Source organism: Streptomyces sp. NPDC033180 (assembly GCF_055577645.1).
The window spans coordinates 80,192-136,540 of the sequence record NZ_JBVIPU010000019.1 but is presented as its reverse complement, the minus strand read 5'-3'; the positions used below and the strand labels follow the sequence as shown (position 1 = coordinate 136,540).

Sequence of the window (56,349 nt, the reverse complement as noted above, 5' to 3'; positions counted from 1 at the left end):
TGCCACCAGTGCGTCGACGTCCACCTCCGGTCTGCCATCGGTGTAGCGCGCCCAGATCGCCGCCCGGGCCGCCTTGTCCGGCGTACCGATCGGGATCAGGTAGTCGAAACGACCGGGGCGCAGGAAGGCCGGGTCCAGGGAGCGGATCGAGTTCGTCGCGCAGACCAGGAGCCGCTCGTCGCGCTCCCGGAAACCTGGGATGAGCTTGAGCAGTTCGTTTGTCACCCCGTGCATGCCGCCGGGTTGCGCCGGTTCCTGGCGGACCGGGGCGATCTCCTCGACCTCGTCGATGAAGACCAGGACCCGTTCCAGCTCGGCGATCGCTGCGAACGCGGAGCGCAGCGCCGCCGCCAGATTGCCCCCGTCGGCCAGCCGTGAGGGCAGGATCTCCACGAAGGGCCAGCCGAGACGCGAGGCGATCGCGCGCGCGAAGGTCGTCTTGCCGGTACCCGGCGGGCCGAACAGGCCCACCGCCCGCGGCGGGCGCACACCGTGCCGCGCCGCACGCTCCGGCTCGGCGAGCGGAAGGACGACCCGCCGTTCGATCAGGTCCTTCTCACGCTCCATGCCGACGACCTTGGCCCAGAGGTCACCGGGCAGGAGCCGGCCCCCCAGATCGTCGAGGAGGCTGGCGGCGGGCCCGTGCACCGGCTCGACCTTCTCGAAATAGGCGACGGCGGGCCGGCGGGTGTAGCCCGCGTTGAGGAGCCCATCGCCGAACAGGTCCTCCTCGGGCAGGACATAGGCGATGCGGCCGACCCGCGCGGCGACCAGGCGGCGCTCCAGTTCGACCAGGAGTGCGCTGGCCAGGCCGCGCCCCCGCCAGGCCGGGGCAATCGCGATCCGCATCACCCAGGCCCGCTCCCCGGCCACACAGGCGAGGGCCGTTCCGATGGGTACGCCCTGGTGGACGGCGACGACGCCGGGCTGGCGGGAGGTCAGGGCACTGATGCACTCCGCCACGGAGAAGACGGATTCCTGGCCGAGCTCGGCCGTGGTGTCCATCAGGTGGACCACCGCGGCGAGATCGCTCTCGCGGTAGTCGTGGATCAGCCAGTTCACAGGCCCCGCCCCTCGATCGTTCTCGTTGTCGCGCCGTTGCGGCGAGGCTAGAGGCGCCCCAGGTCACGGGTCGTGTGCCACTGTGCACAAGGCACGCGGGGAAATGCTACGAACCGTCACTGGGCCTCCGGGCCACCCGCAGGGTGGAGCGATGACGGAGCACGACCCACAGCGCCCCGGCTAGATGAGAGCAGGAGGCGGGAGCCGGGCCCGGGCATGAGGGCGCAGCCGGCTGGATCAGCGCAGACCGGCGAAGAGATCGTTCTCGGGTACGGCCGCGCCGGTGGCGTCTTGGACCCGTAGGAAGGTCTCCATGCCCATCAACTCGCCGAACCTCTCCTTGCCCATCTTGAGGAAGAAGATGTTCTCGCCCTGACTGGCGTGCGCGGCCAGAGCGTCGAACTTCTGGCCGCTGAACGCGGTGGTGTCCACCCACGTGGTGATCTCATCGTCGGGCAGGCCGATCTCGGCCATCGCGGCGGCCTCGGCAGGATCCGGCTCCGGCATGTCCTCATGAAACTCGCGCATGGTCTCCCCGAACCGCTGCATCATCGAGCGGGGCATCGTCGTCCAGTACACCTTCGGCGTCAGTTCGGTCATCTCCAGCGCCGCCATCGTGATGCGGTGGGCCTGGATGTGGTCGGGGTGGCCGTAGAAGCCGTTCTCGTCGTAAGTGACGACCACATCGGGTCGGTAGTGCCCCATGAGTTCGGCGAGCCGGGCGGCGCCTTTCTCCACGGGGGTCTGCCAGAAGGATCCGGGGGCGTCGTTGCTCGGCCAGCCCGCCATCCCGGAGTCGGCGTAGTCCAGCAGCTCCAGATCGCTGATCTTCAGGACGCCGCAGCTCGCCTCGAGCTCTTGGCGACGCATGAGGGCGACGGCGGCCGGATCGTGCCCGGGTTCGCCCGGCTTGACACCTCCCGGCCCGTCACCGCAACCGCCGTCGGTACACGTCACGAGAACCGTTCGGATGCCTTCCGCCGCGTACCGCGCGAGGATCCCTCCGGTTCCGGTGGCCTCGTCGTCGGGATGGGCGTGTACTGCCATGAGCGTCAAAGGCCGGTCAGTCATGAAACAGTCCTCCTGCGGAAAGGTACGTCTGGGTAGCAGTGCGCGGCGGGCGTACCGCGGTCCTGGGCCCGAATCCTGGTGGGGAACACAACCTTGTGGGCTCCGCTGCCCCGCCGTGGAGTGTCGGTGCCTCCGTCGATGCAACACCCCTGGCCGGACCAGCTGTTCCCGGTGCGGCCGCTCGGTCTTCCAGGCATCGGGAGACCGGCGCTCTGTCTCAGTGGAATGGCTCGGCAAACGGTGCCTGTTGTTCTGTTTCTGCGAGCTGGCACGATGAGCCCCCATGGATGATCGAGAAGCTGTCGAAGCCCAGGCTCTCCGTGTGGTCGCCGAGCTCTTTCCGCAGGCCCTGGGCGCCGTGCTCGGAGGCTCCGCTGCTCAAGGTCGCGCCACCCCGACCAGCGATCTGGATGTGGCCGTTCTCCTGCCGGACTCGGACACGAGCCGCCGGGAGGTGATCCGTCACGATGGCCGCATCGTCGAGCTGTTCCTGAACACTGTTGCGGACGTGCCGGAGTTCTTCGCCTGGGACCGGGCCCGGCGCCGCGGCACCGTCCTCTTCGTCTATGACCAAGGTCTGGTCCTGGCTGATCCGCACGGACACGTGGCCCGAGCCCGCCGGCTGGCTCGACGTGTGCTCGCCTCCGGTCCTCCTCCGCTCACCGCATCCGAATGGGAACACGGTCGCTACGCTCTCACCTGCTTCCTGGACGACCTGATCGACACCCCACCGAACAACCGGTACGAACAGCTTTCCCTCGCTGACCAGGTGCTGCACAAGGCGGCTGACCTGGTCACCGCCCATCACAACGCCTGGACGGGCATCGGCAAATGGCTTCCCCGCCGGTTGCTGAGCGCGGATCCCGCTCTGGGCGAAGCCCTGCTGGACGGCCACCGGGTCGTGGCCGAGCAGGCCGACCCGCTGCCTTTGGCCACTGCGGTGGAGAGGGCCCTCGACTTGTTCGGCGGACCGTTGATGGAGGGATACGCACACCGCTGGCGGGCGTGAGCTGTCGTCAACGTGCGGTTGGACGCAATCGAGGGACGGTGTCGGCCGGGGCCATGCGGCGCAGGAGAAAACCGGCGGTCAGGGCCATGACGAACATGAGCACCGCGTACACCGCCGACGGGATGGCCATCCGAGTGCTGTCGAGGAGCGAGGGGCTGAGGGCGATCGCCATCGACAGCGTGGTGTTGTGCATGCCGATCTCGAAGCAGGTGGCGACGGACTGCCGGTGGTCGCCGCGGGCCAGCCGGGTCGCGCCGTAGCCGACGGTGAGGGAGATCGCGCCGAAGAGGAAGACGACGAGGCCGACGTCGGCGAGATAGCCGAGTACGTTCTCTCGCTCGGCGGCGACCGCGACGATGATGATGCCGACCAGCGCGGCCACCGCCGTCACCTTGACCAGCCGGGTGGAGCGCTCGGCGAAGTCCGGACGGCGGTGGCGTACGAGCATCCCGGCCGCAACAGGCACCAGCACGACGAGGAAGACCTGCAGAGTCTTGTCGAAGCGCAGCCCCAGCGCCTCGTCCGTGCTGCTCATGAGGTGGTCGAGGGAGAGATTCACGACGAGCGGCAGCGTGACGACGGCGATGACCGAGTTGATGGCGGTCAGGGTGACGTTGAGGGCGACGTCGCCGCCGAAGAGATGGCTGAAGATGTTCGCCATGGTCCCGCCGGGAGAGGCCGCGAGCAGCATCATTCCGACGGCGAGCGCGGGGCTCAGGTCGAAGGCGAGCACCAGGCCCAGGCAGACGGCGGGCAGTAGCACCAGCTGGCAGACCAGGGCGACGGCCACAGCCCGCGGATACGCCGCGATCCTGCGGAAGTCGGCCACGGTCAGCCCAAGTCCGAGACCGAACATGATCACGGCGAGGACAGCGGGGAGCAGATAGGTGGTCAGCGGCGAGTCCACGGAAACAGACTCCGGGAGGCCGCTCGAAAAGTACACGACTCTGCCGAACAACTCCCACGCAGACCGCAACTCCCCTGTCCTGGGCAACCCGTTTCATTCGCGTGGCGGCCGCCGGTGCGGCTCGGAACGGTTAAAGAACATCCCATGGAAGAAAACGCGGCCGACCATTGCGTGCGTGTCCGGGGCGCCAACGAGCACAACCTGCGAAACATGGACGTGGACATTCCGCGGAACGCGATGGTCGCCTTCACCGGTGTCTCCGGCTCGGGAAAGTCCTCGCTCGCCTTCGGCACCCTCTACGCCGAGGCCCAGCGCCGGTACTTCGAGTCCGTCGCGCCCTACGCGCGCCGGCTGCTGCAGCAAGTGGGTGCGCCACACGTGCAGGAGATCACCGGGCTGCCGCCCGCCGTGGCGCTGCAGCAACGCCGTGGGGCCCCCAGTTCGCGGTCCACGGTCGGCACACTCACCACGCTGTCCAACCTGCTGCGCATCCTCTACTCCCGGGCCGGGACCTATCCACCGCAAGCCGACCGGCTGGAGGCCGAGGCGTTCTCGCCCAACACGTCGGCCGGCGCCTGCCCCGAGTGCCACGGCCTCGGCGCCGTGCACGACGTCACCGAGCAACTGCTCGTCCCGGACCCGTCGCTGAGCATCCGTGACGGCGCGATCGCCGCTTGGCCCGGCGCCTGGCAGGGCGCCAACCTGCGCAGCATCGTGCACGCTCTCGGCATCGACATCGACAGACCGTGGCGCAGGCTCAGGAAGAAGGACAGGCAGTGGCTGCTCTACACCGACGAGCAGCCGTCCGTGCTGGTCGAGCCGGAGCCCGGACGCGTCGACTACGGCTACTACGGCACGTTCTGGAGCGCCCGCAAACACGTCATGCACGTCCTCGCCGACTCCAAGAGCCAGCGGATGCGCGACCGTGCGATGCGGTTCGTCCAAGGTGTGCGCTGCCCCGAATGCGAGGGCAGCGGCTTGCGGGCCCAAGCGCTCGCGGTCACCTTCGCAGGACACTCCATCGCCGAGGTCAACGCTCTGCCGCTCGCCGAGGTCGTCGACCTGTTGCGGCCCGTCGCGGAACTGCCGGAGTCCTCGGCCGCCACCTCGACCGCCCGGTCCGGGGAGAGCACCGAGGCCGCGGTACGGATCTGTGCCGACGTGGTCGCACGCGTCGAGGTGCTGCTCGGCCTCGGGCTCGGCTACCTCAGCCTGGGCCGCCGCTCGACGACGCTCTCCCCCGGCGAGGCACAGCGCCTGCGGATCGCCACACAGCTGCGCTCGGGGCTGTTCGGCGTCGTCTATGTACTCGACGAGCCGTCAGCGGGCCTGCATCCCGCTGACGCGGAGCCGCTGCTCGACGTCCTGGACCGGCTGAAGGCCGCGGGCAACTCGCTGTTCGTCGTGGAGCACGACATGGACGTCGTACGGCGTGCGGACTGGGTCGTCGACATCGGACCCGGCGCCGGTGAGGCGGGTGGACGGGTGCTGTACAGCGGTCCGGTCGCCGGCCTCGAGAAGGTAGCGGAGTCGGCCACCAGCCGTTATCTGTTCGGACGCGCCGAGCAGATCGACCATCGGCCCCGCAGACCCCAGGGGTGGCTGCGCCTGCGCGGGGTCTCCCGGCACAACCTGCGGGACATGTCCGTGGACGTACCGCTCGGCGTGCTGACGGCGGTGACCGGCGTCTCCGGCTCCGGGAAGTCGACGCTGGTCACGCAGGTGCTCGCCGAGGTCGTGCGCAGCCATCTCGGCCTCGCGCCCGAAGAACACGATGAGCGGGGAGAACTCGGAGAGCACGACGCAGCGGAGCTCGATGTCGACGTACGGGACACGCAAGGCCTCGAGACCTTCGACCGGCTGGTGCGGGTCGACCAGCGGCCCATCGGCCGCACACCCCGCTCCAATCTGGCGACGTACACCGGGATGTTCGATGCCGTACGCAAGCTGTACGCGGCGACGGACGAGGCCCGGGCTCGCGGCTATTCGCCCGGCCGCTTCTCCTTCAATGTTCCCGAGGGGCGGTGCGAGACGTGCCAGGGCGAAGGGTTCGTCACGGTGGAGTTGCTGTTCCTGCCGGGAACCTACGCCCCGTGCCCGACGTGCCACGGCGCGCGGTACGGCGCCGAGACGCTCGAAGTGACCTACCGGGGCAAGCACATCGCGGACGTGCTGGCGATGTCCGTCGACGACGCCGCGACGTTCCTCGCCGATGTGCCCGCTGCCTCCCGAAGCCTCGAAACACTCCGGGAGGTGGGCCTGGGATATGTGCGACTCGGGCAACCGGCTACGGAACTCAGCGGCGGTGAGGCCCAGCGCATCAAGCTCGCCACCGAGCTTCAGCGGGCACGCCGCGGGCACGCGCTCTACCTGCTCGACGAGCCGACCGCGGGACTGCACCCCGCTGACATCGCCCTGCTGCTCCGCCAGCTGCACCACCTCGTCGACGCCGACAACACGGTGGTCGTGGTCGAGCACGACCTCGACACGATCGCCACCGCCGACTGGGTCATCGACCTCGGCCCGGGCGGCGGTGAGGCGGGCGGCCGGGTGATGGCGACCGGCACACCCGCCAAGGTCGCCAGATCAAAACGCAGCGCCACCGCGCCCTATCTCGCGCCGCGGCTGACGCGCTCCTGAGCGGGGGCGGCGCCAAGGCGGCCCCGAGGGGTCTCGCGGCGGGCGTCAGAGAGGCCCGCTTGTCAGACCCCGTGCGGTAGGCGAGCAGGGCCACGTGAGCGCCCCGCCGCGGCACACCGCATGGACCGCCGGAGCGCGTCGGTGGTGCCGACACGCCTGCATCAGCGGGCCGTTCGGGGGCACTCGGGCATGCACGGCACATCCCAGGACGGCAAACCTAGGTGAGTGTGATGGCATGTCATTCTCCGACCGGCCCCAGCCCCAGCCCCAGACGCCGAACGACTACACGCAGGCCCACCAGCACACGGGCACCAAGCCGAGCAACGGCATGGCGATCGCGGCGCTCGTTCTCGGCATCGTGGCGCTCCTCTTCTTCTGGACCGTCATCGGCGGCATCGTACTGGGCCTGCTGGCTTTGATCTTCGGCATCATCGGCGCACGCAGAGCACGTGGGGGACGGGCACCGTACGGCAAGATGTCCGTCATCGGCGCGGTGCTCGGCACGCTGGGGCTGATCGCGTCCGGCGTCATCCTCGCGATCGGTGCGTCGATCCTGAACTCCGACGAGTTCAAGGACTTCGACGACTGCGTCCAGCATGCCGACACGCAAAGCGAACGCGACGCCTGCGCGAAGGACTTCGACCGGGAGTTGAACGACTGACTCCCGGGAGGGGCGGAAAGGACCGGGGAGGCCCACACGGGCGGGATCGGAGGCCGCTCACGCGCCCCGATCGCCTCGGTTGCCGTCCGTCGCCGTAACCGGGTCGTCGTCGGTACGCAGGCCGGCTTCGTGCACGCGGGACAGTTCGGGCGGGGTCTCCCCCGCGGCTAGGTGTTCGAGTACCTCCGCCAGTTCCCCGCAGGCACGCTCCACCGATCGTCTGGTGGCGCGCTGTTCGGCGACCATGGCGGACAGCAGGAGCGCCGTCAGCGCGGTGGCACCGTTGAACGCCTGAAGTTTGGTCATGACCGCGACGGCCGACAGGTCGAGGAAGGCTCCTTGCTGGGTATTCGCCTCGAATGTGGTCAGCACCGACGCGAACAGCGCGCACAACATGCTCCCGGCCAGCTGAAAGCGCAAGGCCACCCAGATGAGCAGCGGGAAGACGAGGAACAGCAGGCTCAATTCGCCGAGTACCGCCACAGGTACGACGATCATGGCCGCGAGGCCCAGGAACAGCATTTCCTTCCAGCGCCTCAGCCGCAGTGGTCCGGCGGCTCCCACCAGTACGAGCAGGAGCGGAGTGACCAGCAGGACGCCCATCGCATCGCCGACCCACCAGGCCAGCCATACGGGCCAGAACTCCCCCGTGTCCAGCCCACCGGTCAGCACCTGGAGCCCGACCCCCGCCGTGGCGCTGATCAGCATGGCTCCCAGCCCCCCGAGGAAGACCAGGGCCAGGCCATCGCGCAGACGTGAGATTCCGAGCCGGAAACCGGCCCGTCGCAGCATCAGATAGGCGCAGACCGGGGCGACGGTGTTGCCGGCCACGGTGACCAGTGAGGTGAGCTGAGGGGTGGTGAGGGACGCGATGGCGAGGAAGGAACCCACGGCGATCCCGGGCCAGACCGAGACGCCGTAGACAAGCAGCGCGGCGACGGCGAGGCCGGTGGGCGGCCAGATGGGTGTGACGATCACACCTTCGACAGTGAGTCGACCGAGCAGGCCCAGACGCGCGGCTACGTAGTAGCAGGCGGCCACCGCCAGTGTCTTGAGGGCTACCTCCAAGGACAGCCGGAACCGCCGAGTCACCCACACACCAGCCATCAGACACCGGGCGGGCCACTTCGGCCACGCGAAGGCCCCTGTCCAGGTCCCATCGCGGCCACGGTCTACGGGGCGTCTACTCCCTCGCCCTCCGCCATGGGTGTGCGGTGGACGCCACTACAGGGCGCCACCGTCGTGGCCGACGACGAGGACGGCGGCATCGTCCTCATGCCCCACCGTGTCCGCCAGCCGCATGACACCGCCTACGAGGGCGTCGATGCCCAGCCCGGCCGCGGTGGTGATCTCGGCGAGGCGCATCACCCTCCGCAGGCCTTCATCCAGGCTCAGTGACGGCCCCTCCACCACTCCGTCAGTCAGCAGCACAACGACGCCATTCGTGGTCAGCCGGTGGCACACCACGGGGTACTCGGCGCCTTCGAGCACGCCGAGTGGAGGTCCGCACTCGCCCTCGTCGACACCGGACCGGCCGTCGGCCGTGGCCCAGATGTGGGGGATGTGGCCGGCGCGAGCGCACTCCAGGACGCCCGTGGCCGGATCGAGCCGGAGGAAGGTGCAGGTGGCGAAGAGGTCCGCGCCGAGAGAGACCAGGAGGTCGTTGGTACGCGTGAGCAGCTCCCCCGGGTCGCCCGTGACCGAGGCCAGAGCACGCAATCCCACCCGGACCTGTCCCATGAACGCGGCAGCCTTGATGTTGTGGCCCTGCACGTCACCGATGGACAGGCCGATACGGCCGTCGGGCATGCTGAAGGCGTCGTACCAGTCTCCCCCGACGTTGAGCCCGTGATTGGCGGGCATGTAGCCCACGGCCAGCCGGACGCCCGGAGGCTGCGGAAGGTCATGAGGCAGCATGCCGCGCTGCAGCGCCACTGCCAGCTCGACCCGAGAGCGCTGCATCTCCGAGAGCTCCCGGGCCCGGGCAGTCAGTGCCCCGAGCCTGGCAAGCAGCTCATCACCGGCGTCGGCCGCCTGCGTACGGAACATCAATCGCCCCGGTTTCGCGAGAGCACCCCGCGTCAGTTCAGCTGTCTTCCGCCACATGCCCCACTTGGCATGGCCTCGCGATCAAGTCTGCCCGCAGATGCCGACGGTCGCACCCTGTCACGTCTCCCCCGGAGACCTGTGCCGCTCCCTGAACAAGCGGTGTGGCCACCAGACGTCACACAGCCCGCTACTGGCGCCCTGGCAACCCCGCAGACCGGCCGGGCTGACGTCATACGAGCGGCACACGCCCGGTAACCAACGGCCCGGCGTCCAGATGAGCCGCGATCCGCGTGGTGGTCCCGATGTTGTCTTCGGCCAAATGCAGATGCGCCTGCATGCCCGCCGCCCGGGCAGCCTCAACATTGACCACGACATCGTCGATGAAGAGACAGCTTTCCGGCCGCACCTGCAAGCCGGCGGAGGCGGCCTCGAAAGCACGCGGATCAGGCTTCTCAACGCCGATCTCATGCGAGTAGACGATCTGTTCAACCAGTTCGTCGAAGTGGTACAGCGCCGTCTCCCGCTCCCTGGCACCGACGAAGCTGTTGCTCAGGATGCCCAGCCTGCAGCTTCCCCTCAGCCCCCGGAGACAGGCGATGAGTTCCTCGTTCGGCGTCCCCAGGTACTCCGACCACAGATCAGCCATGAAGGCCTCAACCTGAGGCCCGTCGAGACGCAAGCGCGCTGCGACCTGCTCGTGCACCTCCCGTTCGCTGATGCTCCCGACGCACCCAGCCCGCCACACGTCGCGCATCCGCACATTTACCGTTCCCGGCGGCAGCTGCAGTCGCTCTTCCCACCGTTGCACCCACCCCGTTTCCGGCGTTGTCTCCAGCACGCCGCCGATGTCGAGAATGACGCAGGTGTCGGTCACGCGAAGTCCCCTCTCCGTCCCTCTTCACTTGCGTGAGCAAGTTCCGTCGGACTGACTCGTCGCGGCGGGCGACAGGCAGGCCGCCTCGAACCCGGTGCGGACACCTGTGTCTACCAGCGCACCGGTAGTTCTCGCAGGCTTCGCATGAGACTCGTGCGCCACTGCGGTGCGCCGTCGCCGTCGAAGGCCAGGCGGGGGAAGCGGTCCAGCAGGATGCGCAGGGCCAGGGTCGCCTCCTGGCGGGCCAGCGGGGCGCCCAGGCAGTGGTGCAGGCCGTGCCCGAAGGCGGTGTGGGCCCGGGTCGCCGCCGGATCGCGGCGGATGTCGAACCGTTCGGGGTCGGGGAAACGCGCCGGGTCGCGGTTGGCGGCGGCGATGGAGAGCACGACACGCGCGCCCGCAGGTATCCGGGCGCCGCCCAGTTCGATCGGTTCCGCGGTGTAGCGGTAGGTGCCCGCCGGGGCGGGCGACTCGATACGGAGCGTCTCCTCCACGGCGCCCTTCAGCAATTCGGGGTCGGCGCGCAGGGCGGCGAGCTGCTCGGGGTGGCCGAGCAACAGATGGACGGCGCTGGCGATGAGGTTGACGGTGGTCTCGTGTCCTGCGACGAGCAGCAGGAAGGCCATGCCGAGCAGTTCCTCCGGGGTGAGCCGGTCGGCGTCGTCCCCGTCGTGGGTGCGGACCAGGGCGTGCAGCAGATCGCTTTCCGCCGCGTCCCGCAGCCGCCGCTTCTCCTCCGCGAGCCCCGCGAGGTACGCGGCCATCTCCTGCGCCGCGCGGGCGGATTGCTCCGCATCATCGAGGGCGACGACCTGGGTGGACCACGCCCGGAAGGCGGTCCGGTCCGCCTCTGGCACGCCGAGCAGCTCGCAGATGATGGTGAGCGGCAGCGGATAGGCGTAGGCCGCCACCAGGTCGGCTCGGCCGTCGGCGGCCACCGCGTCCAGGAGCGAGCCCGCCGCCTCCTCAATGCGGGGCCGCAGCGCCTGCACCCGCCGGGCGGTGAACTCGCGGGCCACCAGCGTCCGCAGGCGAGTGTGATCGGGCGGGTCGACCTGGAGCATGTTGCGGCCCACGGCGTACAGGCCGTCGTCCTCGAAGTCGGCGGAGTGCCGCACGTCATTGCGCAGCCTTGGGTCTGCGAACGCGACGCGCACTTCCTCGTGCCCGACCACCAGCCACGACTCGTCCCCGGTGGGGAAACGCACGTAGTGGACGGGCCCGCGGGAGCGCAGTGCGGCGAAGGCGGAGTACGGGTCGGCGGTGAAGTCGTCGGTGAGGTCGGCGAGTCCAACGGTGGGGCGCTGCGTACGCATGGGCTACTCCCGGACATAAGTGGGGATTGCTCCCCGTTTACGCGTCAGAGCTGACCATACACCAAGCGGGGAGCGCTCCCCGTTTCTCCGGAATCACTTCGAGGGCACGAGCTGAGGGACTTCGAATGACCCCCGACTACCCGTCAGGTCGGCGTCCCTGCGCTACTGGGCTTCGGCCGTGAGCATCCGGCATGAGGAGGTACGGCGATGCGCATCCCCGGCCCTGAACCCCGCGCGGACGGCGGGATCGACGCCGTCACGGCAGCAGGTGGGCTGCACAACTACCAGTTGCGCCTGCACGCCGAGTACGGACCCGTAGTACGGTTCCAACTGCCCGGCGCCGAAACGGCCGTATCAGTGGCCGACCCCGTGCTGTTGGAGGCCACGGCGCATATCAACAAACGCCCCGAGCAGCTCTTCGAGTTCCTGGCCCCACTGTGCGAGGCCGACAACCTTCAGGTACTCGACGCAGAGGAACACGCCCCATGGCGGCGCCTGTTGCTGTCTGTCCTGGCCGGACGCCCGGCCCACGAGCGGCACTTCGCGCAATTCACGGAGCTCGTCACGGCTCTGGCCGACAGCTGGGCCGAGCAAGAAGAGCGCCGACAACGGGGCGATCGGGAACCCGGCGAGACCAACTCGCCCACCGGGTCTGTCGCGTTGCAGAAGGACCTCACCGCGCTGACGCTCCGTATGATCTGCCAGTTCGCGCTGGGCGGCGGTATCCCGGAGCCTGACCGCGTCATCACCGCGTTCGAAGACGTGCTCACCGAATATCTCGGACGCCTCTACCAGGCGCCCGTCCGCGGCACCGAGGAGGAGCGGGCCGCGCGAGCCGACGAGGCCCTCGCCTTTCTGCGCGCCACTGTCGACAAAGTGATCGCCGCGCACGGCTCGGGCAGCCGTGCCGACAGGAGCGATCTCATCGGGGCGCTCGTCGAGGCCGGCGAGAGCCCCGCGCGCATCCGCGACACCGTCATGGTGACGATGCTGGCAGCGCACCACACCACCGGAGTCGCCGTCTCCTGGACACTGCATCTGCTGGGCCGCCACCCTGAGGTGGCGGAGCGGGTCGCGGACGAGCTGGACCACGTCCTCGGCGACCGGCCGGCACCCGACTACGCCGACCTGCGCGACCTCACCTATCTCGACATGACACTCAAGGAGTCGATGCGGCTCTACCCGCCCGGCCCGTACGGCGCGCGGGAGACGACGGAGGAACTCGTCCTGGGCGACTACGTGATCCCGGCGGGGGCTACCGTCTTCTATCCGTTCTGGGCCGTCCACATGAACCCCGACTACTGGCCCGAGCCCGAGAATTTCAGGCCCGAGCGGTTCACCGCGGACGAGGTGGCCAAGCGGCCGAGGCTGGCCTACATCCCCTTCGGACTCGGTCCCCGAAGCTGCGAGGGCGCCGCCCTCGCCATGGTCGAGGCCGAACTCGTCCTGGCCGTACTGCTCAAGCGCTTCCGCTTCAGGCCCGTGCCGGGTCATGTGGTGACGCCCATCGAACGGTTCGTCCTCTGGGCGGCGGACGACATCCGCATGACACTCCACCCACGCGCCCCGCTGCGGCGGGGCTCGCTCTGACATGCCTGCGCGGTCCACGTCAGTGAGCGGTCCACCCGCCATCGAGGACGAGATTCGCACCGGTCATGTACGAGGACTGGTCCAAGGCCAGGAACAGTGCCGCCTCAGCGGCCTCTTCGGGGGTGCCGAGGCGCCCCAGCAGAGTTCGTTCCTCGAACTGCCTGCGCCGTTTGTCGGGGTCCCCCGTCGAGTCCAGAGCAGTCTGCAGCAAGTCAGTGAGGATCACACCAGGGCTGAGGGTGTTGACCCGAACGCCGTCGGCTGCGTGATCAACGGCCAGCGCACGGGTCAGCTGCAGCACACCGGCCTTGGAAGCCGAGTAGGCCGCGACCGCCTCCGAGCCGACCAACGCCAGCTCGGACGCGACGTTCACGATGACGCCTCCGCCGGCGCTGCGCATGGCGGGCAGCGCATGCTTGGCGCAGAGGAACACTCCCTTGAGGTTGACGTCCATCAGCCAGTCCCACTCCCCGACCGTGGTGTCCTCCACACGCTTGGCGAACTCCACCCCCGCGTTGTTCACCAGCACATCCAGACGACCGAACCGCTCCACTGCCCCGCGCATCAGGGCGGCCACCTCCTCCTCGCGGGTGACATCACAGCGCACCGCGAACGCCTCCCCGCCGTCATCCACGATCAGACCAACGGTCTCCGCCAGCGGCCCGTCCTTGTCTCCGGCCACCACAACCAGAGCGCCCTCGGCCGCCAGACGCCGCGCAATGGCACGCCCCAGCCCGCTTCCCGCACCGGACACCACCGCACACCGGCCGTCCATGGACATGCTTCGCTCCCCATCACTCGTCACTGTCAGCAGCCGCAGACGCTTTCGGCGCCTGCGGCTGCTTCCCGGCCCATGGTGGCCCGTATCCACCACCGGCGGCCAACGCACAGCTCGCCAAGCGCCGAAAGCCTCGCTGATCAGGTGCTCAGACGCACCGGCCGCTCAGGTATCCGCGCCGCACGACCGACCGAGACCTGGCCACCCCCGGCTCAGGCGCCCACCGTCCGCGGTGCGTCCGGTGCGGCGGCGGGCCGTACGGCGACTGCCACGCCGGCCGGTCGGTCCCCACCGAGCCGCCCGCAAAGTGGCGTCGTACGACGGAGCCATGGATCAGCCCGGCTGCGGGGCCGGGGCCAATCTCGTGCAGGCGGTCCAGGAGGAGCGAGGCACCGCGGCACCTGTGACAACGACGGAGAACGATCGGCAGGCAGGTGGGCACAGCCACCCGGTTTTCAGACATAGAAATGCACCGGTTCCAGTGAGAAGACCGCAGCGAAAAGGAGCGCGGCGCACAGGGTGCGACGCACGACGGATCAGCGCTAAAGGGATCTCACTTGGTGTACAACGGCACGTCCTTGTCAGGATGGCTGCGGGCAGGAGCACGATAACGGCACGGGGAAGTGCGCTTCCACTGGTTTCCGCGGGGTGCTCACCATCCTCCGGGCCTGCCCTGTCCGGTCACGTCGGACGTGGACACGGATACGGACACCGATACGGATACGCGCCAAGTAGCGAGGCAGCTACACGGCTGTTCAGAGCAGTCGCAACAAAGGTGTGAGGCCCTTGCAGGTCCAGGGTGCGCGGTGGGCGGGGTCGAGAGCGTCCAGGGTCAGGTTGATCACGTTGGGCGAGTACACGGTTCCGAGGTGGCCGGACCTGTCGGTGGGACACACATGTTGGAGCGTGATGTTGTCGACCGCTCCCGGGCGGTGGGCGGGGGCGGTGAGGAAGCCCGAGGTGTACGGGGTGACCATCTTGTCGTAGGCGGTGGCCACCACCGTGTAGTCGACCCCGGGCACGGTGTCACCGCCCGCGTTGAGCCGCTTCAAGAACGCAGATCCCACCATCTGTTGCCGTGACGAGGGACCTACCACCACATCGGTCGTCGGGGCGATCGCCTTGACGAGGGTGTCGAGCCCGTTCGCCGTTGTTCCGTGGTTGTCCGGGGCGAGCCCGATCAACCGGTGCACCTTGGACGCGCCACCCTCGAACTTCAGGTACTGGCGCGGCATGAGCCCGCCCATCGAATGCCCGACGATGTCCACCGTCCGGGCCCCGGTGGTGCGCAGCACACGCCTCACATAGCCGGCCAGTTCCCTGGCCGAATCCTCGATGCGGCCGGTGCCCTTCGCTCCTACGGCGTTGAGAGGGCTGCCGTGGGCGCCGTGGTTGAGGGCGTAGACGCAATAGCCCGCGTCGGCGAGCGCCGGGGCCATCGCGTTCCAGGTGTTGTAGGCGTTCATGGCCGTCCCGTGAACCAGCACGACCGGCCTGGGGTGGGCACGCAGGTCCGCGTCGGCCGGGCACGGGATCGTGGGCTCCCGCTGGGCCCCGGGTGGGCTGGAGTTGGCGGCTGCGGGTGACAGCAGGGTGGACACCGAAGCCCCGAGGGCGGTCTCGTGGTGAGGTCGGGGTTCAGCAGGCGCACTCGCCGCGGCGGGCCAGGGCGAGCAAGCCAGTGCGGCAAGGGAACAGACAGCAGCGGCCGTAGCGGCGAAACGCGAACGCATGGCAGTAACCTTTCCGGCAGACAGGCTGGACCCGGTCGGCCCACAGAACGCGGGTCCGGGCATCCGCAGCAACAACGCTGTGCGCGGGGTGAGGTAACGGCACGTCACCCAGGCGCACCACAGCTCTGTGAACCCCGGCCCCGCGTTCCCCAGCACCCGGGCGGCGGCGAACTGAACGGCACTAGTGGCAAGGAGCGACCATCCATGACGGTCTCGGCCGGATTACATGTCAGCCCGGAATTTCCCGCGACGCTCGGGCGAATCGACGCACTCGGCGGGGCACTTGAGGCGGAAGCGGACACGGCCGAGGAACTCGGCAGACTCACCGAGGACACCGCGCGGGCGCTGCTGGGCGCCGGAGTCGTGAGAGCCGCGCTGCCGCAGAGCCTCGGCGGCTACGAGTTCTCCCCACGCCAACTGATGGAGACCGTCGAGCGGGTCAGCTACCACGATGCCACGGCCGGTTGGACGATGATGGCGCTGCAGTTGATGACCGGCACCACTGCGGCCTATCTCGATGCCATCGCGACGGCCGAGTTGTTCCCGGATGTCGCGGGCGGGGACCACGCGTTGTTGGCGGGGCACGGCACCCGGCCCGGCCGGGCCGTCCCGGTGGCGGGTGGCTATCTGGTAAGCGGCAGTTGGCAGTTCGCATCCGGCATGGCGCACGCCACTCACATCCACAGTGCGATCCAGGTCGAGGGCACGGGTGAACTGCGGGTCCTTGCGATGCCGAAGCCGCAGGTGGAACTCGTCGACAACTGGGATGTGCTGGGGCTGCGCGCGACGCACAGCATCGACTACCACTGCGCCGATGTGCGAGTCCCTGCGACGCACACGTATCTCGCCACGACGACGGACCCGGCCAACGGCGGCGCGATCTACCGCCTCGGCCTGGTCAACATGTCCGCGATCGGGCACACCGGCTGGGCGCTCGGGGTCGGGCGGCGTCTGCTCGATGAGCTCAAGTCGGTCGCCGCGGCCAAGTCCGGCACACCCAACGCCGCCGTCGACACCGCGCAGTTCCACGCGGAGTACGCCACCGCCGAGGCCAGGCTTCGTTCGGCGCGTGCCTGGGCGACGGAGGTATGGCAAGGCATCGAAGTCACCCTGGGCGCGGGCGAGTTGCCGAGCACCGAGCAGGACACCCTGCTCCGGTTGGCGCTCAACCACACGACATGGACCGTGCAGGAAGTGGGGCGGACGGTGCATCGATGGGCCGGGACGGCGGCGATCCGGCGCGGGCCGATCGACCGGTTCCTGCGTGACCTCGGCACGGGTACCCAGCACATCACCTCGAGCCCCACGGTCCTGCAGAACTGCGGGAAGTGGCTCAGTGACGCACAACCCCAAGCGCACTGGGAGTTTCTCGACTTGGCCGAGTGACCAACAGCTCGACCCCTCCCCCGTCTGGCAACTGCCCGTGGCCGGCCGGCAGGACCGCACGATAATCCCGGCGACGTGGACGGTGATCCGGGATAGTGGTCGCCATGGATGAGGTCGAGGTCGTCGTCGCGCACTCCGAGCGCGCGACCCTGCGCGTAGGCGACGTGTTTCTGAAGGTGGACGCCGACCAGGCGCGCATCGACGTCGAGGTCGAGGCAATGGCGTCGGCGCCGGTCCCGACCCCGGAGGTCCTGTGGCGCAAGCCGCCCGTGCTCGCGATCGCCGCAGTCCGGGGAACGGCGCTCGGCCGCCTCGGCGAGCCGTCGACCAGGCCGTCGGCGGCGTGGGCCGCTGCCGGTGCCGCCCTCCGGAAGCTGCATGACGCACCGCTGCCGCCCCGGCACGGCCGGGCCGGCCGGGGCATCGACGAGTTGGCGGCGGAACTCGACAGCGAATGCGAGTGGCTCGTGACGAACGGCGTCCTGCCCGCCGACCTGGTCACCCGCAACCGCCAGGTCGCCGAGGCCGCACTCCGGCCGTGGACTCCGAGGTTCACACACGGCGACCTGCAGATCAGTCACGTTTTCGTCGACGGCGACGAGATCACCGGCATCATCGACTGGTCCGAGGCGGGCCAGGGCGATGCCCTGTACGACCTCGCCACCCTGACGCTCGGACACGAGGAGCACCTCGGCGACGTCATCGCCGGCCATGGCACCGACGTCGACCTCGACGTGATCCGCGCGTGGTGGTCGTTGCGGAGCCTGCTGGGGGTCCGCTGGCTGGTCGAGCACGGCTTCGACCCGTTCACGCCGGGCGGTGAGGTCGACGTCCTGAAGTCCAGGATGTGAGGCTGTGCGATCGCTCCGTCCTGTACGCGCTCCGGCGAGAAGCCGGTCCGCCGGTGCTCGTCGCACCGGCGGATTCCGGTAGGGACCGCTCGCTCAGGTGCGGCTGCCGTGGGAACGGCCGAAGAGCTCGACCTCGGCTATGGCCACCTGCTTCTTCGCGGACGCGGCGTGGGACGACTCGATGGTGAAGCGGACCCGGGTGACCTCGCCGACGCGGAAGGAGCGGCGCTGGCCACCGGGGCCCGGGTCCAGGGTGAGGTCGCGGGTCGCGGTGGAGCCGTCCTTCTTGGTGACCGTGGCCTTGACGCGGTGGGGCAGGGCGGACCTGCCAAGCTGGTCGGCGCGGGTAGACACGTCCGACGTGATGATGACGTCGAGCAGTCGGGTCGGTTGGGCGAAGCGCACTTCGATCCGCTCCCCCTGGCCCGACTCGGCGACCCCCGGGCCCCACCAGGTGTGGTTGAGCTTGTCGAAGGCCAGCTTCGCCCCGTGGCCCGCGTACGCGTTCGAGGCGTGGATCTCGTCCGGCTCGACCGGAGCGCGCTTGGCGAAGTGGTCGCGCGTGGCCTGGATGCCGTCGGGGAGGTTCACCGCGGCGAAGATGAGCAGCGTCAGGACGATGGCCCAGGTGATCCAGGTGCCGATGTTGTCGAACACGCGGCGCAGCCGGGGGCGTTCGCCCGCCCAGGGCGTCTGGTTGCGGCCGGGGCCCATGAGCCGGCGCCACCACGGCAGCAGACCGGGCGTCTGGTCGGCGCTCTCGGCGAGCGGCATCGCGCAGCGGGCGCAGAAGTGCCGGTCGGGGCGGTTCGGGGTCACACACCACGCGCACGGCGGGCCGTTGCCGGCCTGCGGCTGCTGTCCCGGCACGCGCACATGCGAACGTTCGGCGTCGGGTCGTCCGGGCCCAGGGAGGGCTTGAGTTCGCCGCCGAGGGCGGACCAGATGTCGGCGAGGGATCTGGCCTCCGACCTGCTCCCGGAGACCGTCACCGGAATCCAAAGCCCCAGGCGCCCGAGCGCGTCCGGGAGTTCCTGGGCGGACAGCAGCTCGTGCGGCAGCACTGTCGCCAACGCGGCCGACAGCAGCCGGTGTTCGTCCTGCGGCGTCTTCGTCCAGGCCGTCACCAGAATAGGAGAGCCGGAACCAGCGCGGGGGACGGCGGCGGCGGACGACGACGTCACGTTCGTCGCGCAGCCCGGTGTGGCCTCGCTGCCGCAGGGACACGTCCTCCCGGATGTCGTACAAGTACGCGTTCACCACAGGCGCGTTGCGCCGGGCCGCCCAGTCTCGGGTGGGCACGTCGAAGGACACGTCGATACCGGAAACGGTGCCCCGCCGCCGATGAGGCCCTTGAGCACCTCGTCCACCTCATGGCCCTCCGCCACCAGCGCCACGACGTCCACCTCGCGCTTGGTGAAGCTCCGGAACGACCCCGAAAGCGAGGTCCGTCCTTCATGATCGATCGTGCGTGGAGGCCCCGTTTCGCCATGTCTGCGGACAAATCGGTAGGGCGTACGGCCGCTGCCGGTAGCGCACTCACGAGCGTGAACGCCTCGATGCACCAAGTTCAGTCACTTGGGCGGGCTCTTAAAAGATCATTGCGCCAAGGCGGCGGGGCTTGGGGCTCTGCCGGGCCGAACGGATCAGCGCTGCGCGGCGACCCTTGCCGCTGCCAAGCCCCACGCGCTTTGATGGGGGGTGATCGATCCGTCGACCGGATCGCTCAACTGCCGCACAGGGCAACCAATACGGGGGCGACGCAGTACATGACTCAGGTCAGGGTGGAGACGGTGGCGCTCGATGCCGTGGGCAACAGGCAGATCGCCAGCCGGACCCGGACGACTTCCCCGCTCGCCGACCGCTCCGCCGAGGTGGAGGAGGCGATCGTGCAGGCGTCCACGATCGCTCAGGAGGCTCTGGCGCAGGCACCCGCCCGGGACGGATGGCAGGTCTCCAGCATGGAGGTCACCTTCGGTCTGACCCTCGCCGCCGAGGCCGGGGTCATTCTCTCGAAAGCGTCGGCGGAAGCGTCGTTCGAGGTCACCCTGACCGTGGAGCGGGCTTCCGGTACGCCATGACCGGCACGACAACGGGACCGGACTACTGGGTCGACCTGTATCAGGCGCAGCAGCGCCTCGGCGGGGGCTTCTTGCTGACGCCCCGGTACGTCCTCACCGCACTCCACTGCCTGCGGGGCCTGAGCACACCCGACCGGAGCGTGCACATCGTCTTGGCCGACGGCAACCGGATCGAGGGCCAGGTGTGCCGCCAGGACGAGAGCGCCGACCTGGCGCTGATCGAGATCGGGGCACGTCACTACGTACCACTGAAGATGATCAGGAAGGCCGGACGCGCGCTCGTCGGGGGCCGCTGGGAAGGCCCCTACCGTCCCGCTCTGGACGAGGCGAAGCTGCGCGGCAACATCGATGCCCAGTCCGGTGACTACGCATGCCAGGGCGGAGCGGCCATCGAAGCACTGCAGTTGACGGTCGATCAGGTCCTTGGCGACTACTCGGGGTATTCCGGCGGTCCGGTGGAAAGCGCCTCGCAGGGGCACGAACCGATCGTCGTGGGCATCCTTCTGGAGCAGAGCCTGGACCGGGCCGACGGTCAGCGCGCCGCCAACGTCCTGTTCGCCGCGACCATCGCGGAAGCTGTCTCCCGATTCGATCATCTGCAGCTGTCCCACCTCATCGACGTGCTCCGGCCGCCTGGCCCGCAGGGCGAGCGGCAGGACAGCGCGGTGGAGCCCGTCGTCGTCACGAACGGCGCCAAGGTCGAGGAGTGGTTCCACCGTCTCCAGCAGTGGGCCGAATCGGGAGAAATGGATGCGTCACAGGTAGCCGAGCTGAAGTTCATCGCGGCGCGACGCGCCATCGAGAACGACTTCGGAGGGGGTGGCGGATGAACGGATCCTGGCAGACAGCCATTTCGCAGGCGGAGAGCGCCCTGGCAGGCGGGTCAGCGACCCTCGCCGAGATCACCGGCGCGGTGACCGCCGTACAGAACGACTCCCGCGCGCTGTTCGCCCCGGGGGCGGGCAAGCACTTCGCGTACCTCTGTGTGCTGCTCGACGCCCTGGGCCTCGGGGACCGGTCATCGGCGCTGGTGGAGCAGGTGTCGGACAGGGCCCTTCGCGATCCCGAGCTGCGGCGCCTGGACAGCGCCGTGCGCAATCAGCTCTCCGTCACCCTGGCGGACCGGGGCAAGTTGCCGGCGGCATCGGTGTTGCTGGCGTTCGACCACGCCCCGGGCTCGCGCGCGACCACCGGGATCGGCGCCGCGCGCACGCTGGCGAACCTGGCAGCCGTCAAGATGCGCAAGGGCGACAGCGAGGAGGCCGTTCCCGCCGCCCGGCACGCACTGGACACAGTGACCGACGACGAGGGGCCCGAGGCCCTGCTCAACGTGCGGATCCTGGCACTCACGATTCTCGTCGAGGGAGTACGCCAGCAGGGCGCGATCGCCGAGTCAGACGATCTGCTCGGTGAACTGGAGCACGACGTACGCCAGTTGGTGCGTCTCCTCGGCGAGAACCATCCGAAGTCCCTGTCAGCGGTGGTGGCGCTGGCGTCGGCCGAATTCGAGTCGGCTCGCTCGGTCGGCGCGCGCGAGCGGATGGAGCGGGCGGCCGACGTCCTGGCCGTCGTGGCCCAGAAGACCTCGGCGACGCTCGGCACCCACCATCGGCAGTCGCTGTCCTCGCTGCGCACGCTCACCGGCACCGAGTTCGAGGCGGCTGTGGCCCTTGGGCCCCCGCAAAGGGTCGAAGACGCCCGGACCATGGTCAAGGCCGCCGAGCAGCAAGCCACGCCGCCACCCGCCCCCGCGATGCGGGAGCGTCCACGCCATGTCGAGCCGCCCAGAGCGCCCGAGCGCGGACACGCCGCCGAAACGGTGCGCTTTTCCGTGCTCGGCCCGGTGAGGGCCTGGCTCGGATCGGAACAGCTGCCCACCGGCTCCCCGCAGCAACGAGCACTGCTGGCGGCTTTGTTGCTGCGTGACGGGCGGGTGGCCACCGCGGCCGAGCTGATCGACGCGATCTGGGGTGACGAACCCCCCTCGCAGGCGCTGGCGGCGGTGCGCACCTACGCCTCGCGCCTGCGCAAGGCGTTTCCCCCCGGAGTGCTCGCGAGCGTCTCGGGTGGTTACGCGATCCGGCTTCACTCGCCCGCCAAGGACCTCGACCTCGCGGTGGCCGAGCAGCTGTGGACCGACGCCTTGAAGGCGCGCGCGGCAGGTGATCGCAGGGGGGCCAGTTCACTGCTCGACACGGCGTTGTCGCTGTGGGACGGCGAGCCGCTCGCCAATGTTCCCCGTCCCTACGCACACCCACAGCGCACACGGCTGGAGGAGTGGCGGTTGCAGCTCCTGGAAACGCGCACGGACCTGGAACTCGAGCTGGGTGGCCACGGCGAGGCGATCTCGGAGCTCACCGCTCTGACGGCGCGGTATCCGCTGCGGGAGCGGCTGCGGGAACTGCTGATGCTGGCTCTCTACCGCGGCGGTCGCCAGGCGGAGGCCCTCGCCGTGTACGCCGACACCCGGCGCCTGCTCGCCGAGGAACTGGGCGTCGACCCGCGTCCCGCACTGCGCGAGCTCCAGATGCGCATCCTGCGATCCGACGCGGACCTGGCCGGGCCCGCGGCGCCCGCCCGGGAGTCCGCCACGGTGGCGGTTCGCCCGAATCAACTGCCCGCGACCGTGCCCGACTTCACCGGCAAGGCCGCCCTCGTCGCCGAACTCATCGAGGCGTTGTCCTCCACCGAGGGCCGGGGCATGACGGTCTCGGCGCTCGCCGGTATCGGCGGGGCGGGCAAGACGACGCTGGCCGTCCAGGTGGCCCACAGCCTCCGCACCTCGTTCCGGGACGGGCAGCTCTACGTGGATCTGCAGGGCACCGGGGCGCGAGCGGCCGACCCGGAATCCGTCCTCGGGGCGTTCCTGCGGGCCCTGGGCACCCCTGACTCGGCGATTCCGGACACGCTGGAGGAGCGCCAAGCGCTGTACCGCTCCGTCCTCGCCGACCGCCGCATCCTCGTGATCCTGGACAACGCGCGGGACGTGGCGCACATCAGGCCACTGCTCCCGGGCTTCGGCAGGTGCGCGGCGCTGATCACCTCGCGGGTCCGCATGGTGGACCTGCCCGCGGCCCACCTGGTCGACCTGGACGTGATGTCCCCCGACGAGGCACTGCTGCTCTTCACCCGGATCGTGGGCCCGGAGCGAGTCGACCCGGAACGGCGCGCGGCGCTCGACGTGGTCGCGGCCTGCGGATTCCTGCCCCTGGCCATCAGGATCGCGGCTTCCCGTCTGGCCGCCCGCAGGACCTGGACGGTCTCCGTGCTCGCCGCCAAACTGGCCGACAAGCGGCGGCGGCTCGACGAGCTCCAGGCGGGCGACCTCGCGGTGAAGGCGACCTTCGAGTTGGACTACGGGGCGCTCGAGCCCGCGCAGGCGCGGGCGTTCCGGCTTCTGGGACTGGCCGACGGCCCGGACACCTCGTTGGCCTCGGCGGCAGCGATGCTCGACCTGCCGCTGGAGACGACGGAAGACCTGTTGGAATCGCTCGTCGACACCTCCTTGCTGGAGTCGGCGGCACCGGGCCGCTACCGCTACCACGACCTCGTGCGCTTGTACGCGCGTGCGTGCGCTGAGCGCGACGAGTTGCCGCCGAGCCAGCGGGACGCTTCGCTCTCCCGCCTCCTCGACTTCTATCTCTCGTCCGCGTCCAAGGCATACGCGCTGGCTCACCCGGGCGACACCATGGTCGAGCACTTCGCGTCCACGCGCGACGCGGGACTGACCTTCGGTGACGAGGCCGACGCCCGGAACTGGCTGCACTCCGAGTCCGGCGGTGTCCTCGCCTGCGTCCTGCAGTCCCTGGCCCCGGGCTCCCTGGGCCGCAGCGTCGACTTGCTCCTCGCAGCCAAGGAGCTCGCCGAGTCCGGGGCCAATCCCCGGCTGTACGAGTCCGTGGCCGAAGCGGTGTGTGCCGCCGCCCATGACGCCGGGGACGTCCGGGCCGAAGGCCGGGCCAGGACGGCGCTGGCCGGTGTACTGCTCCTCACCGGCCGCTTGGAGAAGGCGAGCAAGGAGGCACGGCTCGCCCTTCGGCTCACCGACCGGACCGACGATCCGCTGCCTCGCTGGTGGGCCACCAACCACCTCGGGATCATCGCGCTGCACGAGGGTCGCCAGGCCGCCGCGGAAAGATACTTGCAGCAGGCCATCGGCGCCTTCCGGGTACTCGGAAACCGGACCGGCGAGGCCGACGCCCTGGCCAATCTGGCCCGCGTGCACCTGAACATGGGCGACCCCGCGAGTGCCGTCGAATTCGCCCGGCTGGGTCTCTCCATCCATGACGGACTGGGGCTCAGCTCGCGCGGCGCCCACACCCGCTACGTACTCGGCCTGGCCCTCACCGAGATCGAACGGTACGACGATGCCGAGGCCGAACTCCGGCTGGCCCTGCCGGTGTTCAGGGGTCGGCACGACCGTACCTGGGAGGGGCAGACCCTCTTCCGCCTGGCCGAGGTGCACATGGCCGGTGGCCGGTTCGCGCCCGCCGCGGCCGACGCGGAGCTGGCGCTCTCCCTGCTGACAGGGCCCGGCAGAGCCGGTCACCGCGCCGCTGTCCTCACGCTCCTTGGCCGCGCGCTCAACGCCATCGGGCACACGGACCGGGCCCGCGCCTGCTGGGAGGAGGCACTGTCCCTGTTCGACCGGCTCGGCTCCGCGGCGACGGACGAGACGGTGGCGTTGCGCCGGCAGGCGGCTGCCCACCTCCACGAGGCGGACACGACCCGGTGGGCGGGCGGACCGGAACGGCCGTGACCGGTGGCGCCCGCACGGTGCTGCGGGTGTGCGGCACCGGTCGTCCGTGACTGCCCTTCACCTCATGAAGAGGGGACCGTGTCCTCGAAGACGGTACCCGCGCTGCGGTACGCGGCCACCTTGGAGCGGGAGGGCTTTCGTGCAGGACTCATCTCGGTTCCTCTCCGAAACGGTGGGGGACGGGGGCGTACGGGTCGAACGGACCGTGGCGCACGCCGAGCGCGGCGAGCCGGTTGCCGTGCGCGATCAGGCGTGCGCGTGCCAGGGGCCAGGGGGAGGCGCCGTGCCATGCGCGGTCGGCGAGCGCCGCGAGCCGGGGGAAGGCCAGGTAGTCGACGTGCGCGGCGGTGGGGCGAACTCGGTCCACAACTGGGCTTGTACGCCGAGGGGTTCGCCGCCCGAAGTGGGGTCGTCGGGCGGGTCGTGGTCATGGACGGTCCGTAGATCGACCACGGTGCCGGGCTGGGCGGGCGGTTCGGTGGGGGACGCGGACTGGGCGTAGTCGAGGTAGGTGGCACTGTGGGGGCCGCTGACCACGTCATGGCCCCGTTTGAGGGCGATACGGGTGTGCTCGGGGTCGCGCCAGGTCATGACGGTGAACTCGGGCGTCAGGCTCTCCCCCGTCTCGGCCCACGCGGTCGGGACACGCCCGCGCTCCAGGAGATGGGCGCCGATCCGGCCGAGCAGCCACCCTCGTAACTCGCCCGGCCCCGAAAGACCCTCGGCCTCGATGCGCTCGCGCCGGAGCAACTGCCCAGCCACCATCCCGGCATCCCACCCGGCGACTTCGCCCACCGGGACACGGTCGCCTCCTCGACCCGCGGCGACGTACAGGCCATCTGAACGGGATCGCCCCCCCTGCCCCCTCCCCCGGGGGTGCAAACTGCCTACCGCTTGCGCAGCAGTGCGCAGACGAAGTTCTCCTCCACGGTCCGCAGTCGCTTCAGCAGTTTCGGCTTGTTCGTCTTGTTGACCTGCGTGGTGAGGGAGACGGTCAGCGACCGCTTGCCGTCGGGGGTGGCTGCGATCAGCTGCGTGTAGCCGGGGAAGTTGCCCGTGTGGCCGTACACCACACCGCAGCGGGTGGTGTACCGGAAGATGGCCAGACCCGCTTTGTTCCTGCCGGGACCCGCGGGTTCGGATGCGCCGTTCACCCACTTCAGCTGCTGATGACGGGTCCGGTCGGAGATCAGCTTTCCGCCGGCATAGCCGCGGATGAAGGCCGTCATGTCCTTCGGTGTCGAGATGATCCCGCCGGACGCCCACACGCCCGACGCGCTCAGTACCTCGCTGAGGTCCTCGGGCGGGTTCGGCGGGCTGACGTCGTAGCCGTGCATGTACGGCCTGGGCATCCGGTAGCCCGGCGGCAGGCTGGTGCTGCGCAGGCCCAACGGGTGGTACACGAGCTCGGCGAGCAGATGCTCGTAGGGGCGGCCCGTCACCGTCTCCGCCATCAGCGCCACGGCGATGTTGTCGGAGTTGGAGTAGGTGTACCGGGACCCCGGACGGAACACCAACGGCTCGTCGGCGACGAAGTCCAGCAGCCGACGGGAGTCGAAGTGACGGCGCGGGTTCTCGGTCACCAGGGCCAGGAATCTCGGGTCCGCGCTGAAGTCCGGCAGTCCGCTGGTGTGGTTCAGGAGCTGCCGCAGCGTGACCCGGTGCCATGCGCGCGGCAGCCGGGGAAGCACCTTGCCGATGGTGTCGTTCAGCCGCAGCTTCCCGCGGTCGACGAGCTGGAGGGCGACCGCGCCGCTGTACGCCTTGGCCGTGCTGGCGATGCGCATGTGGTCGGTGGCCTTGACCGGCCGACCGGTGCCGGTCTTGGCGACCCCGGCGCGGTAGACCTCGGTACGGGATCCGCGCTTGAGGACAGCGATCGCTCCGGGCGGGCCGCCGGGCGCGGTGGTCAGCTCCTGCAACTGCCGTCGCAGTGAGCGGTGGTCGTCGGCGGGGACGTCCGCGGCCTGGGCCGGGGCCTGCACAAGGCCCGCCATGCAGGCAGCGGACAGCAGGGCGACCAGGGGCAGGCGGACCCGCGGAAGGCTGGGAAGGGGCACGGAAGGACTCCTGAGGCGTGAGCGCGGTGGGACGTCAGAACGACCAGTTGCCGACAGGCCGCCTGATCTTCCGGGCCCACAGGTCTTCCAGCATCAACGTGCTTCTCACCAGGGCTCCTTCCGATTCATCCCATAACAGGATGTACAGAAACAAACCACTGCTCAAAGACCTGCGTGACGCGGCCGTACTGCACCTCAATGAGTGACGGCATCCGTCCGTCCCGCCCCCAGGAGCGTGTCGCTTCCTCTACGGAATCACCGTGCCGGGGCCGTTGTCCCCGCTCAGGTTCGCGCCGAACAGCGCCTGCCCCGCCGGTGCCCCGATGTCCACCGGGTTGTACGCGACCGACTGCGAGGCCGTCGCTCCCGAGGCGGTGCCGCGCAGCATCCACGCCGCGCCGCCGTTCACGACGGCGTCCAGGTTCTCCCCGGGCGCACCCGCGACCAAGTCCGCCTTGCTCTCCCCCGTCACGTCGAGCACGCGCAGCGACCCGCCGAACAGGTCGCCGGACTCCGCGACTCCCGGCACGCCGGCCGTGTCCTGGTGGAACGCCTGCGCGCCCTTGCCACTGAGCCCGTCCTTGCCGCCGTTGAGCAGCACGACAGCACCCGCTTTCGCCTTCGAGCCGATCGCCTCGCCCGGTACGCCGACGGCCAGGTCGGGGTATCCGTCGCCGTTCACGTCCCCCGCGCTCAGCCGTCCGCCGAACTGGTCGCCCTTCTCGCTCGCCCCGGGCACGCCCGCCGTGCTCTGCGTGATCGTCTGCGTGCGGGTCTGGCCGGGGCCGGACGGCGAACCGTAGTAGATCTTGACGGTGCCTGGGTCCTCCTCTGTGCCCTCGGTGTCGCCGCCCGGGAAGATCCGGGTGGCGAGGTCGGCGTGGCCGTCGTGGTCGAAGTCGGCGACCGCGGTACTGGACGAGGAGGGCAGGCGCTGGGGGACGGTGGACAGGCCGGCCTCGGTGCCGAGCCACAGTTTGCCGCCCTCGGCGTGGTTCTCGTAGACGTAGAAGGTCGCGAGGTCCTGGATGCCGTCGCCGTTGAAGTCGCCCGCGGCTGTCGAGTTGATGGAGTTGTCGGTGCTGTAGACCTTCACCTGCTGCTCGCGGGCGGGGGCGCCGCCCCGGCCGAAGGGGCCGTAGAGCACGGCGTGGTAGTCGTAGTCCTCGCCGTTGCCCATGAACAGGTCCGCGTGCCCGTCACCGTCGAAGTCGCCCGCGGTGATGTCGTCGCCGACCTGGGCATTGGCCGGTGCGCCGACGCGGACGGCGCCCTGGCCTGAGATGCCGGCCTCTCGTCCCCACAGGACGATCACCGATCCGTTGACGTTGTTCTCGGGCCGGTAATCGCGGGCGACCACCGCCAGGTCGGTCAGGCCGTCGCCGTCCAGGTCGCGGGAGATCATCGCGTAACCGAAGACCTGACCGTCGCCGGAGGTGCCCGGCACGCCGGGGGTGTCCTGGGTGATGACCGTGGTGCGCGCGGGGTCGAGGCCGTGCGCCGAGCCGTAGCTGACAGTGATGTAACCGGCTCGAGCATGGCCACCGACCTTCGCTCCAGGGGCGGCGACGGCGACGTCCTGGTAGCCGTCACCATCGAAGTCCTCGCGCACGGTGGCGGCGCCGTCCTTCGCGGACGCGGCGCCCGCGACGATCGGAACGCCGAGCGACCCGATCAGGGCGGCGGCTACGGCGGTCGATATGGCGGGTCGGCGGATGCCCACGGTGTCCTCCTTGAGCGCGAGCGACGTCGAGACGCGTGCGCGCGGATGTGATTCACCTTCGAGACACGTGGAGACGGCTGAGGGTTGTGCGGAGCGGGCGGCTTATCAGGTGGCGATGGTGGCTACGGGGTCGAGGCCGTAGGCGCGGGCGTAGCCGTTCTCGGTGCCGACGAGCAGGTCGACGACCTCGAAGTAGCGGTCCCAGAAGGGGGTTTCTCGCAGCGCGTCGATGAGGAGCTGGTAGGCGTGGTGACTGTCTGCTTCCCAGACCCAGACGTCGGTGACGCGTGCGGAGTAGAACTCGGTGTCGTAGAAGCGTGAGCGGACGCCGGTGGTCTTGGCCTCGATCGCGGGGACGACCTGGGTGGTGAAGGCGTCCACCCGTTCCTGGACGGTCATGGCAAGCCATTCAGGTGTGGTCTTGACGAGCAGGAAAGCGGTCACCGTCGCTGTGGCTTCCTCGGTGGGCATGGCGGCTTCCTCGGTGGGCATGGCGGCTTCCTCGGTGGGCATGGCGGCTTCCTCGGTGGGCATGGCGGGTCCTTCCCAACTGGCAGGTGGAGTCGATGTTTTGGGCGCCACGGATGTCACTGATGCGTGATGCGCGCCGGCGGGTGCGGGTCAGGACAGGACGGCGGGCTTGAGGGTGTGGGCACACCACTGCGCGAAGGTGGTGGGAGACGCGGTGTCCGCGGTACGGGTAACGCCTGCGTCGAGGCCGTCGTCCTTGGCCTGCTTCATGTCGACGATGCCTTGTACGAACGCTGCGTTGAGGCCGTAGCCGACGAGGGTGCTGCGCAGGTCCTCCAGCGACTGACGCGCGTAGCGGACGGGGCGGCCCAACTGCTCGGTCATGATGCGGGCCAGGTCGTTGGGTGAAAGGTCCTGCGGCCCGAGGACGGGGACGTTGTCCGTGCCGGTCCAGGAGCGGTCGAGCAGCAGGCGTGCGGCGACGGCGGCGATGTCGGCGACGGCGACGAGGGGCGCCTTGCGGTCGGCGGCGACGGCATCGGTGAAGACGCCCTTCTCGCGGATCGAGTCGGCCTCCTCCAGGAGGTTCTCGAAGAAGGAGGGGTTGGCCAGGGCCCGGTAGGCGACGCCGGTTTGCGCGATGACGTCGTCCATGGCGAGGGAGGCGGTGACGAGTCCGGCGCGGTCGGCGACCGGAGTGCCGCGCCCGAGCGCGGAGACGCCGACGACGTGCCCGACACCGTGGGCTGCGAGCGCCTTGACGGCGGGGCGGGAGAAGCCGCTGTAGGCGTCCACCGGGGGCAGAGAGGAGTCCGGGGGGACGAGCCAGAAGACGGCGTCCGCGCCGTCGAGGGCCCGGTCGAGGACCGCGGTGTCGCCGTGCGAGCCGACGACCACCTCGACGCGTTCGCGCACCGCGTCAGGGAGCCGGGCCGGGTCGCGTGCGATCACCCGCAGTTCCTCGCCTTGGGCGGGGGCGGTCTGAAGGAGCAGCGGCAGCAGGTGGCGGCCGATGTTCCCCGTGGGAGCAGTGATGACGATCATGAAAACCTCGTGGGTCGCGCCGGATCGGTACGCCCTTCATCCTGCTGAGGCCGCAGTGATGCCACAATAGGAACTTCGGCACGCAATCATTGCCTGAAATGGAATTGCCCTGGTGAACAGCTCCGATCCGGTCATCGACGCCAACCTCGCCGTCGCACTCGACGCGCTGCTGACCGAGCAGAGCGTCACGCGGGCCGCCGCCCGCCTGCACACCTCGCCGGCAGCCATGAGCCGCACCCTCGCCCGCCTGCGCCGTATCCTCCAAGACCCCCTCCTGGTCCGGGCAGGGCAGACCATGGTCCCCACCCCGCGCGCCCAGGCCCTGCGTGAGGAGGCCGCTGCGGTGGTGCGCAGCCTGGGAGCACTGCTCACCCCGACCGCCGCTGTCGACCCCGCCACCTTGCGCAGCACTTTCACCCTGCAGGCCGCCGACCTGGTCGGTGCGGCACTGGCCTTCGGCTTGCTGCGACTGACCCGGCAAGAGGCGCCGGGGATCTCCTTGCGGTTCAGGGCCGAGGAGTTGGAGGCTGGGCCGGCCCTCCGCGAGGGCCGGATCGATCTGGAGATCGGCTCCATCGACCACGTCGATCCCGAGACCCAGGTCGAAGAGCTGCTCACCCTGCGGATGGTGGCGGCCGTCCGGCCCGGTCACCCCCTCACCGAACAACCCCTGACCCCCGCCCGGCTCGCCGCCGCCGACCATGTCGCGGTGAGCCGCCGCGGCCGGTTCACCGGCCCCCTCGACACCGCTCTGGCCGAGCACGACCTGCATCGGCGGGTCACGGTCGTCCTCCCCAGCCATCTGGCCGCCATGGCCCTCGCCGCCCGCAGCGACATCGTCTGCCTGGTCCCCGCGGCGCTCCCCGGCGCGACTCCCTCACCCCTCACCACCGACGCCACCGCCCTCGGCCTGCGCCTCCTCGACATCCCCCTGCCTCTGCCGCCCCTGACCATCGGCATGGCCTGGCACCCCCGCCAGGCCGCCGACGGAGCCCACCACTGGCTCCGCGACGCGGTCCGCCGCACACTGCGCGCACCGGAAACCTCGACTCCCTCACGTGTCTGAGACTCCCGGCTGCGGGACGGCCGCGCTCGGGCAGGCGGCGTGGCAGGCGCGGCGGCCTTCGCTTCAGTGAGCAACCACCCCTGGCCCCAAGGAGTCTCCGCACACAGGGTGGATCACGACGGCGGGCACCGCTCGGGCGCGCGATGAACCGTCGTGTTCGTCAACCGCGGTGCACCCGATGGACACTGACGGCATAGCCGCCGCCCTCGTAGGGGTGGGCGTCCCACGTCGCGAAGCGGTCGACGAAGGTGAGGCGGGCCGCGGCGCAGTAGGCGTCGTACTCGGGCAGGGTGATGGCGGGCGGCACCGGCAGGTGCGCTTCGTCCAGGCCGAATCCGGCGACCAAGAGGCCGCCCGGGCGCAAGGTCGCGGCCAAGCGAGCGACCACCGCGGCCTCGGTACCCGAGGCAAGGAGCGGGAAGATGTTGCCGGCGGCGACCACCAGGTCGAAGCCCGCCCCCACGTGAAGCTCGGCCGGGTCGAACGTGGCCAGGTCCGCCTGGATCCAGGGCAGTTGCGGCGCCTGCCTGCGCGCCACGGCGAGCATGGAAGCGTCAAGGTCGACCCCGACACAGTCGTACCCGAGCTCCGCCAGCCTGATCATGACCCGGCCGGTCCCGCACCCTGCGTCCAGCACCCGCGCCCCGGCGGGCACCAGCGCGGCGCACAACCGTGCCTCACCGTGCATGTCCTTGCCGCTGCCGGCCAGGGCCGCGAACCGGGCGGCGTAGTCCTCTCCGGACGTCCCACCGGTCAGCTCTTCCCAACGACTCATGAGGGACAGGGTAGGTGAGCAGGACTCTTGGAGGAGTGTCGGAAGCCTGTCGGCGGTGAGGGTGATCCGTCGGCGGTATGTCGGTGCGGGTTGCCATCGTGGACGGACTGGTGCTCTGCACGAGCACGCCGGTCCAGAGCGCAAGGAGCCTGTCATCGTGTCTTCCGCATCCCAGAGGCGGCCATGGGACGTCCACCGACTGCCGTCCGCCGAGGGCAGGAACCTCCTGATCACCGGCGGCAACGCCGGGATCGGCTACTTCACCGCGGAGCAGCTCGCCGCCACCGGCGCCGTCGTCGTACTCGGCAGCCGGAGCGCCGCGAGAGCCGACGCCGCCATGGCCTCGATCCGCTCGCGCGTCCCCGAAGCGCGGCTGCGGCACCTCCAGCTGGACCTCGCCGACCCGTCGTCCCTGAAGACCGCCGTGGCCGGGCTGGACCTCGATCATCTCGACGCGGTGGTCTACAACGCAGGGGTCGCTTTCGACGACCCGCCGCGTCGCGAGACCGACGACGGCCACGAGCTGATGTTCGCCACCAACCACCTCGGCCACTTCGCACTCACCCAGTGGCTGGCCCCGCTGCTGTCCGCCGCGCCGGCCGGCCGCGTGGTGACCGTGGGAAGCTTCGCGGCGCGGTCCGAGCGACTGGACCTGGGCGATCTGCAGTCGTCCCGGGACTACCGGCCCAAGCGCACCTACGGCCGGTCGAAGCTGGCGCAGATGTCCTTCGGCTTCGAACTCGATCGCCGCCTGCGTACCGTCGGCAGCACCGTGCTCAGTGTGGTGGCCCACCCCGGCGGCGCGCTGGACTCCCTCACCCCGTCCCGCCCGTCGATACGCGTGACCACCTCCGGCGAGCGGCTGCGAGCCCTGCCCGCCGGGCTCCTGGTGCAGGGCAAGGACGCCGGAGCATGGCCCGTCGTCCGTGCCGTCCTCGACCCCGAGGTGCGGGGAGGGCAGTTGTGGGGGCCGAGGGTCTTCGGCCTGCGTGGCCTGCCACGGCTCGAGCCGGTCCCCTCTCATATGGCCGACCCGGCCGTCGCCGCTCGCCTGTGGGCCGCCAGCGCCGAGCTGGCCGGCACCGACCCGCACCTCGGCATTCGGTAGGCGGGCGAGCGGCAGGAGCGGAAGGGGCAGGCCGGCAGGGCGGCGACCACGGTGACGGCCCCGAAGGGGACCGGAACCCGGGACCAGGACCCGGCGCCGGAACCCCGGGAAAGCTGCTGGACGACGCACTACCCTGCCCAGGTGCCCCCAGCCGCTGTGAACGAAGCCCAGGAACCGCGTGCCGTCGTCGCCTTGACGGATGTGGCCGTCCACCGCCGCACCACGGGGCAGGAAGTCATCCTCGACGGCATCAACTGGACCGTCCGGCCCGGCGAGCACTGGGCGCTACTCGGTCCCAACGGAGCAGGCAAGACCACCCTGCTCCGGCTCATCGGGGCGGTCATGTACCCCACGAACGGCACTGTCGAGGTTCTCGGTCACCGCCTCGGCCGGGTCGACATGCGCGAACTGCGGGCCCACATCGGCCTGGTCTGTGCCGCCCAGAAAGTCCCGCTCGACGCCACCGCCCACACCGTCGTCCTCACCGGAGCGTCCGGGACCGTGCAGCCGCTGTGGAGGACGTACGCCACCGCGACGCGCGAGCGCGCCCACGCCCTGCTCGCCGAGCTGGGGTGCAAGGAACTCGCCGACCGTCGTTTCGGCGACTGCTCGGGTGGCCAGCGCTCCCGCATCCTCATCAGCCGTGCCTTGATGGCCGACCCCTCTCTGCTCCTCCTCGACGAGCCCTTCAACGCCCTTGACCTGCCCTCCCGCGAGGACCTCGTGGACGCGCTGCACCGACTGGCCGCCGACCGGCCCGGCCTCGCCACCGCCACCATCACCCATCACTTGGAGGAACTGCCGCCCAGCACCACTCATGCCTTCCTCCTCAAGGAAGGGCGCAGGCTGGCATCCGGCCCGGCCGACCACGTCCTCACACCGGACAACATGACGTCCTGCTTCGGACGCCCTATTCACGTCACTCGCCACGACGGCCGCTGGTACGCACGCTCGGGCCGCCGGCGCTGAGACCGCGATGGGCAAGTTGAACGACGCCAACTCCGCGCCAGTTTCTCCTTGTTGAGGACAAAGTATGGACGATGCGAGGCCCGCTTCGTACGCTGGGCGTCGCTCTCGTACACAAGTCTGCGCACGGCGCGGCGTTACGCGTTACGCCGCGACCCGCACCACCGGCATGTGCATCACCTCCCTCCGCGGACACGGGCTCCGGCGGCCCGGGCCGCCTCACAGCGCCCAGCAGGAGACCGAGTGACGCCACACGAGCACCCCCCGCGCCCCCGCCGTATCCGCCCCCGCACCCGCACCCGTCTGAGACCGCGCAGAGCCGCCGGGATCCTCCTGGGGCTGCTCATGGCCGCCGGCGGCGCTGTCACCGCGCCGGCCGCCGGCGCCGCCGACAAGCCCTTCGCCGACCTGCCGCCGCAGGAACCCGGGGTCACGCTGCGGGTGTTCGACGTCCAGTCCCCGCTGAGCAAGATCTGTGACCTCAAGCCCGCCCAGACCCCCAACGTCGACAAGCTGATCCCCGCCGTCGACTGGTCCTCCACGGAGGGCTTCGGGTTCAGCGACAACTTCGTGTCGCAGATCATCGGCAACATCAACATCCCCGCCGACGGCGCGTACACCTTCCGTCTGATCAGTGACGACGGCTCCCGCCTGTTCATCGGCGGGAAGAAGGTCATCGACCACGACGGACTGCACGGGGCCGAGCCCAAGGACGGCGAGATCACCCTCACCCCGGGCTACCATCCGCTGCGCATCGACCACTTCGACCGGAGCAACGATCAGCAGGTCACCCTGCAGTGGAAGCCGCCCGGCGCCGACGCCTTCACCCTCGTACCGAACTCCGTGCTCAGTACGGATGCCGACGTGGTCCGGGTAACCGCCCCGGGCCGCAAGGAGTGCGAGGGCAGCTACGACACCCCGGGCGACGGCCTCCCCCTGACGTCGGTCAACCCCGGCTACACGCTGACCGATCTGCGCCCCAAGGGATTCGAGCCGCAGGTCTCCGCGATGGACTGGCTGCCCGACGGCCGACTCGCCGTGACCACCTGGGGCGGCAGCCAGGAGACCAAGGGCCAGGTGTACGTCCTGGACAACGTCACCGGCGACACCGGGCCGGACAAGGTCACCTACGAGAAGATCGCCGACGGGCTCAAGGAGCCGATGGGCGTCAAGTACGTGGACGGGAAGCTGTATGTCTCGGAGAAACACCAGCTGACCGAACTCGCCGACCTGGAGGGCGACAACGACCCGAGCGAGCGGCGGAAGATCGCCGAGTGGCCCTACGGCGGAAACTTCCACGAGTTCGCCTTCGGGCTGCTCTACGAGAAGGGCGACTTCTACCTGAACCTGTCCGTCGCCATCAACTACGGCGGCGCGACGACCGATCCGCAGCCCGCCCCCAACCGCGGCACCACGATCAAGGTGAACAAGGCGACCGGAAAGGTCAGTTACCTGGCCGGCGGCCTGCGCACCCCCAACGGCATCGGCCGCGGCCCCGGTGGGGAGCTGTTCGTCACCGACAACCAGGGCGGCTGGCTGCCCGCATCGAAACTGATGCACGTCAAGCAGGACCGGTTCTTCAACCACTACACGAACCCGGACGGGCCGTTCGACGACAAGAGCGTCACCAAGCCGGTGCTGTGGCTGCCGCAGAACGAGATCGCCAACTCCCCCAGCACCCCCATGACGGTCGAGAAGGGTACGTTCGCCGGTCAGTTGATGTTCGGCGACGTCACGTACGGTGGACTGCAGCGCGCCGACCTGGAGAAGGTCAACGGCGAGTTCCAGGGCGCGGTGTTCCGCCACACGCAGGGCCTTGAGGCCGGCATCTCCCGCATCTCCACCGGTCCGGACGGGGCGATCTACACCGGAGGCCTTGGCGCGGACGGCAACTGGGGCCAGGAGGGCAAGCTCCGCTTCGGCCTGCAGAAGCTCACCCCGAACGGCAAGACCGCCTTCGACATCAAGACGATGCGCGCCACCAGCGACGGCTTCAAGCTCACCTACACCAAGCCGTTGTCGGACAAGACGGTCGAGAAGCTGACCAGCGGGGCCTACTCCGTCGAGCAGTGGCGATACGCCCCCACCCCCGCCTACGGCGGCCCCAAGGTCGACGAGGAGTCCCTGCCCGTCACCAAGGCCGACATCTCCGACGACCGGCGGACCGTTCAGCTGACCATCCCCGGACTCAAGAGCGACCGCGTGGTGCACGTACGCTCACCGCGTCCGTTCTCCTCGGCCGACGACGAGCAACTGTGGTCCACCGAGGCCTGGTACACCCTGAACGCACGCCCCGGCCACGACGAGCCGGTCATCTCCTACGACGCCGAGTCGGCGCGGCTGTCCGGGGGCGCGGACATCGACACCGAGCACGCCGGCTTCACCGGCAGCGGCTTCGTCGACGGTTTCAGCGAACCCGGCGCCACCGCCACCTTCGACATCCAGGCCCCGTCCAAGGGCACTTACGCGGTGGGCCTGCGCTACGCCAACGGCCCGCATCCCGCGCCCGGCACCAAAACCGTCAGCGTGCGTGTGAACGGCGGACCCGCGCGCCAGACGCATCTGCCCTCCACGGAGACGTGGAAACGCTGGTCGACCAAGACTGAACAACTCGACCTGCGCAAGGGCCGCAACACACTCACCTACACCTACGGGCCGAAAGACACCGGCCACGTCAACCTCGACATGGTCGAAGTACGTCGGCCCGGCAGCCGCATCGACCTCTTCTCCGGTGGCAGCACCTCCACCGCCTGGCAGCACCCCGACGGACTCAGCCCTCAATGGCCCCACACCGCCGACAAGTCGATCGAGGTGTGCTGCGGCGACATCCGCACCAAACAGGCCTTCGACGACTTCACCCTGCACGCCGAGTTCCGCGTGCCCAAACTCCCCGACGACGTCACCGGACAGGACCGCGGCAACAGCGGAATCTATCTCCAGGAACGCTACGAGATCCAGATCCTGGACTCCTACGGAGTAGAGAAACTCGCCGCGAACGAAGCCGCCTCCATCTACAACAAGAAGGCCGCCGACCACAACGCCGCCACGGAGCCCGAAACCTGGCAGACCTACGACATCACCTTCCGCGCGGCCCGCTTCGACGCGGACGGCAAGAAGACCGCCGACGCCAGAATCACCGTGGTGTGGAACGGCAAGAAGGTCCACGACAACGTGGCCGTCGACGGCCCCACCGGAGCAGGAGACGCCGAATCCGCGGCCGCGGGCGCCATCCGCCTCCAGGACCACGGCAACAAGGTCCGCTTCCGCAACATCTGGATCCAACCCGCCAACTGAACCAACGCACTGGACCCACATCTGCCGGGCCCACCCACCATTCCAAGGGCGGGCCCGGCAGTGTGCCGGTGGGCAGCCTCCGCGCGGCCCCGTGCTCCCGCAGCCCCTATTCGTCCGAGGGGAACCCAGCGGTGAGGTAGGCCGACAGTTGCCCCGGTGCGTCCTCCTGGAGCAGATGGCCCGCCCCCTCGATCCAGTGCAGCTCGGAGTGCGGGATGCGCTCGTGCAGCCAAGTGGCGTACTTCGGGGGAAGGATGCGGTCCTCGCGGCCCCAGATGAGACGTACCGGCAGCGACATCCCGCCCAGCAGGTGCTCGTACGCGGCCGTGTCCTCCTGCCTGATCTGGCTGTACTGACGGTAGAACGCGGCCTGCCCTTCGGCCCCTCGCCACGGTGCGAGGAACGCGTCCAGGACTCCCGGCCGGAAGCCGACGTGCGTCGCGTGCCGCAGATGGCCGGCCACCAGCGCTTCGTGAGCGTAATCCGGAAGTTCCTTGAAGACGTCCGCGTGCTCCAGGATGAGCTGGAAAAGCCCGCGCTCCCACTCACCGCCGCTCACCGCGTCGAAGAGCGTCAGGTCCCGGTAAGCCCTCTCCTCCAGCAACAGGGTCCGAAGCGCCACGGCCCCGCCGATGTCGTGGGCGACGACGCTGGGACAGGACAGTTCCCAGTGGTCGAGGAGCCGCGCGAAGTTCCGCGCGTGAGCGGCCAGGCTGAGGTCCTGGCCCTCACGCTGGTCGGACTGGCCGAAGCCGAGATGGTCGAAGACGAAGACCTTGCGGGTACGGGCGAGCGCCGGTGCGATGTCCCGCCAGAGAAAGGAGGAGTACGGGGTGCCGTGCACCAGCACGACGGGGTCGCCGCTGCCGAGAACGCTCCACCGCACCATCCCCTGAGGCGTCTCGAACTCCTCGCCCAGTGTCCATCCCACCCTTGGCCTCCCTCTTGATCTCGATTGCCCCGGGCAACGGTACGCCTCACGGCGGGTGGTCATCCGCGCCGCGCTCGTGGCCGTTTGCAAAATGCGACGAACGGAGTTATCCCGAAGATACGGAGGGACAGGGAAGACAGGGATGCGACGTGGGACCCCTGAGACGGACGAGGGTGAACGAGGTGCTGTTCATCGACCGTGTGGACGCGGGGCGCCGCCTCGCCGAAGCTGTGCGGCACCTGCGGGAGGAAAAGCCGGTCGTCCTCGGTCTGCCCAGGGGTGGCGTGCCGGTGGCCTTTGAGGTGGCCCGGGCGCTCAACGCTCCGCTCGATGTGATCGTGGTCCGCAAGCTCGGCGTCCCCCACCAGCCCGAAGTGGGATTCGGCGCCATCGGCGAGGGCGGCATCCGGGTCATCAGCAACGACATCGTGCGCCACTGCCGGATCAAGCCGGCGGAGCGCGCGAAGGTCGAGGAAGCCGAGACACGGGAGCTGCTGCGCCGGCTGCGGCGTTACCGCGACGGTCGGCCCCGAGTGGCGGTCGAGGGCCGCACGGTGATGGTGGTGGACGACGGGGTCGCGACCGGCGCCACGGCCGCGGCGGCGTGCCGGGTCGCACGGGCACAGGGAGCGGCCCGTGTCGTGCTCGCCGTGCCGACGGCGCCGGCGGATGTGGTGGACCGATTGCGCGCTGCGGCCGACGAAGTGGTGTGCCTGTCCAAGCCGCCCCTGTTCGGGTCCGTGGGCCAGTGGTATCAGAACTTCACGCAAACCACCGACGAGGAAGTGGTCACCCGCCTGGCACGGGCCGCGGCCGGCTGGATGTCCAACTCCGCGCCGGAGGTGGGAAATGGTGCGGAGGAAGGCCGTCCAAGGAGTCACGAGTGAGTCGAGGCCGGCTAGCCGGCTAGCGAGCGCAGGGTGGCCTTGCGTCCGCCGAAAGGCATCGGCACCCCCGTCCGCCACCGTCCATGGACAGTGGCGGACGGACGAGTGCGGGCGTCGTCTCAGGTACCGCAGTTGCCCGACGTCGGCTCGTCGGCAAAGCGCCGCCCGAGCCACTCAAGTGCCGGACCGTTGCCCTGAATTGCCGTTCCCACATGGGACTGTCCGGGGAAGGACTTCCACTCCACCGCGTTCCCCTTCGCGCACCAGTCGGCCCGCAGCTTCCGCCCGACCGCGTAGGGGATCGTCTCGTCCGCCTCCCCGTGGTACACGAACGTCGGTGCCGACGGCCGCTTGGTTCCGATCAGCTGCTTGGCGATGGCCCGCTGCCAGTCCGGCCGGTCCAGCGGGTTGGACGTGGTCACGTCCTCGATCGTCTTGCCGCGCCCTGCCTCCAGGACCGTACCGACGCACTCGTTCCGGACCACTTCGGCAAGCTCGCGGCCCTCCTTGTTGAGGTACTTCTTGAGAGCCAGCGCAGGGTGGGCGGCGTTCTGGCCGACGGCGGACATCAGCAGATAGCCGGCGCTGTCCCCGCCCTCCAGCGAGTCGGCGACCTGGGCGAGATCGGCGGGGACACCGCCGCTCGCCGTTCCCTTGACCTTCAACTCGGGAGCGTAGGTCGCGGCCATCTCGGCGGCCTTCGCGCTGGCGCCGCCGCCCTGGGAGTAACCCATGATCCCGACGGGCGCGTCCGCGGAGACACCGTACTTCGCCGCGTCCGGGTGCCGCTGGGCCGCGCGCGCCGCGTCGAGGACGGCGCTGCCCTGCGCCTTGGCGACCATGTAGGTGTGGTCGCCAGGGGTGCCGAGGCCTTCGTAGTCGGTGACGACAACGGCGTAGCCACGCACCAGCGCGGCGTTGACGAGCGGCGCCTCGGCCGTCGTACCACCCGGGAATCCGGCGGACGGCGCGCACTTGTCGCCGAGGCCGACCGTGCCGACGGCGTACGTGATCAGCGGGCGAGGGGTGACCCTCCCGTCGTCGGGAACGATCACGGTGCCGGAGACCGCGTTGGCACGTCCGTTGGCGGATGTCGACCGATAGGTGATCTGCCAAGCCTTGGTGGGGGTCGGCACGCCCGGGGTGTACTGGAACGAAGACGGCTTCGAGCTGATGATCCTGCCAGGAGCGGCCTTCGCACCCGGCTTCTTCCTCGGCTTCTTCCCCCGGCTCTCCCCCGGCTTCTTCGGGGTCTTCCCGGCGGTCTGCGCCGCGGAGTGGGCCGAGGGCGTCGCGTCCGGGGCGCCGCCCAGCGCGTTCGTGCTCTGCGCGGCGGCGGACCCGGGGAGCCCGAGCACCGCCACCGCGAGGACGGTACCCGCGGCAACCGGTCGTCTGCGTAAGGCTGACATCATGCGGCTCTCCCAACTCTCCTGTGGGCAAGGGGGGTTGGCAAGCACCGTACTGACCCGTCAGTAATACGGCCATAGACGTGCAGGAACCAAGGCGGTTACTACTGCTCACGGCTCCGACGGGCGAGATGGACAGTGATGTCGGCGGCAATCTCGACCGTCTGCGGCAGAACCCGCGCGATCCGTCCCAACACCTGGACCTGCTCCGGGGCGGGCAATACCAAATAGGCCGAGATGGTCGAGAGCTGGCCGACATATTCGCGAGCACTCATCGTCAAGCGCCGCTGAATCATGGACTGTTGCACTTCGGTGAACAGCTCGGAGTGTTGGAGTTCCGTGCCCGGCCACTGCATGCCCTGCTCCGGAGGCGTCCCGTCCGGGGACGGGATCTCGTCGCTCTCCAGGAACGGTGCTCGCGCCGCGCGAACAGCTTCCCTCACGGTTGGATCGGCCAGCTGGATCGGCCCACCGAACGACGCGAACACGCCGCCCGGCTCCAGCAGCGCGGCCATGCGGGGCCAACGAGCTTCCGGCTTCGTCCAGTGCAGCGCCGCTGCCGCGTACACCAACCCGTACCTTCCGCCCGGTCGCAAGCTCTCGCCCGGCCGCAGGTCCTCGAACGCGGCTTGCACCGTCCGGACGCTTGATGGAACGTGCTTGCGCAACTCGGCAAGCATGTCCCCGTCGGGCTCCGTCGCGGTGACCTCAATGCCCCGTCGAGCGAACAGGCGGGTCGCTTTGCCTGTCCCAGCGCCAATCTCGAGGGCGGTCCGCACCGGCTGCTGCCCCGCGTACTGCATCACCGTGTCGAAAAGCTGCGTGGGGTACCCCGGCCGGAACCGTTCGTACGCCTCCGCCATCGGTCCGAAGCTCAGTGCCCGATCAGACATGCCGTCCATGTACCCGTGCTGCTCCGTTTACGTGTGCTGCTCCGTTTACGTGTGCTGCTCCGTGTAGTGCGCGCGAAGCAGGTCGGCACCCCAGTCGTGGCGGACGTGCCGCCAGACCGAGTGGGCGTGATTGCCGTCGTCCTGGGTGTTGTCGTACTCGATGAGCAAGTCCGGGGCCCGAACGCAGTAATAGTGCCGGTCGCCCGGCGCGCGGCCACCGCCCCAGGCGAACGAGAGAGCATCCAGCCCTCGCGCCACGGCGTCGGACCAGCATTCCCGCGCATACGCCGCGGGCGCACGGTCCAGATAGCGGCGCACCAGGCGTTCGAGCAGCCGTTGTTGACCGGCAGTCATGTCGCCGTACGTCAGGCCGGCCGGCAGCAGGTCCGGATCGGCGAAGGGATCGTCGCGGGTCAGGATGTCGTCCGGCGGAGCGGCGGCGAAGATCGCTTTGGCCCGCCGGCCGACGTCCAGGTCCGTGACCAGCTGCCGCGCCAGATCTTCCTCCGGCCCCAGCAACCGGCGGCCGGCCTGCGGGCCGTCCGCGATGCGCGCCGGTTCCGCACCGATGAAGTGCGGCGTCACCCGGATGCCATCCGGTGTGATCAGTAGGTGTACGGCAAGGTGGTGGCCGTTCATCCGCCAGCCCCAGGGACCGCCGCCGTCCGGATCTCCCAGCAAGCGCACCCAGTAGCGGTCGTCACCCGTCGCGCCGGCCGCGGCGCGGCGGTGCCGCTCCACTTCGATCGCGCCGCGGGCCAGCTCCGCCCCCGCCGCGCTGTGCGCCGCGGCCAGCACGGCGTCGACCGCCTCGCGCTGCCGAGCGTCAAGGCCGTCGGTGGCCAACCCGGGGCGCGAACCCGGCAGGTACGTCCACTCCCGTAGCTCGGGCGCATCCAGGCGGGCGGGCCCTGCGCGCAGCACACGCGCCTGCTCCGGTTCCAGCACGCGCAGCAGCGCCCGCACCGCCTCCCGCACGGCCGCGGTCGCCGACTCCCTTGGATGTCCGTCCACCGTTCCTCCTCCCCCCCCCCGGCGCCGGAACCGGCGCGCACGCAAGGCGATGTCATTCCCCTGGGACCCATGGTGCGCCATCCGGTGACGACGCGACACCGGATCCCGGCTCGGCACGCCCGGCTCCGCGGAGCAACCCGTCCGGAAGCGCCGGGCGATCAGCCGTCAGCTGCCGAAGGGGACATCCGCCGGGGTGGCCATGCGGCGGGTGCCGGGGTGGGCCTTCACGTAGTCCGTGATGTACGAGAGCGACTCCCGCACCCCGCTGTCGTCAGTGCCGCAACCCTTCGGGCCGTTGACGCCGTCCGGGTAGCACGACATCCGGTTGCCGTAGATCAGGCTGTCCACGGCGGCGCCCCCGTCGGAGGCCTCGAGCAGGGTGGCGGCACGCTCCCCGTCCCCCTTCCCCACCGTCCAGCCGACGGTCTGCGCGAGACTTCCGGCGTCCCGAGGATTCCTGCCGGCCTCGAGCTCCTGCCGGATGGTGCCGAACTTCAGCGCCATGTTGAACAGGCCGTTGTCCATCACGCGCTGGTTTCCGGGGACATTCGGCCCGTGTTCGGCGAAGCCGTCCCGGACCTGAGCGTAGGTGCCGCTGAAGCTGACCGCTTCCTTGGAGTTCAGGTCACCGAGGGCGTTCTTCCAACCGCTGCCGCCCTCCTTGCCGTAGAAGCCGTAGAGCACCCGGATGCCCCTGCTTTCCAGCTTCTCGCGTGCCATGTCCCGCAGTTCGGCCACGGAGCAGTGGCGCCACTCGGGATCACTGCTGTCACACCAGTCGGGGTTCTTCATGTCCAGCCAGACGAACGAGACGTGACGCCCTTCGTCGTGCTCCTTCGCGACCTGGTCGAACATGGCCGACATGCTGTCGCCGGAGCTGGTGAGGGTGCCGTCGTGGTCCGCCCACCAGCCCTTGCGCCAGGCCGTGGCGTCGATCTCCAGCGCGTTGGCCCCGTTGGAGAGCGCGGTGGCCACCCCGCCTGTGGTCAGCACCCGGTGGGCGATGGCCCAGGTGGGGCGTTGCGCGGCGGCGCTCGGTGCGGCCTTGGAGGTCTCGTCCTTTGCCACGGCCGTGGCGACTCCGGTGCCCAAGGTGGTTGCGGAGACGATCAGAGTCAGCGGGAGCAACGTGGCGCGAAGCCGGCGTGGGGCGGCCATAAGGACGGGTCCTTTCTGTTTCGGGCTACGTGGAGCACAAGCCCGTCTGCCGTGCGGTGGCTGCCTGTCGTACAGCCGGGCGGGCCGACTGCCCGCGACTGCAGACCCTACGTCAAGTTACCCACGGGTAATAGATGGGTGCGCTCCGTGAAAGATGGGTCAGTTCTCGATTGCGCCGACCAGCAGATCCGCCAGCTCCACAGGGCGGCTGAGCGCGACGCAGTGGCTCGCGGCGATCTCGTCAGGGACCACCCCGAGACGTTCCAGCGCGAGCCCGCGCAGGAATTCGGGCGGCAGCAGGCGATCCTCGGTGCACAGCACGAAGCCGGTCGGCACGGCCGGCCAGGCGTCGAGCGGCCACGGCTGGGCCGACGCGGCCGCGGACGGGTGTGCCCGCTCCCGGCTCATCGCTTCCTCGGCGAGCTCGTGGGGCACGTCGTGGTAGAACGCCGCGTAGGGGTCGTCGCTGCCGGTGAGGCCGCCGTCCCGGGCCGCCTGGCGCCGCACCGCCTCGGTGTAGCCGGTGTTGCTCCACCACTGATCCGGTGTCTCGCCCGGCGAGGGGACCATCCCGGCGACCAGGATCAGCGCCTCGACCGGGCGTCGGGCGGCGACCAGGGGCGCGGTGAACGCGCCGAACGAATGACCCACGACCACGAGTCCGTCCCGGCCGCCGACTGCCTCCACCACGGCGTCGGCGTAGTCGTCGAGCGTCAGCGAGTCATCGTCGCCCGGCAGATCCGGAGCCACCACGTCGTGCCCACGCGCCCGTAGCTCCGCCTCGACCAGATGCCAGGACCAGCCGACATCGCCGGCGCCGTGGATCAGCACGAACGTACTCACAACAAGGCTCCCAACCGACGTCAGAAGGAGAGACACCCGTCTGTTGCCACGTCCGCGAGGCGGGTTCTAGGACCCGTTGGGGATGAGAAGCGCCGCGCACAGGGCGACAACGGCGCACAAGGCTCCTGCCATCGCCAGGAGGATCGCCTGAGCCTGCTTGGAATCCGTGTCCTCGCCCTCCAGAGGGGCGCGACTCAGGTCCCACACGGCTTGGATCTGCACAGACAATCCGATGACCACTCCAAGCAGGACGATGGCGTCGGTCATTTCATTCTCATTCCTCCGCGCGGCCACGTTCGCGCTCGGCGCGCTCGCGGCTCCCTTCCTGTTCCCTCTCGTGGCGCACTTCCACCAGCGCCTCCCAGGTCTCCAGGGGGCTCGAGCAGGCGCCGTACAGTGCGATGATCCACCGGTACCGCTTTCGCTTGGTGGTCAACGCGCCGCAGCGATCCGATCTCCTTGAACCGGCGGATCCGGATTCGGCCTCCACCGGGGAGCCTCGGAGCCCTCTCGCCCACGAGCCGGCCCTCCCTCAAGTGCCCTTCACCGACCCACCGGTGGCCGACTACTGTGTCCCCTGCCTGTTCCGGTCTCCCGGCTCAGACGGTCGGTCGGCCAACCTCGCAGCGCGCCACCCCTGCCCAACTCCTGTACGCGCAGCCCGAGATGGGTTCCCGACCCTCCGAGGAGCTCCCGCATGGACCAGCCTCAGATCCTCGTCCTGGACGCCACCGGCAGCGACCGGCATGCCGAAGATGCCGAGTTGCGCTCGCGTGGACCGGCCACCCGCGTCGATGTCCTCGGAGTCGAGGCGTGGGCTGTGACCGATCCGGCCCTGCTGAAACAGCTCCTCACCGACCCACGGGTCTCCAAAGATCCTCGCCGGCACTGGCCGATGTTCCCCGACAGGATCGTCGGCACCTGGCCACTCGCCCTGTGGGTGGCCGTCGACAACATGTTCACCGCCTTCGGCGGCGATCACCGGCGGCTGCGCCGTCTGGTCAGCCCGGCTTTCACCTCGCGCCGCATCGCGGCCCTGCAGCCGCGCATCGAGGAGATATCCCACGCGCTGCTCGACGAACTCGAGACCATTCCGGCCGGAGAGCCCGCCGACCTGCGCGAGCGGTTCGCCTATCCGCTCCCGATCCGGGTCATCAGCGAACTCATGGGGCTTCCCGACCACGCCCAGGCCGGTTTCCGCCCCACCGTCGACGGCGTCTTCGACACCACGCTGAGCCCCGAGCAGGCCGCCGCGAACACCCAGGAGTTGTACGCGATCATGGCCGACCTGGTCGCAGCCAAGCGTGCCGAGCCCGGCGAGGACATGACCTCCGTACTCATCGCCACCCGGGACGAGGACGGTTCAGCGCTGACCGAACAGGAGCTCCTCGACACGCTCCTCCTCGTGATCAGCGCGGGCTACGAGACCACCGTCAACCTGCTGGACCAGGCCATCGCCGCGCTGCTCACCCACCCCGAACAGCTCGCCCTGGTCCGCGAGGGCAAGAGTGCGTGGACAGACGTCACCGAAGAGACGCTGCGCTACGAGGCGCCCGTCGCGCACCTGCCGATGCGGTACGCGGTCGAGGACATTCCGCTGGCGCAGGGACTCACGATCCGTCAGGGCGAGGCGATCCTCGCCTCCTACGCGGCAGCAGGCCGCCACCCCGACCTGCACGGCCCGAGCGCCGGCTCCTTCGACCTGACCCGGGCCGGCAAGAACCATCTCGCCTTCGGTCACGGCGTCCACGTCTGTCTCGGCGCCGCCCTGGCCCGCATGGAGGCCGAGACCGCGCTGCGGTCACTGTTCACCCGTTTCCCGGACCTCACCCTCGCCGTACCCGCATCCGACCTGCGCCCCGCGGGGTCGTTCATCTCCAACGGGCACAGCGAACTGCCGGTCACCCTCCGCCCGGATACCGAGAACTGACTCAGCCGCTCCCCCTGCGGGCGCGAGTGTTCCCTGCGCGCTCAGGGGCGCGTATGACAGGGTCGGGGAATGTTTCCCGACGACAACAAAATTGAACTCTCCCTGATGGAACGGGCGGCCGTTGTCACGCTGCGCCACGAGATCGACATCCAGGACGCCGGCGGAGTCACCGCTGCCTTCCAGGCCGCCCTGGCCCACCGTGACGCCGACGCCACTCTGCTCGTGCTCGCCGAACTCACCTTCGCCGACAGCACCCTGCTCGGTCTGATCATGCACACCTGCACCGAGCACGAGCAGACGCAGCGCCCCTTCGTCCTGGCCGGCCCCTTCCACACGTCCGTCCAGCGTGTGCTCGAGATCACCGGTGCCGCCGACGTACTGCCTCTGGCCGACACCCGCAAAGAAGGACTGCGGCAACTGCGCACGCTGCTCGGCGCCGCCACCACGCACAGCACCTGACACATCTGGCCGGCGGCGCGATTCGCCCGCCCTCGCCGCGGGCGGACTCACCCTCGGGCGTTGGCATTTGGGGGAATCAGCGTGTCCGAAGGCCGGCCAGGGCGTTGACCAGCCCAGGCGCCAAAGAAGCGGGGTGCTCCGGCCGCGCGACATCGGTTGAGGCCGGCTTGGCGCCTTCCTGCTGATCGATCCCAAGGAGAAAGAAGTATGTCTGCCATGAAGAAGACGATGAGCGTGGTGCTGGCCACCGGTGGTCTCGTGATGGGCGCGGCCGGTCTCGCATCCGCTGACGCCGGTGCCCAGGGTGCTGCCGTGGGTTCGCCGGGCGTGCTCTCGGGCAACCAGGCGCAGGTCCCGATCCACATCCCGGTCAACGTGTGCGGCAACACCGTCAACGTCATCGGCCTGCTCAACCCGGCCTTCGGCAACACCTGCGTCAACGCCTGACCAGCCGTACCGCACCGTAGGAGAGCCTGCCGGCTCGACACGGTCTGAGCGAGCGTGCCACCGACCCTCCTTTTCGGTGGCACGCTCGCCCTTTTCGCAGCACCCCCACCGGTCACGGTCCTCAGCGGTGGCGCAGAGTACTCCGTATGACGACACCCGCAGAGCTGCTCCGTTCCTTCGCACGTGTCCGGGCCTCGCTCGACGGCGCGGAGGTCACGTACTGGTGGTCCGGAGACGTGTACTCCTGGGCCCCCGACGAGCCCTACCAGCGCGTCTTCGGCTTCGAAGGGCTCAACGTCTCCCGTCTTGTCCAGGACGCCGAAGGTGGCCCGGACGCCTACCAACTGCTCACCCGCGAGGCCGCCTTCTATCTGGACCCCGTGACGCGCGAGATCATCGAGACCTGGCAGGACCTGCCGGTGGTGCACATCTGGAACGACCCGGCGAACCAGAAGTGGCGTCCCTTCCCCATACCGACGACTGATCTCGGCGGGCAGGTCTGCTTCAGCCTGGAGATCCCGCTCGCCTATCCTTCGCCACTGCCGGTGGCCCAGTACCCACTCCACTCGGCCGACGACACGTACAAGGCTCTGGAGCTCTTCCAGTTCTTCGCGGACCGCGCCGACCTGGCCGGTACGGCGCCCAGCGTCCCGGCCACCATGTCGTGGTCCCGGATGTCCCCGTGGCTCCCGTGGATGGCCCGTGGCCAGCAGCCCGGCGGCCTCACCTTTCACTGCCGGGGTCGCAAGCTCGGCTCGTACACGGAGGTCCCCGAGCGCACCCGTGCCTACATCGCCGACCACCACCCGGAGTTCGCCCGGGCCCCGGAGAAGTGGAGCGAGCCGAACGAGACCAGCTGGACATACTTTCGCAAGCTCAACCCACCGAAGTAGCGCTGGCGCCTTGCGCGCCCCTTCCCTCAGCCCGCCACGTACACGGTGTTGGTGGCGTTTCCGCCTTGGAGGGGGTTGGGGAAATCGACTACGTGGCTCTCCGACTTCGGGAAGACCTCGGCGAGCACCGCGTTGAATTCCGCGTCCGGCGGGTCGTTCGACCACAGGGCGAAGACGCCTCCGGGGCGCAGCCGCCTGGCGAGTGCTCGCAGACCACTGGGCTCGTAGAGCGCCGCGTGGCTGGGGTGCAGGACGTGGCGGGGCGAGTGGTCGACGTCGAGGAGGATGGCGTGGAAGCGGCGATCCGGCTCCTCGGGGTCCAGACCGCTGCCCTCGCCTGCCATCGCGAAGAAGTCGCCCTGGACCAGGCGGCATCGGGGATCTGACGACAGGCCGGCGCCCAGCGGCACGTATCCGCGCTCATGCCACTCGATCACCTCGCCAAGTGCCTCGATCACGGTCAGCGAGCGCACCCGCCGGTCGTCGAGGGCGGCACGTGCGGTGTATCCGAGGCCGAGGCCGCCCACCGCGACATCCAGTTCGGTGTCCGGCAGTTGTTCGAGGCCGAGCCGGGTCAGGGCGATCTCGCCGGCGGTGAAGAGGCTGGACATCAGGAACTCGTCACCGAGCTTCACCTCGTACACGTCGTCGCCCGATGCAGGGTCCCGTCGCCGCCGCAGGCTGATGTCCCCCATCGGTGTCGGACGCCAGTCGATCTCCTCGAAACGCACGCTCATCCGTTCACTTTCTGGGCAGCTCGGGCAGGTGGACCGGCAGGTGGTCAGGCATCGATGATGACCGGGATGATCAGGGGCCTGCGGCGGTGGGTGCGGAACGCCCAGTTCGCCACGGCGCGAGCGATGAGCTGTTCGAGCTGGTGGGCGTCCCCGACCCCTTCTTCGGCGGCGGTGGCCAGGGTCTTCTCGATCACCGGGATGACCGACTCGAAGGTGGTGTCATCGTGGACGAAGCCTCGGGCCAGGAAGTCGGGGGCCTCGGCCAGTGCCCCCGTATCGGCGTCGACGATGGCCACCACCGTGACGACGCCCTCCTCGGCCAGCGTGAGCCGGTCCTTCAACGAGGCTTCGGTGACGCCGCCGACGGTCATCCCGTCCACATAGACGTAGCCGGCGGGGACCTTGCCGGTGATGGAGGCACGGCCGTCGACGAGGTCGACGACGACGCCGTCCTCGGCGATGACGACCCGGTCGGGGTCGACGCCGGTGCGGACGGCCAGATCGGCGTTGGCCTTCAGGTGCTTCCACTCGCCGTGCACGGGCATGACGTTGCGCGGCTTGACGATGTTGTAGCAGTAGATGAGCTCACCGGCGCTGGCGTGCCCCGAGACATGCACCTTGGCGTTGCCCTTGTGGACGACGTTCGCGCCCCAGCGGGTCAGCCCGTTGATCACTCGGTAGATCGCCGTTTCGTTGCCGGGGATCAGGGAGCTGGCCAGCAGAACGGTGTCCCCCTTGCCGATGCGGATCACGTGGTCGCGGTTGGCCATCCGGGACAGTGCGGCCATCGGCTCGCCCTGGGACCCGGTGCACACCAGGGTGATCCGGTTCTCGGGGAGCTTCTCCAGCTCCTTCATGCTGACGACCAGGCCCGACGGGACCTTCAGATAGCCCAGGTCGCGGGCGATGCCCATGTTGCGGACCATCGAGCGGCCCACGAAGGCGACCTTGCGGCCGTACTGGTGGGCGGCGTCGAGCACCTGCTGGATGCGGTGTACGTGGCTGGCGAAACTCGAGACGATGACCCGCCTCGGCGCGGTGCGCAGGACCTGCTCGATCGCGGGGTTCAGCTCACGCTCGGAGGTGGTGAAGCCCGGCACCTCGGCGTTGGTGGAGTCGGTGAGGAACAGGTCGACACCCTCTTCGCCGAGCCGGGCGAAAGCACGCAGGTCGGTGATCCGGTCGTCCAGCGGGAACTGGTCCATCTTGAAGTCACCGGTGTGGAGCACCATGCCGGCTCCCGTTCGGATGGCGACGGCGAGCCCATCGGGGATGGAGTGGTTGACCGCCACGAACTCGCAGTCGAAGGGCCCGAAGCCGCGCCGGTCCCCCTCCCGTACCCGGACCGTGCGCGGTCGGATGTTGTGTTCCTTGAGCTTGGCCTCCAGAAAGGCCAGCGTCAGCTTGGATCCGACGACGGGGATGTCGGACCGTTCACGCAGCAAGTAGGGCACGCCGCCGATGTGGTCTTCGTGGCCGTGAGTGAGCACCATGGCCACGACATCGTCCAGGCGGTCCCGGATCGAGGTGAAGTCGGGAAGGATCACGTCGACGCCGGGCTGGTTCTCTTCGGGGAAGAGCACGCCGCAGTCGACGATGAGCAGCTTCCCGGCGTGCTCGAAGACGGTCATGTTGCGGCCGATCTCACCCAGCCCGCCCAGGGCGACAACCCGCAGGCCTCCCTTGGGCAGCGGCGGGGCGGGCTTCAGCTCGGGGTGCGGATGGCTCATACGGTGACGCTACCGGAGAGTTGAAAGGGCCGGTCCCAGGGACGCCCGCGCTCTGGTCCGGACGAGCGAACCGCGGGAGCAGCTCAGACGACCCCGATCGAGGTGACCTCGTAGACCGCCGCGGAGCTCATGGACAGTCCGCGGCAGGTCAGCTGACATGGCGGGGTGCGGTAGGAGTGCACCTCGACGTCGATGGCCGTCGGGCGAGGCGGGCGGCCGGTGAGGCGGATTCGCCAGCGGTTGTCCTCGCGGGACGTCTCGACGACCGCGTAGTCATGTCTGCCTGCCGGGCCGAAGCGTCGGAGTACGGCTGCGACGGCAGCCTGCTGTGGCGGGAAGAGATCCGTGTATCCGCGCAGATGTTCCGCGTGAATCCGGCCGGCCAGGTGCTCTTCGACCACCGTCACGGATGACGTGGCGTCGAGACCGCCGTAGTAGACGCCGTCGGGTGCGAGAACGACGTTGGCGGCGAACCGGTCGCCGCCGATGTGGGTGCATTCCCACACCAGGTCCGGCCAGCGCTCGTTGAGGGCACGTCCCACGGGCCGGCCGCGGACGGCGCAGCAGGTGTCGTGCTGTCCGTGCGCGCAGACAAGGACGACGGGCGGACAGCCGAGCTCTCCGGGGGTTCCGAGGGCATCGGCGATCTCCGCCAAGTCCTGATCACGGCTCCATGTCCCCCACTGCTGACGGCAGGCGCCGGAGTCCTCCTGGCGCAACACGGCCCAGCGCCTGGGTCCTTCGAGGCCGCGGCGTCCGTGCCGCCGGACCAGAAGTACACGTGCCCGCACCGCTTGGGCGGCGGCGAACACGAGGCCTTTGGTGTGCGGATCGAGGTCGAGTCCGTCGAAGCCGTTGGGCGGCCAGCCGCTCGCGTACTCGATGAGTACCCAGATGGAGCCGTGCGGTGCTGTGCCCGCGAGTGAGTCGCCGCGGGTCCGCGCGGCCTCGGCGCAGAAGAAGCGTTCTGCCGCGATCACCATGGCTGTGTCACTGTCCCGCGGGCACCAGTACGCCCGCGCGCAGCAGTCTCTCGACGAGTTCGACACCGAGATCGCCGGCGGTGCGGACCTCGCCGTCGAGCATGCGGGCCACCGACGGCAGATCGGTCTGCGGGAAGTCGAGCCAGCCCACGCGCGTGGCCAGGCGGGCGCCGTCAAGACGCGCTTCCAGCTCCCTGCGAAGCCGTACCCGGGAGTGAGGGCCAAGGCCGTCCACGGCTCTGAGCTGGGCCAGCGGTCCCAGCGGCGCGGGGCGCCCCTGGCCGCGCCTGGCGCGGTGGAACAGTGGAGCGGAATCGACCTTGGTGAGGGCGTCGCCGAGGCGTTCGCGGACGATGTCGATCTCGCCGTCGGGCCCGTTTACCCCCAGAGGCAGGGTGCCGCGCATCTCGGGGTCGTCGCGCAGCGCCGCGAGTGCGGACTGGGCGAGGTGTTCGGCCAGCGCGTAACGCGTCCAGCTGTGGATGCCCAGTGTCAGGTGGATCGAGACCTCTCCCTGCGCCTGCGCGGCGTGCAGCCAGCCCCGCGGCAGGTAGAGGACGTCGCCGGGTTTGAGAACGGTGTCGATGCGGGGCTCGCTTTTCGCGGCCTCGGCGACGGCCCGGCGGCGGTCGGTCCAGGGCTGGTCGCGCAGGGGGGCGGGGTGGACGGGCTCGTGGATGAGCCAGCGTTTGGCGCCGTCGATCTGGAGTACGAAGACATCGTGGACGTCGTAGTGGTCATCGAACCCGCGGTTCTGCGGCGGGGTGACGTAGGCGTTGGCCTGCACCGGATGCCCCAGCTCCGTGCTCAGCCGGGCGCTGAAGTCCGCGACCGGCGCCCACGTGCGCTGCAGAGCTTGCAGGACGAGTGTGGCGCCGTCTGCGAACCTTCGCCACAGCGCGGTGTCGTCCAGTTGGTCGCCGATGGTGGCGCCGACGCCGGCGGACGAGGTGAACGACGATTCAGGGAGCGTGGAGCCGTCCTTGGCGAGGCGGAGAAAGGGCGTACGCAGCCCCCGACGCGAGGTCAGTTCGTCCACGGCATCGGCGGAGAACAGATCGGAGAAGTCACTCGCGCCTCGCGTGAGCAGCGCTGTGCGCGCCCAGACGTCGCGGGCGAACCGCTCTTTGCTCAGGCCGGTCAGCCGTGTCTCCAAAACGCCGACGCCTGCTGCGGCGTCGGCGTTGTGGAGCTCGGTCGGGGGGATACTCAAGAGCCGCTTGCGGACTCGTCGGCTCCGCCGTCGGCACCCCCGTCGTGGACGCCGGGCGTGCCCGCCGCACCGCCGTCCGCGGGCCCCTCGGCCCCACCGTCGGCGCCTCCGTCGTGAACGCCGGGCGTGCCCGCCGCACCGCCGTCCGCGGGCCCCTCGGCCCCACCGTCGGCGCCTCCGTCGTGGACACCGGGCGTGCCCGCGGCACCGCCGTCCGCAGGCCCCTCGTGCTGGTTCGGATCCTGCTCGGGGTTGGTCATCGTTCCTCCTGAGAATCGAACGGCGGGGACTGGGCACACCCTCGAGATCCCGCTCTGCTTTCACCAAGCTCGCTCACGCGATTCTGGTCGGCAACCCGAAGCCACCGCGGGAAGGCATGACGGGGCGGCAAGTCGGCGGGCACCGGGCAGCCAGTGCGCAGGCAGCGGGTCATGATGACGTCGTGGCAACCGATGACCCGCAGTACACCGAGGACGGCCGGCACATCATCATCAAGGGCCGACGCTGGCGGGCCACAGACCCCCTCGTACCCGACGACGTGGCGAAGCGGCTGACTCACCACCTCATGTCGGCCCGCCGGGCTGTCGCCTCAGCAGGCGACGACGAGGACGCGCGGATGGGCGCCCGAGCCCGTGTGCAGCTCGCCAAGACAGGGCTGGGGGAACGCGGCACTGCCTGGTGGGAGCAGACCCCGGCCGAACGACGTGAACGCTGGGACGACTGCTTGCGCCGGCTGGAAGCAGAGCCGCCCTCCTGACGATGTCACGCGGACTCACCCAGAGGGCTCATCCGGTACCGGCTTCTCCGGGTGGCTTTCCAGGGCCCGGGATTCGCCGCGCCTTGCCGTGCCCCCTTCGTCCGCGCGGGGGACGTCGGTCGACTTGCTGCTGTCGCCGTCGCCGTCGCCGTCGCTGTCATCCGCGACCTTGCCCACGTCCAGGTCCCAGGCGTCCGGCTCGTCCGTCGCCTGCTGGTCGGGGGGATCCCTGGGAACGGGCGTGCTGCCGTCCTCGCCCGGGGAAGCCGGTATCCGATCACTCACGATGTCTCCTCCTTGGCCCTTCGGCACTTGGCCGGAGCAGGTACCCGCGGACGGCGTGACGACACGTCGCGACAAGGGTCGCATGGGTGTTCCCGCTGCTCACCTCAGGTCACCAGGAATGAGGGCGGCCTGCTCAACTCGCCATGCCTGAGCGGGACTTGGCAGGGTACCCGGAGGCGCATGCAGCGAAATCTCTTCGATCCCGAGAATCTCATCCAGCCCGCGTCGGCCCCCGGGCTCACGCAGGAGAACGCGATGGCGGTCCGCTACACCGTCAAGGGCGAGGCGCGAGCCCGGCAGGGGACGATGGTCGCCTGGCGAGGCTCCCTGGAGTTCGAGCGACAGGGCCAGGGCGTCGGCAACTTCCTCAAGCGCGCGGTGACCGGCGAGGGCCTCGCCCTGATGTCGGTCAGCGGTGAGGGTGAGGCGTGGTTCGCGTCCGACGCGGCGCACTGCTTCCTCGTCGACGTGGACGAGAACCGCGGCCTCACGGTCAACGGCAGGAACATCCTGTGCTTCGACGCCTCGCTGGACTACGACATCACCACGGTCAAGGGCGCGGGAATGGCGGGCGGCGGTCTGTTCAACTGCACGTTCACCGGCACCGGCCGACTGGCGTTGACCAGTGCGGGCATCCCGTTGGTGCTGCCTGTGACGCCGAACGCGCCCGTCCACGTGGACACCGACGCGGTCGTCGCCTGGAGCCCGCAGCTGCAAGCGTCGCTGCACCGTTCCCAGAGCGTCGGATCGATGGCGAAGGGCGGCTCGGGCGAGGCGGTGCAACTCAAGCTGGAGGGAGAAGGCGTCGTGGTGGTCAACCCCGGCGAACCCAAGCCGGCCCCGGCATCCTGACCTCCTGAGCGTGGCTCCATGGACCAAGACCTTGTGCGCTGAGCCGGGACCTTGTCCAGATCTTCGTGGCTTCCGCCAATACGGAGGCCCGCTGAGGCTCGTAGAGACTGCCAGCCAAGAGCCGCGGCATGCCCGGCAACGGGGGTCGCGCAAAGGCATTTCCGATGGAGGCAGCACCATGAGCGCACAGCAACAGTACGACGAGATCGGTGAGGCGTACGAGGGGTTCAAGGCTCTGCCGTTGGAACAGTACGCAGTGGTTCCCAGCTTCCTGGCGATGGTCGGGGACGTGCGCGGTACGTCGGTCCTGGACCTCGCCTCCGGCACCGGCTTCTACAGCAGGGAGTTCAAGCGGCGCGGCGCCACCCATGTCCTCGGCATCGACATCTCGGGGGAAATGGTCGCCGTGGCACAGCAGTTGGAGGAGCGCGATCCGCTGGGTGTGCGCTACGAGATCGGCGATGTGGCGGAGCTGCGGCCGCTCGGCGAGCGCTTCGACACCGTGCTGGCGGTCCAACTGCTCAACTACGCCCCGGACATCGCCACGACGGAACGCATGTGCCGCAACATCCACCGGAACATGAAGCCGGGCGGCGAGCTGTTCGCGCTGAACCAGTCGCCCGACTTCCGGTTCGACGGGCCGGGCCCGGACAAGTACGGCTTCCGCAGCGAGCTCACCGGTGCTCAAGTCGAGACGGGGCCGCAGGTGAGGACCACGGCGCTGCTCGACCCGGCACCGGTCTCGTTCATCGCCAACCTGCCGCGCCGCGAGGTCTATGAGAAGTGCCTTCAGGCGGCAGGTTTCAGCGACCTGGCCTGGGTGCCGCTGACGGTGTCGGAAGCCGGTGTGCGCGAGTTCGGGGCGGACCACTGGGCGGACTTCCATGACAACCCCCCGCTGGAGATGCTGCGCTGCCGCGCCTGACGGACGGCGGGGCGGCCGGCGGGACGAGGGGTGGGCCCGGCCGTCCCAGGCCGGGCCCACCCGTGGGCGCGCACCACTGCCCGTGACGCCACGCCGCTCTGTGTCGTACTCAGGTACGCGTCACCATCGGTACCAGCGGCCCTTGCGGCCGCCGCTCGCGGCGGGCCGGACCACGAAGCCGAGCAGCCACACCACCAGCACGATGACCGCGATCCACCACAACGCCTTCAGCGCGAAACCCGCACCGAAGAGAAGCAGAGCCAGAAGAAGCACCAGAATCAGGGGAACCATTGCTATCAACCTCCAGCCCATCAGGTGCTCCGAGACCTGTCGCGTAAACACAGGAAAAGTGATCGCGGGCATGATGTTTACCGAGCGGCTGAGCGGCCAGGCGAACTGACAGAACATGACGTCGATGCCAAGGAGCGTGAGCGGACCATGACCGCCAACGAGAAGGCCAAGGCAAAGGTCGAGCAGGCTACCGGCGCCGCCGCGGAAGCCGCCGGACGCGCGGTGGGCAATGAAAGCCTCACTGCCAAGGGCCGCGCCCAGCAGATGAAGGGCGACGCACGCCAGGCCAAGGAGAAGACCAAGGACATCGGCAAGCACTGACACCGGACGACACCAGACCGCGGGGGGGGGGGGGGGGGGGGGGGGGGGGGGGGGGGGGGGAGGGGGGGGGGGGGGGGGGGGGGGGGGGGGGGGGGGGGGGGGGGGAAGCGGGTGGTA

Annotated in this window: 52 protein-coding genes and 3 pseudogenes (1 of these 55 running past the window's edge); 23 read left to right on the top strand and 32 right to left on the bottom strand. The window is 69.7% G+C overall.

Annotated elements, in window-relative coordinates; translation table 11 throughout:
• Together ACZ5WE_RS35030 and ACZ5WE_RS35025 are read right to left on the bottom strand one after the other, a co-directional pair.
• Window positions 1-1,062 carry the 5' portion of an ATP-binding protein gene (locus tag ACZ5WE_RS35030; RefSeq protein WP_467694330.1) on the bottom strand. The gene continues 243 nt to the left of window position 1, outside the view, so 1,062 of the gene's 1,305 nt are visible here — the first part of the coding sequence; its start codon is at window positions 1,060-1,062; the stop codon falls past the left edge of the window.
• A 237-nt stretch (window positions 1,063-1,299) separates the two neighbouring features.
• Window positions 1,300-2,133, bottom strand: a complete 834-nt coding sequence (locus tag ACZ5WE_RS35025; RefSeq protein WP_467694332.1) for a PIG-L family deacetylase — start codon at window positions 2,131-2,133, stop codon at window positions 1,300-1,302.
• Window positions 2,134-2,416: 283 nt separating this feature from the next.
• Between ACZ5WE_RS35025 and ACZ5WE_RS35020 the strand changes: the two genes are divergently transcribed.
• Entirely contained in the window at window positions 2,417-3,142 is a 726-nt protein-coding gene (locus ACZ5WE_RS35020) for a nucleotidyltransferase domain-containing protein (RefSeq protein WP_467694334.1), read from the top strand.
• A gap of 7 nt (window positions 3,143-3,149) precedes the next feature.
• Here the strand turns inward: ACZ5WE_RS35020 and ACZ5WE_RS35015 are convergent, their stop codons facing one another.
• Window positions 3,150-4,085, bottom strand: a complete 936-nt coding sequence (locus ACZ5WE_RS35015; RefSeq protein WP_467694336.1) for a bile acid:sodium symporter family protein — start codon at window positions 4,083-4,085, stop codon at window positions 3,150-3,152.
• A gap of 108 nt (window positions 4,086-4,193) precedes the next feature.
• On the opposite strand from ACZ5WE_RS35015, the gene uvrA reads away from it, so the two are divergent.
• Entirely contained in the window at window positions 4,194-6,689 is a 2,496-nt protein-coding gene (gene uvrA / locus ACZ5WE_RS35010; RefSeq protein ID WP_467694338.1) for an excinuclease ABC subunit UvrA, read from the top strand.
• A gap of 235 nt (window positions 6,690-6,924) precedes the next feature.
• Window positions 6,925-7,350 (top strand): DUF4190 domain-containing protein, encoded by a 426-nt coding sequence (locus tag ACZ5WE_RS35005; protein ID WP_467694339.1) that lies wholly within the window; start codon window positions 6,925-6,927, stop codon window positions 7,348-7,350.
• Between the two features lie 57 nt (window positions 7,351-7,407).
• Here ACZ5WE_RS35005 and ACZ5WE_RS35000 read toward each other — a convergent pair whose 3' ends face one another.
• From ACZ5WE_RS35000 to ACZ5WE_RS34985, 4 genes are all read right to left on the bottom strand, one after another.
• Entirely contained in the window at window positions 7,408-8,457 is a 1,050-nt protein-coding gene (locus tag ACZ5WE_RS35000) for an MASE1 domain-containing protein (RefSeq protein WP_467694341.1), read from the bottom strand.
• A gap of 117 nt (window positions 8,458-8,574) precedes the next feature.
• Window positions 8,575-9,399 carry a PP2C family protein-serine/threonine phosphatase gene (locus tag ACZ5WE_RS34995; protein ID WP_467694343.1) on the bottom strand — a complete coding sequence of 275 codons (825 nt, stop codon included), beginning with the start codon at window positions 9,397-9,399 and terminating at the stop codon, window positions 8,575-8,577.
• A 229-nt stretch (window positions 9,400-9,628) separates the two neighbouring features.
• Window positions 9,629-10,273 carry an HAD family hydrolase gene (locus ACZ5WE_RS34990; protein ID WP_467694345.1) on the bottom strand — a complete coding sequence of 215 codons (645 nt, stop codon included), beginning with the start codon at window positions 10,271-10,273 and terminating at the stop codon, window positions 9,629-9,631.
• Window positions 10,274-10,383: 110 nt separating this feature from the next.
• Complete coding sequence (locus ACZ5WE_RS34985) at window positions 10,384-11,589, bottom strand: cytochrome P450 family protein (protein ID WP_467694346.1); 1,206 nt, start codon at window positions 11,587-11,589, stop codon at window positions 10,384-10,386.
• A gap of 207 nt (window positions 11,590-11,796) precedes the next feature.
• Between ACZ5WE_RS34985 and ACZ5WE_RS34980 the strand changes: the two genes are divergently transcribed.
• Window positions 11,797-13,179 carry a cytochrome P450 gene (locus ACZ5WE_RS34980; RefSeq protein WP_467694348.1) on the top strand — a complete coding sequence of 461 codons (1,383 nt, stop codon included), beginning with the start codon at window positions 11,797-11,799 and terminating at the stop codon, window positions 13,177-13,179.
• 19 nt (window positions 13,180-13,198) lie between these two features.
• Here ACZ5WE_RS34980 and ACZ5WE_RS34975 read toward each other — a convergent pair whose 3' ends face one another.
• Window positions 13,199-13,960 carry an SDR family NAD(P)-dependent oxidoreductase gene (locus ACZ5WE_RS34975; RefSeq protein ID WP_467694350.1) on the bottom strand — a complete coding sequence of 254 codons (762 nt, stop codon included), beginning with the start codon at window positions 13,958-13,960 and terminating at the stop codon, window positions 13,199-13,201.
• Window positions 13,961-14,712: 752 nt separating this feature from the next.
• A complete protein-coding gene (locus ACZ5WE_RS34970) occupies window positions 14,713-15,558 on the bottom strand; it encodes an esterase/lipase family protein (protein ID WP_467694351.1) in 846 nt (281 codons plus the stop codon).
• A 336-nt stretch (window positions 15,559-15,894) separates the two neighbouring features.
• Here ACZ5WE_RS34970 and ACZ5WE_RS34965 point away from each other — a divergent pair, with 336 nt between their 5' ends.
• Both ACZ5WE_RS34965 and ACZ5WE_RS34960 read left to right on the top strand, forming a co-directional pair.
• A complete protein-coding gene (locus ACZ5WE_RS34965; RefSeq protein WP_467694353.1) occupies window positions 15,895-17,076 on the top strand; it encodes an acyl-CoA dehydrogenase family protein in 1,182 nt (393 codons plus the stop codon).
• Between the two features lie 104 nt (window positions 17,077-17,180).
• On the top strand, window positions 17,181-17,927 hold the full coding sequence (locus ACZ5WE_RS34960; RefSeq protein ID WP_467694355.1) for a phosphotransferase family protein: 747 nt from the start codon (window positions 17,181-17,183) through the stop codon (window positions 17,925-17,927).
• A gap of 93 nt (window positions 17,928-18,020) precedes the next feature.
• On the opposite strand, the gene ACZ5WE_RS34955 is transcribed toward ACZ5WE_RS34960, so the two are convergent.
• Window positions 18,021-18,797, bottom strand: coding sequence for an NADase-type glycan-binding domain-containing protein (locus ACZ5WE_RS34955; RefSeq protein ID WP_467694356.1), 777 nt, complete (start codon window positions 18,795-18,797; stop codon window positions 18,021-18,023).
• Between the two features lie 38 nt (window positions 18,798-18,835).
• Window positions 18,836-19,315, bottom strand: a pseudogene (locus tag ACZ5WE_RS34950) (Pvc16 family protein); the annotation flags it as partial.
• A gap of 381 nt (window positions 19,316-19,696) precedes the next feature.
• On the opposite strand from ACZ5WE_RS34950, the gene ACZ5WE_RS34945 reads away from it, so the two are divergent.
• From ACZ5WE_RS34945 to afsR, 3 genes are all read left to right on the top strand, one after another.
• Window positions 19,697-20,008 (top strand): CU044_2847 family protein, encoded by a 312-nt coding sequence (locus ACZ5WE_RS34945; RefSeq protein ID WP_467694357.1) that lies wholly within the window; start codon window positions 19,697-19,699, stop codon window positions 20,006-20,008.
• Window positions 20,005-20,838, top strand: a complete 834-nt coding sequence (locus ACZ5WE_RS34940) for a S1 family peptidase (RefSeq protein WP_467694359.1) — start codon at window positions 20,005-20,007, stop codon at window positions 20,836-20,838. Before ACZ5WE_RS34945 ends, ACZ5WE_RS34940 begins: the two co-directional genes overlap by 4 nt.
• Window positions 20,839-21,761: 923 nt before the next feature.
• Window positions 21,762-24,767, top strand: coding sequence for an SARP-family global regulator AfsR (gene afsR, locus ACZ5WE_RS34935; RefSeq protein WP_467694551.1), 3,006 nt, complete (start codon window positions 21,762-21,764; stop codon window positions 24,765-24,767).
• 246 nt (window positions 24,768-25,013) lie between these two features.
• On the opposite strand, the gene ACZ5WE_RS34930 is transcribed toward afsR, so the two are convergent.
• Entirely contained in the window at window positions 25,014-25,532 is a 519-nt protein-coding gene (locus tag ACZ5WE_RS34930; protein ID WP_467694553.1) for a family 20 glycosylhydrolase, read from the bottom strand.
• Between ACZ5WE_RS34930 and ACZ5WE_RS34925 the strand changes: the two are divergent.
• Window positions 25,479-25,610, top strand: a pseudogene (locus tag ACZ5WE_RS34925) (GntR family transcriptional regulator); the annotation flags it as partial. The gene ACZ5WE_RS34930 and the pseudogene ACZ5WE_RS34925 overlap by 54 nt on opposite strands.
• A gap of 44 nt (window positions 25,611-25,654) precedes the next feature.
• Here ACZ5WE_RS34925 and ACZ5WE_RS34920 read toward each other — a convergent pair.
• From ACZ5WE_RS34920 to ACZ5WE_RS34905, 4 genes are all read right to left on the bottom strand, one after another.
• The gene (locus ACZ5WE_RS34920) at window positions 25,655-26,827 is read right to left on the bottom strand and encodes a serine hydrolase domain-containing protein (protein ID WP_467694360.1); all 1,173 of its coding nucleotides are present in this window, start codon (window positions 26,825-26,827) and stop codon (window positions 25,655-25,657) included.
• Between the two features lie 247 nt (window positions 26,828-27,074).
• Window positions 27,075-28,550 carry an FG-GAP and VCBS repeat-containing protein gene (locus ACZ5WE_RS34915; protein WP_467694361.1) on the bottom strand — a complete coding sequence of 492 codons (1,476 nt, stop codon included), beginning with the start codon at window positions 28,548-28,550 and terminating at the stop codon, window positions 27,075-27,077.
• Between the two features lie 105 nt (window positions 28,551-28,655).
• A complete protein-coding gene (locus ACZ5WE_RS34910; RefSeq protein WP_467694555.1) occupies window positions 28,656-29,042 on the bottom strand; it encodes a darcynin family protein in 387 nt (128 codons plus the stop codon).
• Window positions 29,043-29,171: 129 nt separating this feature from the next.
• On the bottom strand, window positions 29,172-30,065 hold the full coding sequence (locus tag ACZ5WE_RS34905; protein WP_467694362.1) for an NAD(P)H-binding protein: 894 nt from the start codon (window positions 30,063-30,065) through the stop codon (window positions 29,172-29,174).
• Window positions 30,066-30,177: 112 nt separating this feature from the next.
• Between ACZ5WE_RS34905 and ACZ5WE_RS34900 the strand changes: the two genes are divergently transcribed.
• The gene (locus ACZ5WE_RS34900) at window positions 30,178-31,131 is read left to right on the top strand and encodes a LysR family transcriptional regulator (protein WP_467694364.1); all 954 of its coding nucleotides are present in this window, start codon (window positions 30,178-30,180) and stop codon (window positions 31,129-31,131) included.
• 160 nt (window positions 31,132-31,291) lie between these two features.
• On the opposite strand, the gene ACZ5WE_RS34895 is transcribed toward ACZ5WE_RS34900, so the two are convergent.
• Window positions 31,292-31,906: a class I SAM-dependent methyltransferase gene (locus ACZ5WE_RS34895; protein WP_467694366.1), complete on the bottom strand. Its 615-nt coding sequence runs from the start codon at window positions 31,904-31,906 to the stop codon at window positions 31,292-31,294.
• Between the two features lie 157 nt (window positions 31,907-32,063).
• On the opposite strand from ACZ5WE_RS34895, the gene ACZ5WE_RS34890 reads away from it, so the two are divergent.
• The 3 genes from ACZ5WE_RS34890 to ACZ5WE_RS34880 all read left to right on the top strand — a co-directional run bounded on the left by ACZ5WE_RS34890 (window position 32,064) and on the right by ACZ5WE_RS34880 (window position 37,274).
• Entirely contained in the window at window positions 32,064-33,014 is a 951-nt protein-coding gene (locus ACZ5WE_RS34890; protein ID WP_467694367.1) for an SDR family NAD(P)-dependent oxidoreductase, read from the top strand.
• Window positions 33,015-33,155: 141 nt separating this feature from the next.
• A complete protein-coding gene (locus ACZ5WE_RS34885; RefSeq protein WP_467694369.1) occupies window positions 33,156-33,983 on the top strand; it encodes an ABC transporter ATP-binding protein in 828 nt (275 codons plus the stop codon).
• Between the two features lie 276 nt (window positions 33,984-34,259).
• Complete coding sequence (locus ACZ5WE_RS34880; RefSeq protein ID WP_467694557.1) at window positions 34,260-37,274, top strand: 3-keto-alpha-glucoside-1,2-lyase-like domain-containing protein; 3,015 nt, start codon at window positions 34,260-34,262, stop codon at window positions 37,272-37,274.
• 106 nt (window positions 37,275-37,380) lie between these two features.
• On the opposite strand, the gene ACZ5WE_RS34875 is transcribed toward ACZ5WE_RS34880, so the two are convergent.
• Window positions 37,381-38,205, bottom strand: coding sequence for an alpha/beta fold hydrolase (locus tag ACZ5WE_RS34875; RefSeq protein WP_467694371.1), 825 nt, complete (start codon window positions 38,203-38,205; stop codon window positions 37,381-37,383).
• A 182-nt stretch (window positions 38,206-38,387) separates the two neighbouring features.
• Here ACZ5WE_RS34875 and ACZ5WE_RS34870 point away from each other — a divergent pair.
• Window positions 38,388-39,020 (top strand): annotated as a pseudogene (locus tag ACZ5WE_RS34870) (phosphoribosyltransferase); the annotation flags it as partial.
• A gap of 191 nt (window positions 39,021-39,211) precedes the next feature.
• On the opposite strand, the gene ACZ5WE_RS34865 reads toward ACZ5WE_RS34870, so the two are convergent.
• The 7 genes from ACZ5WE_RS34865 to ACZ5WE_RS34835 all read right to left on the bottom strand — a co-directional run bounded on the left by ACZ5WE_RS34865 (window position 39,212) and on the right by ACZ5WE_RS34835 (window position 44,845).
• Window positions 39,212-40,507, bottom strand: coding sequence for a lipase family protein (locus tag ACZ5WE_RS34865; RefSeq protein ID WP_467694373.1), 1,296 nt, complete (start codon window positions 40,505-40,507; stop codon window positions 39,212-39,214).
• A 98-nt stretch (window positions 40,508-40,605) separates the two neighbouring features.
• Window positions 40,606-41,403: a class I SAM-dependent methyltransferase gene (locus tag ACZ5WE_RS34860; protein WP_467694375.1), complete on the bottom strand. Its 798-nt coding sequence runs from the start codon at window positions 41,401-41,403 to the stop codon at window positions 40,606-40,608.
• Window positions 41,404-41,439: 36 nt separating this feature from the next.
• Window positions 41,440-42,408, bottom strand: coding sequence for a DUF3500 domain-containing protein (locus tag ACZ5WE_RS34855; RefSeq protein WP_467694377.1), 969 nt, complete (start codon window positions 42,406-42,408; stop codon window positions 41,440-41,442).
• A 165-nt stretch (window positions 42,409-42,573) separates the two neighbouring features.
• The gene (locus ACZ5WE_RS34850) at window positions 42,574-43,566 is read right to left on the bottom strand and encodes a PI-PLC domain-containing protein (RefSeq protein ID WP_467694378.1); all 993 of its coding nucleotides are present in this window, start codon (window positions 43,564-43,566) and stop codon (window positions 42,574-42,576) included.
• 159 nt (window positions 43,567-43,725) lie between these two features.
• Window positions 43,726-44,409, bottom strand: a complete 684-nt coding sequence (locus ACZ5WE_RS34845) for an alpha/beta fold hydrolase (protein WP_467694380.1) — start codon at window positions 44,407-44,409, stop codon at window positions 43,726-43,728.
• Window positions 44,410-44,475: 66 nt separating this feature from the next.
• Window positions 44,476-44,676 carry a hypothetical protein gene (locus tag ACZ5WE_RS34840; protein WP_467694381.1) on the bottom strand — a complete coding sequence of 67 codons (201 nt, stop codon included), beginning with the start codon at window positions 44,674-44,676 and terminating at the stop codon, window positions 44,476-44,478.
• Between the two features lie 7 nt (window positions 44,677-44,683).
• Window positions 44,684-44,845: a hypothetical protein gene (locus ACZ5WE_RS34835; RefSeq protein WP_467694382.1), complete on the bottom strand. Its 162-nt coding sequence runs from the start codon at window positions 44,843-44,845 to the stop codon at window positions 44,684-44,686.
• A gap of 261 nt (window positions 44,846-45,106) precedes the next feature.
• Here ACZ5WE_RS34835 and ACZ5WE_RS34830 point away from each other — a divergent pair, with 261 nt between their 5' ends.
• The 4 genes from ACZ5WE_RS34830 (at window position 45,107) to ACZ5WE_RS34815 (ending at window position 48,138) form a co-directional block, all read left to right on the top strand.
• Window positions 45,107-46,339: a cytochrome P450 family protein gene (locus ACZ5WE_RS34830; protein WP_467694383.1), complete on the top strand. Its 1,233-nt coding sequence runs from the start codon at window positions 45,107-45,109 to the stop codon at window positions 46,337-46,339.
• A gap of 69 nt (window positions 46,340-46,408) precedes the next feature.
• Entirely contained in the window at window positions 46,409-46,798 is a 390-nt protein-coding gene (locus ACZ5WE_RS34825; protein WP_467694385.1) for an STAS domain-containing protein, read from the top strand.
• A 216-nt stretch (window positions 46,799-47,014) separates the two neighbouring features.
• Window positions 47,015-47,245, top strand: a complete 231-nt coding sequence (locus ACZ5WE_RS34820) for a chaplin (protein WP_467694559.1) — start codon at window positions 47,015-47,017, stop codon at window positions 47,243-47,245.
• Window positions 47,246-47,391: 146 nt separating this feature from the next.
• Entirely contained in the window at window positions 47,392-48,138 is a 747-nt protein-coding gene (locus tag ACZ5WE_RS34815) for a DUF1838 family protein (protein ID WP_467694387.1), read from the top strand.
• 26 nt (window positions 48,139-48,164) lie between these two features.
• Here ACZ5WE_RS34815 and ACZ5WE_RS34810 read toward each other — a convergent pair whose 3' ends face one another.
• The 5 genes from ACZ5WE_RS34810 to ACZ5WE_RS34790 form a co-directional block, all read right to left on the bottom strand.
• Window positions 48,165-48,875: a polyamine aminopropyltransferase gene (locus ACZ5WE_RS34810; RefSeq protein ID WP_467694389.1), complete on the bottom strand. Its 711-nt coding sequence runs from the start codon at window positions 48,873-48,875 to the stop codon at window positions 48,165-48,167.
• A 44-nt stretch (window positions 48,876-48,919) separates the two neighbouring features.
• The gene (locus ACZ5WE_RS34805; RefSeq protein ID WP_467694391.1) at window positions 48,920-50,605 is read right to left on the bottom strand and encodes a ribonuclease J; all 1,686 of its coding nucleotides are present in this window, start codon (window positions 50,603-50,605) and stop codon (window positions 48,920-48,922) included.
• Between the two features lie 83 nt (window positions 50,606-50,688).
• On the bottom strand, window positions 50,689-51,588 hold the full coding sequence (locus tag ACZ5WE_RS34800) for a sucrase ferredoxin (RefSeq protein ID WP_467694393.1): 900 nt from the start codon (window positions 51,586-51,588) through the stop codon (window positions 50,689-50,691).
• A gap of 7 nt (window positions 51,589-51,595) precedes the next feature.
• Window positions 51,596-52,801 carry a cupin domain-containing protein gene (locus tag ACZ5WE_RS34795; protein ID WP_467694395.1) on the bottom strand — a complete coding sequence of 402 codons (1,206 nt, stop codon included), beginning with the start codon at window positions 52,799-52,801 and terminating at the stop codon, window positions 51,596-51,598.
• The gene (locus ACZ5WE_RS34790; protein WP_467694397.1) at window positions 52,798-53,061 is read right to left on the bottom strand and encodes a BatC protein; all 264 of its coding nucleotides are present in this window, start codon (window positions 53,059-53,061) and stop codon (window positions 52,798-52,800) included. Before ACZ5WE_RS34790 ends, ACZ5WE_RS34795 begins: the two co-directional genes overlap by 4 nt.
• Window positions 53,062-53,243: 182 nt before the next feature.
• Between ACZ5WE_RS34790 and ACZ5WE_RS34785 the strand changes: the two genes are divergently transcribed.
• Window positions 53,244-53,558 carry a hypothetical protein gene (locus tag ACZ5WE_RS34785; protein ID WP_467694399.1) on the top strand — a complete coding sequence of 105 codons (315 nt, stop codon included), beginning with the start codon at window positions 53,244-53,246 and terminating at the stop codon, window positions 53,556-53,558.
• Between the two features lie 15 nt (window positions 53,559-53,573).
• Here the strand turns inward: ACZ5WE_RS34785 and ACZ5WE_RS34780 are convergent, their stop codons facing one another.
• Window positions 53,574-53,843, bottom strand: a complete 270-nt coding sequence (locus ACZ5WE_RS34780; RefSeq protein WP_467694401.1) for a hypothetical protein — start codon at window positions 53,841-53,843, stop codon at window positions 53,574-53,576.
• 180 nt (window positions 53,844-54,023) lie between these two features.
• Between ACZ5WE_RS34780 and ACZ5WE_RS34775 the strand changes: the two genes are divergently transcribed.
• The gene (locus ACZ5WE_RS34775) at window positions 54,024-54,695 is read left to right on the top strand and encodes an AIM24 family protein (RefSeq protein ID WP_467694403.1); all 672 of its coding nucleotides are present in this window, start codon (window positions 54,024-54,026) and stop codon (window positions 54,693-54,695) included.
• Window positions 54,696-54,873: 178 nt separating this feature from the next.
• Entirely contained in the window at window positions 54,874-55,620 is a 747-nt protein-coding gene (locus ACZ5WE_RS34770; RefSeq protein WP_467694405.1) for a class I SAM-dependent methyltransferase, read from the top strand.
• Between the two features lie 120 nt (window positions 55,621-55,740).
• On the opposite strand, the gene ACZ5WE_RS34765 is transcribed toward ACZ5WE_RS34770, so the two are convergent.
• The gene (locus ACZ5WE_RS34765; protein WP_361834918.1) at window positions 55,741-55,911 is read right to left on the bottom strand and encodes a hydrophobic protein; all 171 of its coding nucleotides are present in this window, start codon (window positions 55,909-55,911) and stop codon (window positions 55,741-55,743) included.
• 147 nt (window positions 55,912-56,058) lie between these two features.
• On the opposite strand from ACZ5WE_RS34765, the gene ACZ5WE_RS34760 reads away from it, so the two are divergent.
• On the top strand, window positions 56,059-56,232 hold the full coding sequence (locus tag ACZ5WE_RS34760; RefSeq protein WP_467694407.1) for a CsbD family protein: 174 nt from the start codon (window positions 56,059-56,061) through the stop codon (window positions 56,230-56,232).
• Window positions 56,233-56,349: the final 117 nt, after the last annotated feature.

Coding starts and splice junctions, on each gene's coding strand:
- ACZ5WE_RS35025 (WP_467694332.1), bottom strand. CDS start 2,133: ATGACTGACCGGCCTTTGACGCTCATGGCAGTACACGCCCATCCCGAC.
- ACZ5WE_RS35020 (WP_467694334.1), top strand. CDS start 2,417: ATGGATGATCGAGAAGCTGTCGAAGCCCAGGCTCTCCGTGTGGTCGCC.
- uvrA (WP_467694338.1), top strand. CDS start 4,194: ATGGAAGAAAACGCGGCCGACCATTGCGTGCGTGTCCGGGGCGCCAAC.
- ACZ5WE_RS35005 (WP_467694339.1), top strand. CDS start 6,925: ATGTCATTCTCCGACCGGCCCCAGCCCCAGCCCCAGACGCCGAACGAC.
- ACZ5WE_RS35000 (WP_467694341.1), bottom strand. CDS start 8,457: ATGGCTGGTGTGTGGGTGACTCGGCGGTTCCGGCTGTCCTTGGAGGTA.
- ACZ5WE_RS34995 (WP_467694343.1), bottom strand. CDS start 9,399: ATGTTCCGTACGCAGGCGGCCGACGCCGGTGATGAGCTGCTTGCCAGG.
- ACZ5WE_RS34985 (WP_467694346.1), bottom strand. CDS start 11,589: ATGCGTACGCAGCGCCCCACCGTTGGACTCGCCGACCTCACCGACGAC.
- ACZ5WE_RS34980 (WP_467694348.1), top strand. CDS start 11,797: ATGCGCATCCCCGGCCCTGAACCCCGCGCGGACGGCGGGATCGACGCC.
- ACZ5WE_RS34975 (WP_467694350.1), bottom strand. CDS start 13,960: ATGTCCATGGACGGCCGGTGTGCGGTGGTGTCCGGTGCGGGAAGCGGG.
- ACZ5WE_RS34965 (WP_467694353.1), top strand. CDS start 15,895: ATGACGGTCTCGGCCGGATTACATGTCAGCCCGGAATTTCCCGCGACG.
- ACZ5WE_RS34960 (WP_467694355.1), top strand. CDS start 17,181: ATGGATGAGGTCGAGGTCGTCGTCGCGCACTCCGAGCGCGCGACCCTG.
- ACZ5WE_RS34945 (WP_467694357.1), top strand. CDS start 19,697: ATGACTCAGGTCAGGGTGGAGACGGTGGCGCTCGATGCCGTGGGCAAC.
- ACZ5WE_RS34940 (WP_467694359.1), top strand. CDS start 20,005: ATGACCGGCACGACAACGGGACCGGACTACTGGGTCGACCTGTATCAG.
- afsR (WP_467694551.1), top strand. CDS start 21,762: ATGCGGGAGCGTCCACGCCATGTCGAGCCGCCCAGAGCGCCCGAGCGC.
- ACZ5WE_RS34930 (WP_467694553.1), bottom strand. CDS start 25,532: ATGGTGGCTGGGCAGTTGCTCCGGCGCGAGCGCATCGAGGCCGAGGGT.
- ACZ5WE_RS34910 (WP_467694555.1), bottom strand. CDS start 29,042: ATGCCCACCGAGGAAGCCGCCATGCCCACCGAGGAAGCCACAGCGACG.
- ACZ5WE_RS34905 (WP_467694362.1), bottom strand. CDS start 30,065: ATGATCGTCATCACTGCTCCCACGGGGAACATCGGCCGCCACCTGCTG.
- ACZ5WE_RS34895 (WP_467694366.1), bottom strand. CDS start 31,906: ATGAGTCGTTGGGAAGAGCTGACCGGTGGGACGTCCGGAGAGGACTAC.
- ACZ5WE_RS34865 (WP_467694373.1), bottom strand. CDS start 40,507: ATGATGTCAGCCTTACGCAGACGACCGGTTGCCGCGGGTACCGTCCTC.
- ACZ5WE_RS34860 (WP_467694375.1), bottom strand. CDS start 41,403: ATGGACGGCATGTCTGATCGGGCACTGAGCTTCGGACCGATGGCGGAG.
- ACZ5WE_RS34850 (WP_467694378.1), bottom strand. CDS start 43,566: ATGGCCGCCCCACGCCGGCTTCGCGCCACGTTGCTCCCGCTGACTCTG.
- ACZ5WE_RS34840 (WP_467694381.1), bottom strand. CDS start 44,676: ATGACCGACGCCATCGTCCTGCTTGGAGTGGTCATCGGATTGTCTGTG.
- ACZ5WE_RS34830 (WP_467694383.1), top strand. CDS start 45,107: ATGGACCAGCCTCAGATCCTCGTCCTGGACGCCACCGGCAGCGACCGG.
- ACZ5WE_RS34825 (WP_467694385.1), top strand. CDS start 46,409: ATGTTTCCCGACGACAACAAAATTGAACTCTCCCTGATGGAACGGGCG.
- ACZ5WE_RS34820 (WP_467694559.1), top strand. CDS start 47,015: ATGAAGAAGACGATGAGCGTGGTGCTGGCCACCGGTGGTCTCGTGATG.
- ACZ5WE_RS34815 (WP_467694387.1), top strand. CDS start 47,392: ATGACGACACCCGCAGAGCTGCTCCGTTCCTTCGCACGTGTCCGGGCC.
- ACZ5WE_RS34810 (WP_467694389.1), bottom strand. CDS start 48,875: ATGAGCGTGCGTTTCGAGGAGATCGACTGGCGTCCGACACCGATGGGG.
- ACZ5WE_RS34805 (WP_467694391.1), bottom strand. CDS start 50,605: ATGAGCCATCCGCACCCCGAGCTGAAGCCCGCCCCGCCGCTGCCCAAG.
- ACZ5WE_RS34800 (WP_467694393.1), bottom strand. CDS start 51,588: ATGGTGATCGCGGCAGAACGCTTCTTCTGCGCCGAGGCCGCGCGGACC.
- ACZ5WE_RS34790 (WP_467694397.1), bottom strand. CDS start 53,061: ATGACCAACCCCGAGCAGGATCCGAACCAGCACGAGGGGCCTGCGGAC.
- ACZ5WE_RS34775 (WP_467694403.1), top strand. CDS start 54,024: ATGCAGCGAAATCTCTTCGATCCCGAGAATCTCATCCAGCCCGCGTCG.
- ACZ5WE_RS34770 (WP_467694405.1), top strand. CDS start 54,874: ATGAGCGCACAGCAACAGTACGACGAGATCGGTGAGGCGTACGAGGGG.
- ACZ5WE_RS34765 (WP_361834918.1), bottom strand. CDS start 55,911: ATGGTTCCCCTGATTCTGGTGCTTCTTCTGGCTCTGCTTCTCTTCGGT.
- ACZ5WE_RS34760 (WP_467694407.1), top strand. CDS start 56,059: ATGACCGCCAACGAGAAGGCCAAGGCAAAGGTCGAGCAGGCTACCGGC.